Genomic DNA, 56,389 nt, shown 5'->3' with positions numbered 1-56,389 from the left:
TACAGCGCCATGATCTTCTTGGGCTCATCGGTGTTCCACAATTCAGGCGCATCGCCGGATTGCAGCCCCATAGCAAACAGGTTGGTGCCGGTCGCACCGTCCGCCAGCAGAACGTCTTTGGTCTCTAGCAAATGAGTGAAGGTGTTGGTCATAGCTCATGTCCCGATCAGGGGCCGCCGCAAAACGGAGTGCGGGCGGCTGGTAGGTCTGGTGTTCTCTCTCATGCCGTATGGGCAAGCGCAATTTCATTTTCTTCATCTTCATTATGAGTTTGCGCACCTCCGGCTGCCGGCAGCACCGCGGGCGGTCGGTGCACAAGGCGCACAAGTTCGGCAATGCAGAGCGCCATCTGCAGCCAGCCTGGCGCCGCCATGTAGCGGGGTTCCCATGACGGGGCAAAACAGGTCTTGAACCGGCGCAGGCCCCGGTCGACGCCTTTGGCCAGCCGGTGATCCGGGACTGCAGCCAGCGACAGGCGGCTGATCCCGGCGGCGGCGGCTGAAGCAATTCCTGCGCGTACCAGTGCGTGGCCGGCGCCGTCCGGCGCATCCGGGCGCAGGCGGATCAGGTCGAGGCACCATTCGCGCGAAGATGCATGGAAGCTGGCGAAACCGATCAGTTTCCCCTCCAGGAAGGCCAGAACAATTTCTTGCCCGGCGACGTAGCCTGGCTCGAACCGGCCCATCGTTGTGCCATAGGCGGTTCCGTGGGCGGCCTGCCAGGCTGCGTCCACCTCTTGCATCTGATCAAGCGGCAGCGAGGCGCCTGCCGAAAAGGCCTCCAGCCCGGCCTTTTCCGCGTGGCGCAGTTTGCGGCGCAGCTGGCGGCGGCTGGATCCCTTTTCGGCGAAGGCCAAAGGGTTCAGCACGGCCTCTTCGGCAATCCGCAGAACCCGCCATCCGGCCTTGCGCGCCTCTAATGCAGTGCGGGGGGCGCACTTATAGTAGCAGGCGGCAGCATTGCGGCTGCGGGCGTGGGCCGCCAGCGGGGCAAATGTCTCCTGGGTGATGCCGGAGAGGGGGTCAAACAGCGCGACCGAGGCTTGCGGCGTGTTCAGCAGCGCCACCTGATTGAGGCCGAAAGCCTGCACATGGCCGCCGTTTTGCCGGATGATTCCGGCTTCAGAGCATGTCCGGTCTTTGGGGAGAGCAGCGGGCGACAAAGCGCGGCTGCCTAGCAGATCCGTGTCTTCCAGGGGCTTGTTGCGCACCGGGATGAGGCCGGGGAAGATCAGCAGCAGGCCTGCCAGAACGGCCGGAACAGCGTAATAGACCAGCCGGAAGGCCAGCAGCCCGGCAATCAGCGTGCTGTCAGGCACCGCGGGAAGCAATGCACAGAGGGCAAGTTCAAACGGGCCCGCACCGCCTGGAGCGGAGGAGACGACTGCCAGCCCCAGCGCCACGGCATAGGCCGTCAGGAGCGGTGCCCAGGAGACGCCTGCGCCTTCCGGCAGCAGCAGCCACAGGGCGGTGCCGGCTGCTGCAACGTCCGCAACCGCCCAGAACCCCAGCGCGGCCATGGCCGTCAGCGAAGGCCAGCGCAGCTTGATCCGGAACAGGGGCATTTCCGGGTGAAGAAAGCTGGCAGCCGCAATGGCCGTGGCTGCCAGAAGGATCAGCCCCCCGGCCCAGGACAGGCCCGGCGCAGGCGGGGCCAGGATCAGAGCCGCGCCGCAAATCACTGAAAGCGCGGCTAGAAAAGTAGCCGCGACCAGGGCTGTCAGCTGGCCTGCCTGCAGCGGCGAAAGCCCCGGCAGCAGCCGCCAGCGGGCGTAGGCGCCTGTAAACAGGCCAAACCCGGCGGTTTGGGAAAAGGCAATCGCCGCGATGCCTGCGCGCCGCGCTTCGGGACCGTCCAGCCCGGTTTGAAGGTGCCGATGGGCGACGGAATCATAGCGTCCCAGGGCCCAGAAGCTGAGTGCGGTTGCCAAGGCTGCGCCTGCCCACTTCCAGGCAGGCAGCCCGGCCAGAACGGCGCCCAGCTCGGCCAGCGGCGGTAGCTCTGTCTGCGCCCGCAGCAGCCAAAGGCAGACCCCCATGACCAGAAACGGCACAGTGAGCCTGATCAGCCGCGCGGCCGGTCTGCGGGCGGGCGATTTTGAAAACAGCATAACAATCCTGAGCTGGCAGAGCAGAAAGGCAGTCTGCGCCAGTCTAGGTGCAGCGGTTTTCAGTTGGGTTAACCTGTAAAATTGTGCGCGGAAATACTTATGGAGCCTCTGCCCTGTGCGCCAGATCGCCAGATCAGGCCTGCGCCGGGCGGTCAGTGCCAGCGCAAGTCAGGCCGACAGTCAGGCGGTGGCCGGAGGGTGCCGGTTCAGCCGTCCTCTTGCAGGATCTCTTCCTGGGCCTGCGGCATCATCTCGCGGATCTTGCCGCGGATCTGCTCCTGAGTGGCCCGGTAGCCGAGATCGCCGTACAGCTTGCGCACCAGATCCTCGTGGCCTGCTTCTTCAAGATCGGCGGCAACAACGGTTTGGGCATACTCATCTGCGGCAGACCCGGTTTTGCCCAAAAGCTCAGCCGCCCAAAGCCCAACCAGCTTGTTGCGGCGCGCACGCGCTTTGAACTGCATTTCCTCATCATGCGCGAATTTGGCTTCGAAGGCCTGCTCGCGTTCGTCGAATGTCGTCATGGCTGATCCTCTTTAACCGCTTTTCACCTTTGTAATGATAGGAGCGTGATCCCCCTCCAGGGCAAGAAAAAACTGAGCCGGTCAAAGCCCTTGTCTGACGCAGCCTGCCGGGAGCACGCCCGCCGGCCTGCCGCGGGGGCAGGCCGAAGCGCTGCCATGGGCGCTGACAGGCAAGGGCCGGCCCGCAGCAAGCTTGCGGCGCGGCCCCCCTTGCACTATGAGGGCGGCACATCGCAGGGCCGGATTCCCGGCATTGACCCGAAAGGTTCCCAATGGCGCGCCGCAAGAAAATCTACGAAGGCAAGGCAAAGACACTGTACGAAGGCCCCGAGCCGGGCACCATTGTGCAGTATTTCAAGGACGATGCCACCGCTTTCAATGCTGAAAAGCACGACGTGATCGAGGGCAAGGGCGTCCTGAACAACATCCTCAGCGAGTTCTTCATGCTGGGCCTGGCGCAGATCGGCGTGCCGACCCATTTCCTGAAGCGTCTGAACATGCGCGAGCAGCTGGTGCGCAGCTGCGAGATCGTGCCGCTGGAAGTGATCGTGCGCAACTATGCGGCGGGCTCCATTTCCAAGCGCCTGGGCATCGACGAAGGCACCCAGCTGCCGCGCCCGATCGTGGAATACTGCTATAAGGACGACGCCCTGGGCGATCCGCTGGTCACCGAGGAGCATATCGCTGCCTTTGGCTGGGCCAGCCAGCAGGACATGGACGACATCCTGAGCCTGGCGCTGCGGGTGAATGACTTCCTGTCCGGTGTGTTCCTGGCGGTGGGCATCCGCCTGGTCGACTTCAAGATCGAGATCGGCCGCGTGTACGAGGGCGACTTCCAGCGCCTGGTGATTGCTGACGAGATCAGCCCCGACAGCTGCCGCCTGTGGGACATCAAGACCGGCCAGAAGCTGGACAAGGACGTGTTCCGCCGCGACCTGGGCAGCCTGACCGATGCCTACAGCGAAGTGGCGCGCCGTCTGGGCGTGATGCCGAACAACCCGCCGGCGCCGGGCAAACCGACGCTGGTGAACTGATCCGGTCCCGCCCTGCTGACAGGGCGGGATTTTGAGTATTTTGCAAAGAAGAAGCCCGCCAGGGCTTCGCCATCGAAAACCTGAGGGATGAAGCGATGAAGGCACGGGTGCATGTGATGCTGAAGAACGGGGTTCTGGATCCGCAGGGCGAGGCGGTGCGCCACGCGCTGGGGGCTCTGGGCTTTGACAAGGTCGAAGGCGTGCGTCAGGGCAAGGTGATCGACCTGGATCTGGCCGAAGGCGCCACCGAGGCCGACGTGACCGCGATGTGCGAGAAGCTGCTGGCCAACACCGTGATCGAATCCTACAGCATCGAGATGGCCTGATGAAAGCGGCGGTTGTTGTTTTCCCGGGCTCGAACTGCGACCGCGATCTGGCGGTGGCGTTTGAGCAGGCCGGTTTCGACGTGTCGATGGTCTGGCACAAGGACAGTGCGCTGCCGGAGGGGGTCGACATCGTCGGCGTGCCGGGCGGCTTTTCCTATGGCGACTACCTGCGCTGCGGCGCCATCGCGGCGCAGTCTCCGATCTGCAAGGCCGTAATTGAGCACGCGGACCGCGGCGGCTATGCCCTCGGCGTCTGCAACGGCTTTCAGATCCTGACCGAAACCGGCGTGCTGCCAGGCGCGCTGCTGCGCAACGCGGGCCTGAAGTACATTTGCCGCACCGTGGGGCTGCAGGTTGCGACCTCTGACAGCGTCTTTACCCAAGGGTACAACGCGGGCGATGTGATCGGGGTGCCGATTGCCCACCACGACGGCAACTATTTTGCCGATGCAGACACCGTCAAGGCACTGCAGGATCAGGACCGTGTTGCCTTCACCTATGAAGAGAACCCCAACGGTTCTGTGGCGGACATCGCAGGCATCCTGTCTGAAAACCGCCGTGTTCTCGGCATGATGCCGCATCCGGAGCGCGCCGCGGACGAGGGCCACGGCGGCACCGACGGGACGGCCATGTTCCGCGCATTGGCCGGCATGGTCACCGCTGCGTGACTTGAGAAGGCGGGGCGGCCGCAATAGGTATAGACTATGACCGCCCCGCGCTCTGATTTGACCAAATCCAAACCCAGAACCGGCTCGCGCACGATTTCGTGGCGCGCCCGGCTGGCGCTTGTGCTGTTCATGGCGGCAGCGGCCATCACGGTCTGGACCACGAACCGGGCGCTGACCCACCGTTTTACCGAAAGCACCCGCAACCGGGCCGAGCTGCGTCTGGCGCTCTATTCCGGCAACCTGCTGAGCGAGCTGCGCCAGCACGCCATCGTGCCGCAGCTGCTGGCGCGCGACCAGACTCTGATCTCGGCGCTGCAATCGAGCGACTTTTCCCTGTCTACCCAGCGGCTGATCTCTTTTGTCGATGAGATCGGCGCCGCCTCGATCATGCTTCTGGCGCAGGACGGGCGCACGGTGGCCGCCACCGACCGCAACCGTCTGGGCGAGAGCCACCGCAACGCGGCCTATTTCGTCGATGCGGTGCGCGCCAAGTCGACCGTGTTCTCGGTGATCCCGCGCGAGGTCGGCGGCTACCGGTTCACGTATTCCCGGCGCATGGTGGATGCCACAGGCGTGCTGGGCGCCATTGTGGTCGAGGTCGACCTGCAGAAGTTCGAGCGGGCCTGGGCAGGGATTTCCGACGCGGTGCTGGTCACCGACAGCACCGGCAATATCATCCTTGCCACTGAGGCACGCTGGCGCGGGTTGAAGGAAGACGACGCGCTGACCCTGCAAACGCCGGAGGGTGCCATCCAGCGGGCGATCCGCGCCACCACCGACTGGACTGCGCTGCCGCCGGACGCCTATCTGCAGGGCGAGGCGGTGATGCGGCTGGAGACCCGGGTGCCGTTCCAGGGGTGGCGGATGGCCTCCTTCACCACCTACGCCTCTGTGCGCGAGCGGGTGAACGCGGTGCTGGCGCTGGAAATCATGGGATTCGCGATCCTTCTGGCGCTGGCCTTCTATGCGCTCAGCCGGAAAACCGCGCTGCGGATGGCGCTGTTCCAGCGCGAGTCGGCAGAGCTTCGCGTATTGAACGCTCGCCTGCAGCGGGAAATTGCCGAGCGGGAGCGGATGCAAAAGACCCTGGCGGTGGCCGAACAGAGCCTGGCGCAGAGCTCGAAACTGGCTGCCTTGGGGGAGATGTCGGCGGCCGTCAGCCACGAATTGAATCAGCCGCTTGCGGCGATGAAAACCTATCTGGCGGGCGCCCGTCTGCTGCTCAATCGCAACCGGCCGGATGAAGCGCTGGCCTCCTTCGGCCGCATCGATGACCTGATTGAGCGGATGGGGGCGATCACCCGCCAGCTGAAGTCTTATGCCCGCAAGGGCGGCGATGCGTTCAGCCCTGTAAACTTGGGCGATGCGCTGGCCTCGAGCCTTTCGATGATGGAGCCGCAGCTGCGCCAGCGGCATGTGAAAATCACCCGGATTTTGCCGGAAGAACCTGTTATGGTGATGGGGGACCGGATGCGGCTGGAACAGGTCATGGTCAACCTCTTGCGCAATGCGCTGGACGCCACCAAGTCGGTGCCGGACCCGGAGGTGGAAATCCTCCTGGCCGCTGGCGAGACCGCGACCCTTTCGGTGCGCGACAACGGGGTGGGGATCAAGGACTTCGACGAGCTGTTCGAGCCCTTCTACACCACCAAGCAGCCCGGCGACGGGGTGGGTTTGGGGCTTGCCATCTCCTCGGGGATCGTCAACGACCTTGGGGGACGGCTGACCGCCCGCAATGGCCAGAACGGCGGCGCGGTCTTTGAGATGCAATTGCCGGTCCTGGTGGACGGCATCGAGGCGGCGGAGTGACCGCAGCCCGCAAGACGTAGGAGAGGACGCGCATGGCACAGGCTATGAAGATCGCGATCGTCGATGATGAACAGGATATGCGGCAGTCGATCAGCCAGTGGCTGGCGCTGTCGGGCTATGACACCGAGACCTTCTCGAGCGCCGAGGAAGCGCTGAAGGTGCTGGGCCCGGATTACCCCGGGATCGTGATTTCCGACATCAAGATGCCTGGCATGGACGGGATGCAGTTCCTGAAAAAGCTGATGGGCAGCGACTCCGCGCTGCCGGTGATCATGATCACCGGCCATGGCGATGTGCCGATGGCGGTCGAAGCAATGCGCGTCGGCGCCTTCGACTTCCTCGAAAAACCGTTCAACCCGGACCGCATGTCGGAACTGGCCAAACGCGCCACCGGCGCCCGCCGCCTGACGCTGGACAACCGGGCCCTGCGGCGCGAGCTGTCCGACGGCGGCCAGATCATGAAAAAGCTGATCGGCCAAAGCCCGGTGATGGAGCGGCTGCGCGAGGACATCCTGGACTTGGGCCAGGCCGACGGCCATGTGCTGATCGACGGCGAAACCGGCACCGGCAAGACGCTGGTCGCCCATGCGCTGCATGCGGTTGGCAGCCGGGCGGGGAAGAAATTCGTGCTGATCTCCTGCGCCGCGCTGGAAGAGGAGGCGCTGGCCAAACGCCTGTTCGGCCCGATGCTGCCGGAAGACAGCATGCTGCCTGCGATCGAGGAAGCGCGCGGCGGCACTCTGGTGCTGGAAGACATCGATGCGTTGTCGGAAACCCTGCAGGCCAAGCTGCTGAGCGTGATCAACGAGCAGGGCACCCCGGCGGAAACCCGGATCATCGCGATCTCCAATCTGCAGGAAGCGGGCAAGACCTGCGAAGACGCGCTGCGCCCGGATCTGTTCTACCGTCTGGCGGCGCTGCGCATCACCGTGCCGCCGCTGCGCCAGCGCGGCGAGGATATCCTGACCCTGTTCACCCGCCTGTCGGAACAGTTCTCCGAAGAATACGGCTGCGACGCTCCGCAGGTCAGCGCCCAGGAAGCCGCGCAGCTGCTGCAGGCGCCCTGGCCGGGCAATGTGCGCCAGCTGATCAATATCGCGGAACGCGCAGTTCTTCAGTCGCGCCGCGGCTCGGGCACCATCGCGTCGCTCCTGATGTCCGATCACGAGGAAATGCAGCCGGTGATGACCACCGAAGGCAAGCCGCTGAAGGAATATGTGGAAGCCTTTGAGCGGATGCTGATCGACAACACCATGCGCCGCCACAAGGGCTCGATTGCCAGCGTAATGGACGAGCTGTGCCTGCCGCGCCGGACCCTGAACGAGAAGATGGCGAAATACGGCCTGCAGCGCTCGGATTACCTGGCCTGACCCAGCCGGTGCCGTTTTCCGGCATGGAAAACGGCACGGAAAATCTGCGCTTACTGTGGTCGAAGTTTCGCAGAATTCCGGTGGTCGGCGGAAAAATTACCTGAAATTAACGGCTTGCCTGCTAAAGGCAGGCTGTTTGCATTTTAAGGCTCTGCAGAGTCGAATGGCCATTGTCATTACCTATCCACAGGCCTTATGCTGACCCAACGGGCCGGAAACCGGCATATGGTTTCGCCCGTTCTGATGAGTTTCGCTGGCTCTGGCTTTTGTCCGGCACGACCCGAGAAAGCTGCAGCCAGACCGATTGGCCCTCTTACCCGGAGGGCAGTTTAGCGCCCGAACCGGGTATATCACCGGTGAAGGGATAATAGGGCAGGGACGGGACAGCCCGCCTGCCGGAGAAGAACCGCGATGACACGCGCGAGAGCGAAGAGCACTGAGGCAGGAAGGCCGGGCAATGTCCCCGGGACCACCTGCTGCACCGCGCTGTCTGAGATCGCCCTGACAAGACACCACCCAAAACGCGCGCGGCCGCCTGGAAGCAGACAGCTTGCGGGCGCACAGGGCAGGTGCACCAAGGACACATGGCTAAGAAAATGCTTATCGATGCCACCCACGCGGAAGAGACCCGCGTCGTGGTGGTCGACGGAAACAAGGTTGAGGAGTTCGACTTTGAATCCGAAAACAAACGGCAGCTTGCCGGCAATATCTATCTCGCAAAAGTAACCCGGGTCGAACCGTCGCTGCAGGCGGCGTTTGTGGACTATGGCGGCAACCGCCATGGCTTCCTGGCGTTTTCGGAAATCCACCCGGACTACTACCAGATCCCGGTGGCCGACCGCGAAGCGCTGATGGAAGAAGAGCGCGCCTATGCCGAGGCGATGCGCGCCCGCGACGAGGAAGAGGAAGCCAAGCAGGTCAAGCCCAAGCGCTCGCGCAAGTCCAAGTCTGCTGCCAAGGCGGCCAAGGCGTCGTCAGATGACGCGGTGGAGACCAAAGAGGTCGAAACCCCGGAAGAGCAGCCCGCAGAGATCGCCGGCATGGAGACCATCGACCTGAGCGACAGCGCTGAGGCGGTGGACGAACCGGCTGCAGAGCTGGCCGAGGTTCCGGAAGGCTCGTCGCCTATGGAGCGGGTGTCGGATACTCCGGTCGAAGACCCGGATGAGGCCGCCGCGGAAGACGCCACTGGCGAAGATGCTGGCGAGGCTGATGCCGCGGTTCAGGACGGTGAAGCGGCGGAAGCTCAGGCCGAGGCGGAAGAGCCCAAGGCTGAGGCAGCCGAAGCTGAAGCAGACACGGATACTGCAAAAGACGCAGCCCCGGCTGAAGAAGCTGCTGCTGACGCAGAAGCTGCTCCTGCAGAGACCGCAGAAGCGGAAGCTGATACCCCTGCGGACAGCGGGGCTGAAGCTGCTGAGGCAGAGGCTTCCGAGCCTGAAGCTAAGTCGGAAGAGACTGCAGAGACCGCGCCGGCGGACGCCGCTGGTGAAGAAGCATCCTCTGAAGAGGGTGACAGCGACGACGAAGACGACGGCAAGAAATCCCGCCGGGCCGATGCGACCTCCAAAGACGAAAGCATCGAATCCGTTGCCGACGAGGACGACAGCGAGGACATCCGTCCGCCGCGCAAACCGCGTCCGCGCCGCTACAAGATCCAGGAAGTCATCAAAGTTCGTCAGGTCCTGCTGGTGCAGGTTGTCAAGGAAGAGCGCGGCAACAAGGGCGCAGCCCTGACCACCTATCTGTCGCTGGCTGGCCGCTACTGCGTGCTGATGCCCAACACCGCCCGCGGCGGCGGCATCTCCCGCAAGATCACCAATGCTGCCGACCGCAAGAAGCTGAAAGACATTGCTGCCGAGATGGACGTGCCTTCGGGCGCGGGCCTGATCGTGCGCACCGCCGGTGCCAAGCGCACCAAATCCGAGATCAAGCGCGACTATGAATACCTGCAGCGCATGTGGGAGCAGATCCGCGAGCTGACGCTGAAATCCATCGCGCCGGCCAAGATCTATGAAGAAGGCGACCTGATCAAACGCTCGATCCGCGACCTCTACAGCCGCGAGATCGACGAGGTTCTGGTGGAAGGCGACCGCGGCTACCGCATCGCCAAGGACTTCATGAAGATGATCATGCCGTCCCACGCCAAGAACGTGAAGCACTACCAGGAAGCGCTGCCGCTGTTCGCGCGCTACCAGGTCGAAAGCTACCTGGCGGGCATGTTCAACCCGACAGTGCAGCTGAAGTCCGGCGGCTACATCGTGATCGGCGTGACCGAGGCGCTGGTGGCGATCGACGTGAACTCCGGCCGCGCGACCAAGGAAGCCTCGATCGAGGAAACCGCGCTCAAGACCAACCTGGAAGCGGCTGAGGAAGTCGCCCGCCAGCTGCGTCTGCGCGACCTCGCAGGCCTCATTGTCATCGACTTCATCGACATGGACGAGCGCAAGAACAACGCCGCCGTCGAAAAGCGCATGAAGGACAAGCTGAAGACCGACCGCGCCCGCATTCAGGTGGGCCGGATTTCGGGCTTTGGCCTGATGGAAATGTCGCGCCAGCGCCTGCGCCCCGGTATGATAGAGGCGACCACGGCGCCTTGCCCGCATTGCCATGGCACCGGCCTGATCCGCTCGGACGACTCGATGGCGCTGTCGATCCTGCGCCAGATCGAGGAAGAGGGCACCCGCCGCCGTTCCCGCGAGGTTCTGGTGCGCTGCCCGGTCTCCATCGCCAACTTCCTGATGAACCAGAAACGCGAGCATATCGCCCAGATCGAAGCCCGCTACGGTCTTTCCGTGCGCATCGAAGGCGACATGCATCTGGTCAGCCCGGACTTTGTTCTAGAGAAGTTTAAGACTGCGTCGCGCAACGTGCCCGCGGCACCTGCTCCGGTGGTGTCGGTGGATACCTCGATCATGGATCAGGTGGACGCTGAGGAAGCCAAGCAGGAAGAGGAAGAGGCTGCTGCAGCAACTGAGACGGCCGAGGACGGCACTCAGGAGGACAAGCCCAAGCGCAAGCGCCGCCGCCGCCGCCGCCGCAAGTCCGGATCCGGCGATCAGGCCCAGGCGGGCGAGGGCGCAGAAGCGGCTGCTGAGGACCAGGAACAGCCCAAGGAAGACGCCGCTGAGGCCGAGACCGCAGCAGAGGGCGAAGAAGCGGCTCCGGAAGAAGTGAAGGAGAAGAAGAAGCCTTCCCGCACCCGCACCCGGTCGCGCAAGTCCAAGCCGAAGAAGGAAGAGGCGGAAACAGCTGAGGTTTCCGAGGCTTCCGGGGAGGCCGCCGTTTCCGAAGCAGAAACCGGGAACGCTGCAGAAGATGCCTCCGAGGCGGCTGAACCCGTTGCGGAACCTGTTGAGACCGCTTCCGGGGAAGCTCCGGCAGAAGAAGCTCTGGCACCCGAAGCCCCTGAGGCTGAAGCTCCCGAGGCTGAGGCCGCTGCTGAAAGCCCGGAGCAGGAAGCCGCCGAAGACGCTGGCGCTGACACGGCCGCTCCGGCTGCGGATGCAGCTTCTGAGGAGGGTGCCGCCGCGGCTCCGGCTGATGACACACCTGCCGAAGAGGCCGAAGCGGTGGCAGATGCAGCAGAGGAACCCGCTGCAGAACCGGTTGCTGAGGACGCAGAACCTGTAGCGGAATCCCCTGCTGAAGAAGAGCCCGTTCAAGCTGAACCGGTGCCGGAAGCTGAGGAAAAGCAACCGGAGCCTGCGATGGCAGGGGCCGAGGCAGAGCCTGAGCCTGCAGCGCCGCCCAAGCCCAAACGCCGCGGCTGGTGGTCGATGGGAAGCTGAGGCTGAAAGAAGCAAACTGAAAGGCAGGCCGGTTGGCCTGCCTTTTTCTTTTGGCTCCGCCGGGCGCCGCAGGACAACTCAAACATCTGTTTTCCCGCACAGGAACCGGTCCGGAAAACAGGTGCCTTCCGGGGTTTGCAGTGCAGAAAGTGCTTTGGTTGCGGGCTTAGCGCCCTTTGCGGATCAGATAGACCTGATGGCCGGCGCCATCGCTGTGGCCAAGGAATTCATGCCCCGCCTCATTGCAGAAATGCGGCACGTCGATCACCGCCGCAGGGTCATCCGCCAGCAGCTCCAGCACATGGCCGGGCTGCAGCGTTTTCAGCCGCTTGCGGGCCTTCAGGACGGGCAGGGGGCATAACAGCCCGATGGCATCCAGAGTCTCTTTGATCTCGCTCATGGTTTTCAGATAAGGGGGATGTTTCATGCTGTCCACAAGGATGTGACCAGCCGTCCCCGTGACGTTGGTCCGCAGCTGACATAAGTGTTGGGGCATGTTTGGAATCGAGATCATAGACGCAGGGCTGCTCCCTGCCATGCTGGTGGCGCTGCTGGGCGGCGTGATCAGTTTTCTGTCGCCCTGCGTCCTGCCGATCGTGCCGCCTTATCTGGCCTATATGAGCGGCGTCACCATCGGCGAGATGCAAGGCACCGCCGCGGCCCGCCGCAAGGCAGTCATCGCCGCGCTGTTCTTTGTCCTTGGGCTGTCGACCGTGTTCCTGCTCCTGGGCTTCACCGCTTCGGCCTTTGGGGCCTTTGTGCTGCAGAATCAGGAGCTTTTCGCCCAGGTCTCCGGCGTGGTTGTCATTGTCTTCGGCCTGCATTTCCTGTCGGTCTTCCGCATTCCGCTGCTGGACCGCGAGGCGCGGATGGAGGCTGGTGAATCCGGCGGCTCAGCCTTGGGTGCTTATGTGCTCGGCCTCGCCTTTGCCTTTGGCTGGACCCCCTGCATCGGCCCGCAGCTGGGCGCCATTCTGTCGCTGGCGGCCTCGGAGGCCTCGGTCAGCCGCGGCACCATTCTGCTGGGCGTTTATGCTGCAGGCCTGGGCATTCCCTTCCTGCTGGCGGCCATGTTCCTCAACCGCTCCATGGTGCTGATGAACAAGATGAAACGCCACATGGGGCTGATCGAGAAGATCATGGGCGGGCTGTTGCTGTTTGTCGGCATTATGCTGGTTACCGGTTTGTTCACCACTTTCTCCTGGTGGCTGCTGGAAACCTTCCCGGCGCTGGCAGCACTGGGTTGATCTCAGGGGTATTCAAAGGGGCCGTCGGGCCCCTTTTTCTTTGCCCGGAGCGGCCTTACTCTTGCCGGATTGCACTGCTAATCTGAATTGGCAAGGCAGAGCAGGTAAGAGCGTGGATCACAGCGGCTCCCATTCCCAGGACGTGCGCAAGCGCCGGGTGTTCTACATCCCGGGCTACGATCCGATTCACCCGCGCCGCTACCGCGAGCTCTACCGCAAGGAAAGCGCCGCCCAGGCGCAGGTTTCCGGCTATGGCATTTCCCTGTCGCCCAAGCAGACCAAAGGCCCCTACGGCTGGCACGTCGCCGCTGAAATGGACGGCACCGAAGTCCAGGCTGATGTGGAGGTTCTGGTCTGGTCCGATATCGTGCGCGGCAGCATGGAGGCCACTATCGCAGGCACCTACCTGCAGCTGGCCCGCACCGCCTGGATCTATATCACCACCGGCGCGCTCAGACGGTTGATGCGGCTGCGCAAGGGGCCGGTGATCGCGGCGCTCTATCCCGTGGGCATGCTGATCCTGCAGGCCATATTGGCGCTGCTGCTGGCCTGGGGCGTGGCCCATGCTGTATCACTTCCGGCGGGGGCAGTGGGGCTGGACGGCGGCATCGTTGCGGCAGCTGGCTGGGCCTTGGGCCTGGGTGCGGGCTATGCGCTGCTGCATTGGTTCAAGGCGCGCGATGGCAAGCTGTTTGCCTACTACCTGATGCACGACTACGCCTATTCTGCTGCGTCCCGTGGTGCCAACCCGCCAGAACTTGAAGCCCGGATGGCCGAATTCCGCCATCTGATTTCGGATGCTCTGCAAGACCGCAGTTTGGATGAAGTTCTTGTTGTCGGCCATTCCTCCGGTGCCCATGTCGGCGTGTCCGTGCTGGCGGATCTGATCCGGGAGGGTCTGCCCGCAGACCGCCCGGCGCTTGGCTTCCTGTCGCTGGGGCAGGTGGTGCCGATGGTTTCCTTCCTGCCGCAGGCCAAACGGCTGCGCGCAGACCTCAGATACCTGTCGCAGCGCGGCGAGCTTGCCTGGGTGGACGTCACTGCCCCCGGCGACGGCTGCGCCTTTGCGCTCTGCGATCCGGTTGCCGTCAGCGGCGTGGCAACTGAACAGAAGCGCTGGCCGCTGGTGTTTTCCGCTGCTTTCACCCAGACGCTCAGCCCGGAGCGCTGGCAGAAGCTGCGCTGGCGGTTCTTCCGGCTGCATTTCCAGTATCTCTGCGCTTTCGACCGGCCGGGCGACTATGACTATTTCCGCATCACCGCCGGGCCGCTGACCCTGGCCGCACGGTACAGGGACCGGAAACCTTCGCAGTCCCGGATTGACGTGGCGGTGTCCAAGTTCACGTCGGTGGCCGCTGAATGACGCAAGTTCTGCCGCCGAAACCCCCGGCACGCCCGGACCGTGTGTCTCTGTGGCGCTATGTGAAACTGTTCCGCCAGGACATTCTGTCGGCACAGCCTGCGCGGCTTTACCGGGCCTGGATGGCCGAGTTCCGCACGCCGTTTTTCCGCTCCTTCCTGGTCAACCAGCCGGATCTGGTGAAGGTGCTGCTGAAGGAGCGGCCGGAGGATTTTCCGAAGTCGGACCGGATCGCCGAGGGGTTGAAGCCCTTGCTGGGCAATTCGGTGTTTCTCACCAATGGCGCGGCTTGGAAGCGGCAGCGGCGGATCATCGACCCTGCGTTCGAGGGCGGGCGGCTGAAGGACACATACCCGGCCATGCGGGCGGCGGCCGAGGCCGCGGTTGAGCGGCTGGCCAGCCGCAAAGGGCCGGTGGAAATCGAGGAGGAAACCTCGCACGCCGCCGCGGATGTCATCTTCCGCACGTTGTTTTCCATTCCGATCGAACATGAGGTGGCGGGGGAGGTCTTCAGCCGGTTCAAGGATTACCAGCGCAGCCAGCCGATCTTGAATCTGGCTGCATTTGTACCGCTTCCGGTCTGGATGCCGCGGTTCTTCCGCAAGGGAACCAAGCAGAATGCTGCGCGGATACGGGCGCTGATCACCCGGCTGACCGAGGCGCGGATGCAGGCAATTGAAGCAGGCACTGCGCCCGATGACCTGGCCACCAAGATAATGACCACCAGGGATCCGGAAACCGGGGGCCTGTTTGATACCCAGGAGATGGTGGATCAGGTCGCGATCTTCTTTCTTGCAGGTCATGAAACCAGCGCGTCGGCACTGGCCTGGGCGCTGTACCTGATGGCGCTTTACCCCGAATGGCAGGAGAAAGCCGCAGCGGAGGCCGCGGCGCTTGAGGACAAGAGTTTTGCCGCCGTGTCCAGGCTGCGGGTCAGCCGCGATGTTTTCCGCGAAACGCTGAGGCTTTACCCGCCGGTTCCGATGATGGTGCGCGAGGCTGCGTGCCCGGAACATTTCCGGGACCGGGAGGTGCCGAAGGGCTCTCAGATGGTGCTCAGTCCCTGGCACCTGCACCGGCACGAGCGGCTGTGGGAGAACCCGGACGGGTTTGATCCCTCCCGCTGGGCTACAGAGAACGGCAAGCAATGCCAGCGCGATGCCTTCATTCCGTTTTCAGCCGGCTCCAGAGTCTGTACAGGGGCCGGCTTTGCCATGGTGGAAGGGCCGCTGATTTTGTCGATGATCCTGCGGCGTTTCCGGGTCGAGGCCATTGAAGGCAGGGAACCGGTTCCAGTTGCCCATCTGACGGTACGGTCAAAGAACGGGATATGGCTGCGGCTGACGGAACGCTAGCCAAGAAAATTGGAATCTTCTTGGCAAATTTCTTTGAAGAAATTTGCATCACCGGATGATCCGAACTGCGTCCTGATTGCAGAAGATGACGACCTGGCCTGCATTCTCTACGGCGTGAAAGCCGCGCCGTTTCAACTCGAGCCGGAAACGCTCCCATCCAATCAGCCGTTCTATGTCGCGCTTCTGGCGGCGGACCACACCTCCCTTTGCAGCAGCCTGTGACTGAAAAAGCTGCTGCAGCCAGAGATCAGCTGAAAGAGGGGCGGGCATCGGCATAACGCCACGATGCGGGTTCGTGTTTAACGCGCCCTTAACCGGTGCAGGACAAACAGCCGGATGGCAGATGCCAGTCCGCAGTCCCCGCCGCGGCTTTCATCAATTTCAGCTGCCAAGTCGTTGATTGCCCGGCCGTCCTGGGCCGCGATCTCGCGGAATGCATCCCAGAAGTCATCCTCCAGCGACACCGATGTGCGGTGGCCGCGCAGTGTCAGGGAATGTTTCTTGGGGCGGGCGTTCATTCGTCGCGCTTATGCTCGTCCAGCCGCCGGACGTCTTGCGCATTTCGCGCCTTGTCCAAATCCTTCTCTGCCTTGGTCCGGCCGAAGGTCACGGCATTCCGGTCAGCGCGGGCTTTCTTTTCAGCCCGCGCTTTTTCTTTTCTGTACCGGTTCAGATTGACCGGCTTTGCCATCAGTCCTTGGGCCCGATCATCTGCTCCGGGCGGACCACTGCATCAAAGGTGGCCTCATCGACAAAGCCGAGGGCAATTGCCTCTTCCTTCAGCGTGGTACCGTTCTTGTGCGCGGTCTTGGCAACGGTGGTGGCGTTGTCATAACCGATGGTCGGCGCCAGCGCGGTGACCAGCATCAGGCTTTCCTTCATCAGCTTGTCGATGCGCGGCTCATTGGCCTGGATGCCGTTCAGCATACGTTCGGTGAAGCTGTCTGCCGCGTCGCCCAGCAGCTGGATCGACTGCAGCAGGTTGTAGGACATCATCGGGTTGTAGACGTTCAGCTCGAAATGGCCTTGCGAGCCTGCAAACTTGATTGCCGCGTCATTGCCCATCACATGCGCCGCCACCTGGGTCAGCGCCTCTGCCTGGGTCGGGTTCACCTTGCCGGGCATGATCGAGGAGCCGGGCTCGTTTTCCGGCAGGATCAGTTCACCAAGGCCGGAGCGCGGGCCGGAGCCCAGGAAGCGGATGTCATTGGCGATCTTGTAGCAGCTGCCGGCAATGGTCGCGAGGGCACCCGAGAGGAACACCATGGCGTCATGGGCGGCCAGCGCTTCGAACTTGTTGGGTGCGGTGACAAAGGGCAGACCGGTGATTTCCGCCATATTGGCGGCAACCTTCTCGCCCCAGCCCTTTTGCGTGTTGAGGCCGGTGCCGACGGCAGTACCGCCCTGTGCCAGCTCATAGATGCCGGGCATCGCGGCTTCGACCCGGGCCAGGCCCTGGCGGATCTGATGCGCGTAGCCGCCGAACTCCTGGCCCAGGGTCAGCGGGGTGGCGTCCTGGGTGTGGGTGCGGCCGATCTTGATGATGTCTTTGAACTCTTCCGACTTGGCCTCCAGCCCCTCAGCCAGTTTGGTCAGGCCCGGCACCAGCACGTCGCGCACCGACATCGCTGTGGCGATATGCATCGCGGTGGGGAAAGTGTCGTTGGAGGACTGGCCCATGTTGCAGTGATCATTTGGGTGCACCGGGTCCTTGGAGCCGATGGTGCCGCCCAGGATCTCAATCGCACGGTTGGCGATCACCTCGTTGGAGTTCATGTTGGACTGGGTGCCGGAACCGGTCTGCCAGACAACCAGCGGGAAGTTGTCGTCGAATTTGCCGGCCACCACTTCGCTGGCGGCCTGGATGACGGCGCCGCCGATTTTTGCGTCCAGCTTGCCCGATTCCTTGTTGGCCATGGCACAGGCCTGCTTGATCACGCCAAGGGCGCGCACAATGGCGACCGGCTGCTTTTCCCAGCCGATCGGGAAGTTCATGATCGAACGCTGGGTCTGCGCGCCCCAGTACTTGTCGGAAGGGACCTCAAGCGGGCCAAAGCTGTCGGTTTCGGTGCGGGTCTCGGACATCCGTCGCCTCTCTCGTGTTGTATGCGGTTGTATGCCGTTTAGCCTTTGCGCGAATGCGGCGCAATTGGCCAGTTGCGCGCAGCATAGCCAATCGTGCGGTCAGGTATAGTGGTGAATTGGCGCAGCCCGGCACAGGCCGCTGCACCTCCTGGGGGCGTTACCATTGTGTAAGGCGCTGCTATGCTTACATAGAAAGAGACAGGCTTTGATTTCGGGCCAGGTAATCCGGAAAGGAAGACAGAGTGCCGATCCGCGTGCAAACCCTTCGCAACCGCAAGGCAGCGGTTGCGCCTGCGCTGGCGGCAGCAGCCTGGCTGCTGTTGCCCCTGCAGGCGCTTGCCGATGTTTCCCGCTTTGCCGGCGACTACTCAGGCAGCGTCGACGTGGTCAAAGCAGATGGCGACACCGATCCGCGGGATATGAGCGTTGTGATCCGGGAGATGAAAAAGGGCTTTACGCTGAAGTGGACTTCCACCACTGAAAAAGACGATGGACGCAGGAAAACAAAGACTTATGAGATCGAGTTCGTGTCCAGCGGCAGCGACGGCGTCTATTCCGCGGCGATGACACGCAATGTGTTCGGCCATGCGGTGCCGCTTAATCCGATGGAGGGGGAGCCCTTTGTCTGGGGCCGCATCACCGGCTCCACCCTGACTGTGTTTTCAATGTTCATTCACCCCAATGGCGACTACGAGATGCAGCAGTACGACCGGACCCTGGCTGAGGGCGGGCTGGATCTTGTCTATACCTCCCGTCTGAACGGCGTGCCGCAGCGTGAGCTGAAGACGTTCCTGACACGGGAGTGAACGCATGAAAAAGGCGGCCGCAGGGACCGCCTTGCCATAGGTTCGCAGAGTTCACGGATTATTTACGGAAGCTGTCCAGCGACACCACATCGGCGTCTTTTTTCTCCGGCACAGGCGCTTCTTCATCTTCCAGTTCATCTTCGGCTTCGGCAACAGCGGACAAGCCCTCGATCTCCTCATCAGCACTTTCAAAGCGCAGGCCGAATTCCACCGACGGGTCCACAAAAGTGCGGATTGCATCGTAGGGGATGTAAAGCGGTTCAGGCGAGTCGCCGAAGTTCAGCGTGACGGCAAAGCCTTCCTCATCCACGGTCAGATTGTCGAACCAATGCTGCATGACCACGGTCATCTCGCCAGGGTAGCGGTCGGACAGCCAGTCAGCGATCTCAACATCTGGATGGGCGGTGTCGAATGTGATGAAAAAGTGGTGGTTACCCGGCAGCCCGTTTTCGGAAATATCCTGCAGCACGGTCCGGATCAGGCCGCGCATGGCAGAGTGCATCAGGTTGCCATAGTCGATTTCACGGGACATGCAGTCACCCTTTGTTCATTTGTTCCCAGCATAGGAGATTCTGCCGGAAACAAAAGAGCGGCCTTCCGGGGTGACGCAATATTTTTGGCAGCGGCCTGCTGTGCTGAAGCGCGGCAGTTAGCTGATTGCAAACGGGAATTCCGCAATGCCCAGGCCCGCTGCAGCCATCGCCGCCAGCAGCAGCAGCATATTGCCGCGGACCACCCATGCAGCAAGCGGCGCCAGCAGAACCAGCAGCACGGCTGTGCTGTTCATACTGTTCCAGACCGGAGCCGGGACATGCAGGATACCGGCTTCAAACACCCCAGTCTCGGCAAAAGCCACATGCAGCAGGAACCAGACCGACAGGTTCAGGATAACGCCGGCGACTGTGGCGGTCACGGCCTTCAGCGCCATGCCAAGACGGGGATGCGATGCGATGCGCTCGACGTAGGGAGCAGCCGCAAAGATCCACAGGAAGCACGGCATGAAGGTGGCCCAGAGCGCCACCGCTCCGGCCGCCAGGAACATGCCGAACCCGCCTTGCAGCAAGCCCGACAGCATGGCGACAAACTGGGTGACCAGGATCAGCGGGCCAGGAGTGGTTTCGGCCAGCCCCAGGGCGTCGATCATCTGCCCGGCGGAGATCCAGCCGAACTGGCTCACCACTGTCTGACTGATATAGGCCAGCACCGCATAGGCGCCGCCAAAGGTGACCACCGCCAGCTTGGAAAAAAACCAGCCGATGTCCGCCAGGAACTCAGCGCCGGACAGGCTGAGCGCAATCAGCGGCAGCAGCCACAGCGCGCCCCATACCAGGATGTTGCGCAGAGTGCTGCCGTTGCGGGCAGGCGGGCTGTGTGCCGCATTGCCAGGGCTGCCGTCCTTGCGCATCAGACCGATGCAGGCGGCTGCCAGCACCACCAGCGGAAACGGCAGGTTGAGCAGGAACAGCGCCGCAAAGCCAAACCCGGCCAGCGCCCAATCCAAGGAGTGTTTCAAGGCTTTGCCCGCCAGACGCCGCAGCGCCTGCAGGATGATGACAACCACTGCCGCCTTAACGCCGAGAAAAGCGGATTGCACCGCGGGCAGGGTGCCGTATTGCGCATAAAGCCAGACCAGCGCGGCAATTACTGCTGCACCCGGCAGCACAAACAGCAGGCCTGCCAGCAAGCCCCCTGCAGTGCCGCGCATCCGCCAGCCGGTATAGGTCGCCAGCTGCATCGCTTCCGGCCCCGGCAAGAGCATGCAGAAGGACAGGCCGCGCAGGAAGCTCTCCTCGCTCAGCCAGGGACGGTCCTCGACCAGTTCTTTATGCATTACCGCAATCTGCGCCGCGGGGCCGCCAAAGCTCAGCACGCCAATGCGCCCGAAGACACGGAACATCTCCGTCCAGGAAGGCTGGTTCATGCCTTGCCGCCTGCGGGCCAGTCGTGGCCTTCGCCGCGCCCGTCGCGGGCCCAGCGGTAAAGCGCATCATAAAGGGTCATGCCTGCCTCAAGCTGCTGATGGTCGTCTTTGTACTGGCGTGACAGTCCCACCGAGAGGGCCAGAAGCCCTGCCGCCTCGGGCGCCAGATCGTGCCGGTTTGTGTCGGCGCCTCTCACAACCCGGGACAGGGTGTCAAGCGCCGGGGTTCTGAGGCCGAATTCATCCAGCATGGTGTCAAAGGTGCAAAGCTCCCCGCGGTGCGACCAGAACACATCCGCGACATCAAAGGGCGTGGCGCCGAAGCGTTCCGCAACACCTGCAACTTCGGACGGTGACACAAACAGAAAGCGTGCCTCGCGGTCCACAAAACGGCGGATCAGCCAAGGACAGGCGATACGGTCGATCTTGGGCCGGTGCCGCGTCACCCACAGGGTGCTGCCGCCAACGGGCGCGGGCAGGGCACCGGCCGGAACCCGCGGCGCGCCTTTCAGGCCGCGCCAGGCGAACATGCCGCCCTGCAAATACTCGGCCTCGATCCCGTCGTTGCGCAGCCAGGCCGCCACGCCTTGCGACAGTTTGATGCCTTTCTGGCAGATCACCACGCAGCGCTGCCCGTTCAGACGGGCCTTCAAGCCTTCGATATCGGTATGCGGATGCCGGATAGAGCCGGGGATCAGGTAGGGATCGGCGGCAAAGTCTTCGTCAATGCAGATATCCGCCAGCACCGGCGCATTCGGCGTGCCGATCAGCCGGGACAATTGGGCAGGGGTGATTTCATTCGGGGCAGCCATAAGCATGTCTCCTCGCAAGCAAGGTTAACATGCGAACCTTGGGCTGTCGCCTCACGGGGCGTTCGCGTCTCTCCCCATGGCGCCCTAAAAACGCGTTTGAGGCCCGGTTGTCAAGGTTGCGGGCCGCAGGCGGTTACTTCAGCCGTTCGCCGGTCATGCAGACGGCCAGCGCCTCGGGCGGCAATTGGCCCAGCATCTCGAACATCCGGAAGTAATCCATGTTGGAGTGCATTTCCGCGATCCGGCCGTTTTCGACCCGGGCCATAAGCTGCCCGGTGATCTGAAACGGCGTGCCGTCCCTGGGGTTGCTGGTATCCGCCAGCAGCCGCACCGAAACCCAGTCCGCAGTTTCCACCGCATGCGTGAAAGTGACCTTGATCGGCCCCAGCAGATTGCGCAGTGCTGCAACCACCTCGCTGTAATCGCACTCCGGTTCCGCCAGGGCAGAGACAGCGCCCGAGATCAGTGTTTCCGGGGTCATGACTTCGGCAACGGCATCGAGGTTGCCTTTGCACCAGACCTCCTCGAACCAATAGTGCAGAATCCGGGTCAGCGGCATGTCCGTTATGGCGCTTGGATCATACGGCGCGGCCATGGCTGGCACCGGATGGGTAAGCGGCTGGCTGGGGGCATTGGCGGCTCTGCGCGGCGAAACCGGTGCAGGGGCGGGGCAGTTGCTGGTTTTGGTCATTGCTTTAGCGCCACATCAGGCCTTGGCCGGTCAGGCAGGCGGCTACGGTATCCGGCGGCAGCTGGTCAAGCTGCTCGAAGAGGGACACGTAGTCGAACTGGCTGAAGGTCTCGGCCATTTTGCCGTCCTCAAAACGGATCATGACATGGCCGGTGGTGACAACGGGCTTGCCGGTGGCAATGCAGATGCTTTGAAACCTTGTCCGGGCAGCCAGCCAGTCGCCTTGTTCGACAACCTGGGTGATTTCGATCCTGATTCGCTCCAGGCGGCTGCGCAAAGCGGTTACAAACGCTTCGAAGTCGCTTCGCGAAAGCTGCAGGGACGGCACTGCGCCCGTCGCCGTGCTGCCGGGCAAAAAGTAGTCGTCAAGGGCACTTAGGTCGCCTCGCGTCCAGCCCTGGTCATACCAGCGCTGCAGGACTTCAGCTTTGGGGGAGAGGGCAGTCAAAGGTCGTGTCAGCTTTCGTGCTGGGCAGTTTCGTCCGGGCAGCTTTTTATAGCTGTGCAGGCCCGGTTTGAAAGCTCAAAAACTATGTTTTTAGCAGTGCCGCACGCATGGGGGATATGCAGCCGCGGAAAGAGGGACACTCAGAAGAAGGGGAAGGTGCAGGTTTCTGTTGCCAGGTACCTGCGAACCCCGCCTTACACGGCTAGGCATAAGGGCTTAAGTTTCGGCGACATTTACAGCTTACGCTGCAACTGCCATTGCCGGAGCACGATTGTCGTTTGCAATTGTACTAGTTTCGCCGGTAACGGTGGCAGACAGCCGAGACAAAGCTAACCCCTTTAGACGTCCGTCGATCCTGTTTCGGCCCCATGATCCCCAAACGAAGGATTTTGGTGGAGCCGCCGGGTACCGCCCCCGGGTCCGATCCGCTTATTACGAGCGCGTTTATGTCCATAGTTCCACAAGGGAACAGATTTGAAATAGGCGCCTGCAGAAGGATTTGCAAGTCTTTCCGGAGGCAGATCACCCATCAGTAACCGGAAGGGCCATCCTGCTCCGGGTCGTGGGTTTCCTGCCCGGTCAAAGGCGGATTGAAAACGCTGACCAGAACCAGATCGGCGCCGGGTCCTGCCGTCAGGATGTGGTCATCATGCTGATCCAGGGCATAAAGCGTTCCGGTTTCGATAGCGTGCCGCACGCCATCCGCTTCCTCCACCCAGCCTGTGCCTGCGATGCAATAGCAGGCTTCCAGGTGATTGTTGTACTGCAGCCGGGTCGAAGTCCCTGCGTGCACAATCGTGTGGCAAACCGTGAAGCCCATTCCGTCCTCCGCCACCAGCATCCTGTGGCTTGTGCCATTGCCCCAGTGAACATGGCGGTTGGTGGACTCGATGTCGTCTTTGCGGCGGATGATCACTTTGAGTTCTCCACGTTGCTGCGGTTCTGATGCCTGGAGGCGCGGGCCGCCATGGCCTTGGTCCCCAATTCCAGCGTGTATGCTGTCAGCTCGGACAATGCCAAATCCGCGGCCTGGGAATTCCGCTGTTCGATGGCGTCCGCGATTTGGCCATGCAGTTCCACAATCCGTTCCCGGTCGCGGGCGGTGAAGGTGATCATGTTCATCAGCGGCTGCATGGCTTCCACAGCGCCGGCCAGCTGATAGGAGAGCACCGGGTTGCCGGCCCCGTCCACCAGCGCCCGGTGAAAGGCCACGTCCGAAGCGCAGAAGGCCTCATCCGTCAGCCCCGGCTGGCCCTGGCGGAAGATCTCTGCCCGCATTGTCGCCAGATGATCAGGGCTGCGGCGCTCGGCAGACAGCGGCGCGCAGGCCCGCTCCAGCGCATAGCGCGCCTCGCAGGCGGTATCAAAGCTGACTGCATTCATGCTCAGGAGCAGCGTCGATGTGGTGATCTGCTGCGAATAGGCGTCTTCAAAGCTGAGGCGGTTCACGAAGGCGCCGCCCGACGCGCCGCGCTGGCTGCGGATCAGCGATTGCGCCGCCAGCCGCTTCAGCGCCTCGCGCACTGTTGGGCGGGAGACTTGGAAATGGTCGGCAAGCTCGGCTTCGGAGGGCAGCCGTTCTCCGACATCCAGTTCACCTGCGATTATCGAATCCTTGATCGCCTGGGCGATTTGCACCGAAAGATCAGCAGAGCTGTTGGGGTCAATTTTCATGCATGTTTGCCCTGACGCCGCGTTGCGCCGGACACTTCCCGGTCAGAAATCATTTGTCTGACATTTAAAAGTCTGACATTTAATTTGCAAGGCCTGAGTCGTTCCGCCCAACCTGTCGTTAGGCACTTGGGAGGCAGCCGGCCTGCTCGTTTCGGACCCATAGGGAGACCGCAGCCATGGCACTCATTTTCCCGTCGCGCCGCGTGCGCAGGACCCCGTTCACCCCGGGCGTGGAGGCTCAGGGCGTCAAAGCCTATACCGTTTACAACCACATGCTTCTGCCAACGGTGTTTGAAAGCCTTGAGGCCGACTGCGCGCATCTGAAAGAGCATGTTCAGGTCTGGGACGTGGCCTGCGAGCGGCAGGTTAGCATAAAGGGCCCGGATGCGCTGCGGCTGATGAAGCTGATCAGTCCGCGCGACATGGACCGGATGGCAGATGATCAGTGCTACTATGTGCCCACGGTGGACCACAACGGCGGCATGCTGAATGACCCGGTGGCAGTGAAACTGGCTGCAGATCACTATTGGCTGTCGCTGGCAGACGGGGATCTGCTGCAGTTCGCCCTGGGGATTGCAATTGCCAAAGGGTTTGATGTCGAGATCGTGGAGCCCGATGTGTCGCCGCTGGCAGTGCAGGGCCCCAAGGCGGAAGACTTGATGGCCCGCGTCTTTGGCGATGCTGTGCGGGAGATCCGTTTCTTCCGCTACAAGCGGCTGCCCTTCCAGGGGGCGGAGCTGGTTGCCGCACGCTCGGGCTGGTCGAAGCAGGGCGGGTTTGAAATCTATGTCGAAGGCGCGGACCTGGGCATGCAGCTGTGGGATGCCTTGTTTGCCGCCGGAGCGGACCTGAACGTGCGGGCGGGCTGCCCCAATGCGATTGAGCGGATCGAAAGCGGGCTGCTGAGCTATGGCAATGACATGACCCGGGAGAACACGCCCTACGAATGCGGGCTGGGGAAATTCTGCAATTCGCCTGAGGACTATATCGGCAAGGCTGCTTTGGCAGAGCAGGCGGCAAACGGTCCTCAGCGCCAGATCCGGCCTCTGGTGATTGGCGGGGATCTCCCGCCGTGCCTGGATGCTTGGCCTCTCTATGCCGGGGGGCGCCAGGTGGGGCAGGCGGGTTCGGCCATCTACTCGCCGGAATTCGGAGTGAATGCGGCGATTGGCATGGTGGACCGCAGCCATTGGACACCCGGAACCGTGATGGAGGCGGACACCGGAGCGGGGATGCTGCCGGTGACTGTGCAGGAAAAATTCTGGCGCTGACGGCGCCGCAGAAGGAAAGGGAGACGGATCATGTTTAACGCATTGATCGTGAACAAGGATGAAGACAGCGGCAAGACCTCTGCCGCAGTGGAGCAGATCAGCCTGGATCAGCTGCCCGAGGGCGAGGTGACCGTGGCGGTGGAATACTCCACCGTGAACTACAAGGATGGCCTTTGTATAGGGCCGGGCGGCGGGCTGGTGCGCAAATACCCGCATGTGCCGGGGATCGACTTTGCTGGCACTGTGGAGGCCTCCTCGGATGAGCGCTACAAGCCCGGCGACAAGGTGGTGCTGACCGGCTGGCGCGTGGGCGAGGCCCATTGGGGCGGCTATTCGCAAAAGGCCAACGTGCGCGCCGACTGGCTGGTGCCGCTGCCCGAAGGGCTGGATACCCGTCAGGCAATGGCCGTGGGAACTGCAGGCTTTACCGCAATGCTGGCCGTGATGGCGCTGGAGGATCACGGGCTGGAGAAAGACCACGGGCCGGTGCTGGTGACGGGCGCTGCGGGCGGTGTTGGCTCGGTTGCGACCGCGATCCTGGCCAACCTCGGCTATGAAGTTGCCGGTGTCACCGGGCGCCCGGAAACTGCCGATTACCTGAGATCTCTGGGTGCCACGCAGATCGTTGCCCGCGAAGAGATCAATGAGACCACCAAGCGGCCGCTGGAAAGCGAAAGCTGGGCGGGCTGTGTCGACGCTGTTGGCGGTGCCATGCTGGCCCGTGTTCTGGGGCAGATGAAGTACGGCTGCTCGGCGGCCGCTGTGGGCCTGGCAGGCGGTGCAGCATTGCCGGCCACTGTGATCCCGTTCCTGCTGCGCGGGGTGAATCTTCTGGGCATCGACTCGGTGATGCAGCCTTATGACAACCGCGTCCGCGCCTGGCAGCGCATTGCCAAGGATCTGCCAATGGACAAGCTGGAGGCGATGGTCCGGCCCGCCACCCTCAGCGACCTGCCGCAGCTGGGGGCGGACATCCTCAAAGGCCAGGTTCAGGGCCGCGTTGTCGTGGACGTGAATGCCTGATTGCGACCTCTGCATCCTGCAGCTGAAGGGCCGGTGCAATCCGGCCCTTTTTTGTTGTTCCAACGCTCGCTGTGTCGCTCTGGAGTCAATAAAATAAGGGTTTTGGACTCATCTTCACTATGCGGCACTCTGGCGCTGATTTGCGGAGCCCGGGGAAATCTGCACTGTCACAAAACCGGAGTGATGTCGTTTTTGTGTTCATTCTAGTCTTTCTTGCGGGCCCCCGGTGCGCTGTTCCTGCGGATGACATCCCCACTGACTATTCGGGGAGACAAGTCATGACTACTGAAACCAATGAGCCTGACTCCGGCTATGAAGCCGGTCAGGACAACATCCAGGTCATGGGCCTGGATGTGCACAACCCGGTCTTTGCCATTTCGGCGGTGACCATCGTCGCCTTTGTGTTCTTTTCCCTCGTGTTCAAGGAACAGGCGGGCGAGTTCTTTGGCTGGTTGCGCCCGGCGCTGACCAGCAATTTCGACTGGGTCTTCATGATCTCGACCAACATCTTTGTGCTGTTTGCACTGTTCTTGGTGGTGACGCCTTACGGCTCGATCCGCCTGGGCGGCGACAATGCGCGTCCGGACTATTCCTATGCCGGCTGGTTTGCGATGCTGTTCGCCGCCGGCATGGGTATCGGCCTGGTGTTCTGGGGTGTGGCCGAACCGATCTCGCACTTCGGCTCCGCGCTGGGCGGCACGGCTGTCGGCGAAGACGGCGTGCGCACCGACTGGGCGCCGCTGGGTGCCGCTGCAGGCGATGAAGCCGCCGCACAGAAGCTCTCCATGGCTGCAACGATCTTCCACTGGGGGCTGCACCCCTGGGCGATCTATGCGGTTGTGGCGCTGGCGCTGGCCTTCTTCTCCTTCAACCGCGGCCTGCCGCTGACCATGCGTTCGGTGTTCTACCCGCTGTTCGGCAATGCCACCTGGGGCGTGCTGGGCCATATCGTCGACGTGCTGGCAGTGTTTGCCACCATCTTTGGCCTGGCAACTTCGCTGGGGCTTGGCGCAAGCCAGGCGCTGGCCGGCCTCAACTACCTGTTTGATGTGCCCATCACCGACGGCATGAAGGTGTTCCTGATTGTTGCCATCACCCTGTTTGCGCTGATCTCGGTTGTGGCAGGCCTGGAAAAAGGCGTGAAGCGCCTGTCCGAGGCCAACATGATCCTGGCCGCGGCGCTCTTGCTGCTGGTGCTGATCGTCGGCCCGACCGTGGCGATCCTGACCGGCTTCTTCACCAGCCTAGTGGACTACGCCGTGTTCCTGCCGGAGCTTTCCAACTGGGTTGGCCGGGAAGACACCAACTTCATGCAGGGCTGGACCACCTTCTACTGGGCCTGGTGGATCTCCTGGTCGCCGTTTGTGGGCATGTTCATCGCCCGCATCTCCCGCGGCCGCACCGTGCGCGAGTTTGTGATCTGCGTTCTGCTGATCCCGACTATCGTCGGCGCCCTGTGGATGAGCGTCTTTGGCGGCGCGGCGCTGGACATGGTAGCCGGCGAAGGCGGTCAGGCTCTGAAGGACGCCGCACTTGAGCTGAAGATGTTCAAGATGTTCGAAAGCTTCCCGCTGACCGGCATCCTGTCATTCGTCGGCATCATCCTGGTGGTGGTCTTCTTCGTGACTTCCTCGGACTCCGGCTCGCTGGTGATCGACACCATCACCGCAGGCGGCAAGACCGATGCCCCGACCAAGCAGCGCGTGTTCTGGTGCGTGCTGGAAGGCGCCATTGCCATCGTTCTGCTCTTGGGCGGCGGGCTGGGCGCGCTGCAGGCGGCTGCAATTGCCACCGGCTTCCCCTTTGCCATCGTGCTGGTGCTGATGTGCGTTTCGGTCTTCATCGGCCTGGCCGGTGAAAAGCGCCGCCGCAAGTAGGCCCTGATACCGCAGATCAAACGAAGGCCCCGGGAATTCCCCGGGGCCTTCTGCATTTCACGCGCTGAACTTGAAGAAACCCAGCGAGTTGCCGTCCGGATCGGTGGCGTAGAAGAAATGCCCCGGCGGGATTTCGATGACCTCTGAGATCACCTTGCCGCCTGCATCCGTCACCCGCTTCATCACATCATCCAGCTCGCCCTCGGCGGTCAGATGCAGGGTCGGGCCGCGGCCGTCGCCTGCCGGTTTGCCGGGGTAGAGATGCAGCGCAATGCCGGTCTTCTCGTCTGCGGTCTTGAACATTGCCATCGGGTTGGGCCCATTGGTGTCAATGCTCAGATCCGCACCGGTCACCTTGGAATAAAAGGCCACCGCAGCGTCCAGATCACTTACCGGGACTTCGCCCCAAACCAGGAAATCCTTGGGAGTAAAGGCCATAACAAATCCTCCGTTTTTGCCTGCGGCGAAGATGACAGGTGATCCTGCCAGTTTCTGTCATCAGCCTGCGTGCCATTTGCAAAACCTGCCTTGCGCGATTTCCGGGTTGCAGGGGGGCGTTCGATCCCTCAATCCTTGTGCCGGAGCGCGGCCCAGCTGGACCACTTGCCATTTCCGCGCGAAGGGCCGCGATTGAGGAGAGACAGACACCATGACCGCATTGGATATTGATTTCGTCCGGGCGCAGTTCCCGGCCTTCGCCGAACACAGCCTCGAAGGCCAGGCCTTCTTTGAAAACGCCGGCGGCTCCTATACCTGCCAGCAAGTGATCGGCCGCCTCACCCGCTTCTACACCCAGCGCAAGGTGCAGCCCTACGCGCCCTATGAGGCCTCCCGTCTGGGCGGCGCCGAAATGGACGAGGCCCGCGCCCGGCTGGCTGCTCTCATGGGCGTAGCTACCGACGAGCTCAGCTTCGGTCCCTCGACCACCCAGAACACCTATGTGCTGGCCCAGGCCTTCCGCAGGTTCATGAAGCCGGGCGAAGCCATCATCGTCACCAACCAGGACCATGAGGCCAACACCGGCCCCTGGCGGCGTCTGGCGGAGGAGGGGATCGAGATCCGCGAATGGCAGCTTGACCCGCAGACCGGCCATCTGGACCCGGCGCAGCTGGAGAACCTGCTGGATGAGAATGTCCGCCTGGTCTGCTTCCCGCATTGCTCCAACGTGGTGGGTGAGATCAACCCGGTCTCCGAGATCACCGCGCTGGCCCATGCCGCAGGTGCCTTTGTCTGCGTCGACGGCGTCTCCTATGCGCCGCACGGGCTGCCGAATGTCGAGGAACTGGGCGCCGATATCTACCTGTTCTCCTCCTACAAGACCTACGGGCCGCATCAGGGTGTCATGGTGATCCGCAAAGCGCTGGGCGAACTGCTGCCGAACCAGGCGCATTATTTCAACGAGGGCACCCTCTACAAACGCTTCACCCCGGCAGGCCCGGACCACGCCCAGGTTGCGGCTTCCGCAGGCATGGCCGATTACTTCGAGGCGCTGGCGGCACATCACGGCCACGGCGGCAGCCCCGCGGAAACAGGGGTCTTTGTCCACGACCTGATGCGCGCCCATGAGATCAAACTGCTGCAACCGCTGCTGGACGCGGTGAGGGACCGCAATGACGTCCGCCTGCTGGGGCCCTCCACCGCGGAGAACCGGGCGCCTACCGTAGCTGTTGCCCTGAACAAACCGGCCGAGCCAGCGGCCGCAGCCCTGTCAGAACATGGCATCATGGCAGGCGGCGGCGACTTCTATGCTGTGCGTGCCCTGCAAGCGATGGGGGTTGATCCAACCGAGGGCGTGCTGCGTATGAGCTTCACCCACTACACGTCCGAAGCGGAGGTCGCCAAACTGATCGAGGCTCTGGACCGCGTTCTGTAACAACCCCGGGAGCCCGTGCATGAGCAACCGTCCCTTGGTGATCTGGTGGATCCGGCGGGATCTCCGACTGGCCGACAATCCCGCCCTGACGGCTGCTCTTGCAAGCGGTGCAGCAGTCCTGCCTGTCTATATCCTGGACGCGCAGGACGACGCGCTGGGCGCCGCACCCAAGTTCCGCCTTGGTCTGGGGCTTGAGCATTTCGGGCGGGAACTGGCCAAAGCAGGCTCCCGCCTGATTCTGCGCCGGGGCAACGCGCTGGAGCAGCTCCGGCAACTGATTGCAGAAACCGGGGCAGGGGCCGTCTATTGGTCCCGCCTCTATGATCCGGCAGCGAAAGCGCGGGATACGGATGTAAAGAAACAGCTCAAGGCCCAAGGCATCGGCGCCTGCTCCTTTGGCGGCCGCCTGCTGTTTGAACCTTGGACGGTCGCAAACAAAGCTGGCGGCATGTTCAAGGTCTTCACCCCGTTCTGGAAAGCCGTGCGGGACCGTGCGGTGGACGGCTTGCAGCCTGCACCCGCAGCATTGCCCGCACCGCAGAACTGGCCCGCCAGCGACGAGCTGGCTGCTTGGTCGATGGGCGCCGCCATGCACCGCGGCGTGGAAATCGTGGCCCGCCACTGCCGCGTGGGCGAAGCTGCGGCGCAGGACCGGCTGGGCGCTTTCCTTGAAACTTCCGTCGCCGCCTACAAGGCCCGCCGCGACTTCCCGGGCGAAGATGCAACCTCCGGCCTGTCGGAAAACCTAGCCTGGGGCGAGATCAGCCCGCACCGTCTCTGGCACCTAGGGCTGGCCGCTATGGGCCACGGCGGCCAGGGGACTGAGACTTTCCTCAAAGAGGTGGTCTGGCGCGAGTTTGCCTATCACCTGATGCACCACTCGCCCGGAATCCTGACTCGCAGCTGGCGCCCGGAGTGGGAGGCCTTTCCCTGGCAAGAGGCCGAAACCCCGGAACTTCAGGCCTGGCGGCGCGGCCAGACCGGCTATGGCTTCATCGACGCTGCCATGCGCGAGCTGTTTGTCACCGGCAAGATGCACAACCGGGCCCGAATGATCACCGCAAGTTTCCTCACCAAGCATCTGATGATGCATTGGAAATTGGGCATGGACTGGTTTGCCGAGACATTGGTGGACTGGGATCCGGCCTCCAATGCCATGGGCTGGCAGTGGGTGGCGGGCTCCGGCCCCGATGCGGCGCCATTCTTCCGCATCTTCAACCCCTCGGGCCAGTTGGAGAAATTCGATCCAGCAGGCCTCTACACCCGCCGATGGATTGCCGAGGGGCAAGGCACACCGCCGCAGACCGCGCTGGACTTCTTTGCCGCCGTGCCCCGGTCCTGGAACCTTTTGCCGGATGCGCTCCGCGCCGCGCCCATCATCCCGCTGCAGGCGGGCCGGGAACGCGCGCTCACGGCCTATCACGAAATGCGCCAAAACCGCTAACACACAGTTTTCTTGCCAGAAAGCACCCTCCGCCCTAGCATTTTCCCTATAGTGCTGAGGAGGAAGGGAATGATCTTCACGGATACCGAAGGCCAGAAAAACCTGCCGCGCTACTTTGCGCCGGTGTTCGAACAGGTCTGCCGGATGGAGACCGGCCAGCTGGATATCCACCTGCCGGACGGCCGCATCTTCCGCGCCAAGGGCAGCAACCCGGGTCCGGCCGCCGATCTGCACATCCACAATCCGGACTGCTTCTCCCGTCTGATCCGCGAAGGCGAGTTGGGGTTCTCCGACGCCTACCTGGAAGGCTGGTGGAGCACCTCCGACCTGCAGGCCTTCATGGATCTGGTGCATATGGGGGCCGAGACGGTCTATGACGATTTCCGCGGCCAGGCGCTGCTGCGCGCTTATGAGCGGCTGCGTTTCTGGCTGCACCGCAACCACCGCCGCCAGGCGAAAAAGAACATCTCCTATCACTATGATTTGGGCAATGAGTTCTACAGCCTGTGGCTGGATGACACGATGACCTATTCCAGCGCCCTGTTCCGCAGCGGGCAGGACAGCCTGGAAAAGGCGCAAACCGCGAAGTATGCCTCGCTGGTGGATCAGATGGGGGTGAAACCCGGCGACCACGTTCTGGAGATCGGCTGCGGCTGGGGCGGCTTTGCCGAATATGCCGCCAAGGAGCGGGGCCTGCGGGTGACCGGTCTGACAATTAGTAAAGAGCAGCTTAACTTCGCGCGCCGCCGCATTGAAAAGGCTGGACTTTCCGATCAGGTCGAGCTGCGTATGCAGGACTACCGGGACTGCAAGGGCCAGTTTGACGGTATCGCCTCGATCGAGATGTTCGAGGCCGTGGGCCAGAAATACTGGCCGGCTTATTTCAACACCATCCGCAAACGGCTGAAGCCCGGCGGCAAGGCTACCCTGCAGATCATCACCGTCGCCGACCGCCGCTGGGATTTTTACCGCAGGGGCGTCGATTTCATCCAGAAGCACATCTTCCCCGGAGGCATGCTGCCCTCGCCGAAAATTTTGCGTGAGCAGGTCGAGAAGGCCGGACTTGGCGTGGTGCGCTCAATCGAATTCGGCGACAGCTATGACCAGACCCTCCGGCGCTGGCATGAGACTTTCAATGCCCGCTGGGGGCAGATTTCCCGCATGGGCTTTGACGAGCGTTTCCACAAGATGTGGAACTTTTACCTCACTTCCTGCGCGGCCGCCTTTAAGACTGGCAATTGCGACGTGACGCAGATTACAGTTGCTCATCGCTGATAGAAAAGACCGCACGGATTATTACCTGACATGCCCAACGGTGCCCGACTGACTGCCGCTATCACTATGGCTTTGGTGGCGTTTTTCGTGTCTTTCGCGGTGATGCCGCAGATGCCGGAGGGCACTGATTTCGGCTATTTCGTGCATGTGAACGTGGCCTTGGGCCTGCTCAGCGGCTGGATCTTCATGGGCAAACGGGCAGGCCGCGGCCTGGTGCCTGCGATCAACAATGGCCTGACCGGCATGGCCGTTATGGTGCTGTGGGCGCTGTTCATCCAGGGCGCCTGGGAGATGTTCCGCCTGGCCATGCGCCACCGCTATGACGGCCCGTTCGAAGCCCTGTCGGCGATCTTTGTCATTGCACTGGAATATTTCTTTGTTATCGCTGTGCCGACGGTGCTGGTGCCGCTGGTGATCGGTGGTGTCCTGTCTGGGCTTGCGACTGAAAACGCTTCCCGCCGCTGGCGCTGAACATACTTATTAACAACAGGTTATCTTCCGTGGCTGATCTCTTTTTCTTTGGCACGCTGCGCCATCGCCCCTTGCTTGAACTGGTTCTGGGCCGCAGCGGCGCAGCGCTGAAGGTGCAGGAGGCCACGCTGGCCGGCCACGGTGTCTACCAGGTTGTGGATCAGCCTTTTCCGGCGATCGAAACCCGTGACGGTGCCATTGCCGAAGGCCTGCTGGTGCAGGATCTGTCGCCGCAGGATCTGGACGCGCTGAATTTCTACGAGGGCGGCTTTGGCTACGCGCTGAAACCCGTTTCAGTTCAGCTGAAGGACGGCAGCAGCGCCACGGCGGAGGTCTATTTCCCGGAACCTGGCCTGTGGGAGACTGCTGAGTCTTGGGATCTGGATGCCTGGGTCCGGCAATGGGGGGCGCTCTCCCTGCGGGCGGCGGAAGAGGTGATGGCCTACCACGGCCGGATGACGGCAGAGGAGGTTGCCCGCGTCTTCCCCTCGATCCGCCGCCGCGCCGCCGCCTGGCTGGAAGGGCAGGCCCGGCCTGGCGACGGGGTGCACGACCTTGCCAAGGATGTGATCGTGCACCAACATAACCGGGCTCATCTGAACTTCTTCGCGATGGAGGAGATGGACCTGCAGTACCGCCGCTACGACGGCAGCATGAGTCCGGTGATGAACCGTTCGGCGGCAATGGCAGGCCATGCGGCAGTGGTTCTGCCCTATGATCCGGTCCGCGACCAGGTGCTGCTGGTGGAGCAATTCCGCGCACCGCCCTTCATCATGGGCGATGCCCACCCCTGGATGTGGGAGCCGGTGGCAGGGGTCATCGACCCGGGCGAAACCGCCGAAGAAACCGCCATCCGCGAGGCCGAAGAAGAAGCCGGAGTCACCGTTCTGCGGCTGGAGCCGGTGGCCCAGGTCTATCCCTCTAGCGGCGCACTGGCGGAATTCATTCACGTTTTCATCGGTATAGCGGATCTTTCTGACATCAAGGGCGGCGGCGGCGTAGCAGGCGAAGGCGAGGACATCCGGAGTGAGATCCTCAGCTATGACGCGCTGATGAAAGGTGTCGATGCGCAGATCTACCAGGACATGCCGCTGGTCACTGCCGCGCTGTGGCTTGCGCGCCACCGCGGCCGTCTGCGGCACAAGGGATATTGAGGATTTTGACGCACGGGCCGCGCGCTTCCCGCCTTGTGATCACCGGACCGCTTGGATACACCTTGGGGGAACGATCGAAAGGGATACCATGCGCATTGCACGCGATCTGGCTGATGCCATCGGCCACACTCCTCTTATCCGCCTGAACCGTGTCAGCGAAGAGACCGGCTGCGAGATCCTGGGCAAGGCGGAATTCATGAACCCGGGCCAGTCGGTCAAGGACCGTGCGGCGCTGTACATCATCAAGGATGCCATTGCCCGCGGCGAGCTGAAGCCGGGCGGTACCATTGTTGAAGGCACCGCCGGCAACACCGGCATCGGCCTGGCGCTGGTCGGCGCTTCGATGGGCTTCAAGACGGTGATCGTGATCCCGGAAACCCAGTCGGAAGAAAAGAAGGACATGCTGCGCCTGGCAGGCGCCCAGCTGGTCCAGGTTCCGGCGGCCCCGTACCGCAACCCCAACAACTATGTGCGCTATTCCCAGCGCCTGGCTGAGCAGCTGGCCAAGACCGAGCCGAACGGCGCCATCTGGGCCAACCAGTTCGACAATGTTGCCAACCGCCAGGCCCATGTGGAAACCACCGGCCCCGAGATCTGGGAGCAGACCGGCGGCAAGGTCGACGGCTTTGTCTGCGCGGTGGGCTCCGGCGGCACCCTGGCGGGCGTCGCCGAAGCGATCCAGCCCAAGGGCGTGAAGATCGGCCTTGCCGATCCGCTGGGCGCGGCGCTCTATTCCTATTACACCACCGGCGAGCTGGCTTCCGAGGGCAGCTCGATCACCGAGGGCATCGGCCAGGGCCGGATCACCAAGAACCTGGAAGGCTTCACGCCGGACTTCAGCTACCAGGTGCCGGACGCCGAAGCGGTGCCGTATGTTTTCGACCTGCTGCATGAGGAAGGCCTGGTGCTGGGCGGCTCCTCTGCCATCAACATTGCAGGCGCTGTGCGCATGGCCAAGGACATGGGCCCGGGCAACACCATCGTCACCGTTCTGTGCGACTATGGCACCCGCTACCAGTCCAAGCTGTTCAATCCGGATTTCCTGCGGGAGAAAAACCTGCCGGTGCCGGAGTGGATGACCCATACGCCCGCGTCGATTCCCGGCGTTTTTGAGGACGTATGACACCTTTCATAACCGCGTTGCGGACTGCATTGCTGGGGCTGGCCCTTGTGGCCGGCCTCGCTATGCCTGCCCTGGCTCAGCTCAACGCTGACGCCCGGGCGTATTACCAGGACTGGCTCAAGACCGCGGCCCGCGCCGAAGAGGTCATCGACGCCAGACGGGCCTCCAGCGCTGCTTTGGAAGCGCTGCGCACTGAGCTCACCACCTACCGGCAGAATTTCCTGGATGCACGCACCGGCAACGGCGACCGCATCCAGACCCTTGAAGGCCAGCTGAGCGCGCTTGGCCCGGCCCCGGGCGAGGGTGAGAGCGAGCCCGAGGATATTGCCAACCTGCGTGCCTCGCTGGAACAGCAGCTGAAGGATCTCAAGGTCCCGCGCATCGTCTCCGAAGAGGCCTACAGCCGTGCAAACGGGCTGATTGCGGAAATCGACAAGATCATACGTGAGCGCCGCACCCGCACCCTGCTGGAGCGCGGCCCGTCGCCGCTCAATCCGGAAAACTGGGCAAGCGCCTGGCGTGCATTGACCCGTTCCGGCAGTTCCATCCTGAACGAAACCGCCAACAAGCTGTCCAATGTGACCACGGCTGAACGGGTGCAGAACAGCCTGCCGGCCTTGCTGGCCCTGCTGGTGGTCGCCGCCCTGCTGCTGTTCCGCGGCCGCCCCTGGGCCCACGCGGCAGGCGACTACCTGCGCAGCTTCGGCAGCAGCGGACGCGGGGTCTGGGGTTTTGTGGTCTCGCTTCTGGAAGTGATCCTGCCTTTTATCGGCATCATCTGCCTGGTGGCGGCGGTGGATCTCTCCGGCATCCTGGGTATCCGGGGCACCATCCTGCTGGATTATGTGCCGGGCTGGGCGCTGCTGATCCTCTCCTTCCACTGGCTCGGCAATCAGCTGTTCTCCAGCCGCATCGAAAATGATCTGGTTCCGGTGCAGGAGGGACGCCTCAACGAAACCCGCCTGATGGTCGACATTCTGGCGGTGATCCTGGTGCTGCAGGACGCGCTGCGGCAGCTGGAAGCCATCGAAAGCATCCCGGCCGAGGCCCATTCGGTTGCCAGTTTTCCGCTGATCTTGGCTGCCGCCCTGGTGCTGCTGCGCCTGCACCGGATCGGCGCCAAGCGGCGACAGAAGCAGGCGGGCTCCAATGCCGAGGAAGACCGTGCTATCGCCGCAGGCGCCACCCGCATCATGTCGCTGGTGCGCCGCGGCACCTATCTGCTGGGTTTTCTAGCGCCGGTTCTGGCTGCCTTTGGCTATGTGAATGCCGCTGAGGCGATGATCTACCCGGCCGTTTCCACACTGGCGCTGCTGGCGGCGCTGCTGGTGGTTCACCGTTTCCTGGGCGACGTCTACGGCTGGCTTTCGGGCGAGGGATCCGCGGCCCGGGAATCGCTGTTTTCGGTTCTGATCGGTTTTGTTCTGGCGGCGCTTGCCGTGCCGCTCCTGTCGCTGATCTGGGGTGCCCGCATTGCCGACCTGACCGAGCTGTGGTCGAAGTTTCTCGAAGGTTTCCAAATCGGTGACGCCCGTATCTCACCCACGGCCTTCCTGACTTTTGCGGTCGTCTTTGCCGCGGGCTATGCGCTGACCCGGCTGGTGCAGGGCTCCTTGCGCAACTCGCTGCTGCCCAAGACCAAGATTGATCCCGGCGGCCAGAATGCGATCACCGCAGGCCTCGGCTATGTGGGGATTTTCCTGTCTGCCGTCATTGCAATCTCCACTGCGGGCCTCGACCTGTCATCCCTCGCCATCGTTGCCGGTGCGCTCTCGGTTGGCATCGGTTTCGGCCTGCAGACCATCGTGTCGAACTTCGTCTCCGGCATCATCCTCCTGATCGAACGCCCGATCTCCAAGGGCGACTGGATCGAGGTTGGCGGCCTGATGGGTTATGTGCGCGACATCTCGGTACGCTCCACAAGGATCGAGACCTTCGACCGCTCGGATGTGATTGTACCGAACTCGGACCTGATCAGCGGAACGGTCACCAACTACACCCGCGGCAACACCGTGGGCCGGGTGATCGTGCCCGTGGGCGTTGCCTATGGCACCGATCCGCGCAAGGTCGAGGCGATCCTCAATGACATCGCCAAGGCGCATCCGATGGTGCTGCTGAACCCGGCGCCCTATGTGGTGTTCCAGGGCTTTGGCGCCGACAGCCTCGACTTCGAGATCCGCGCCATCCTGCGCGACGTGAACTGGGTGCTGTCGGTGAAATCGGACATGAACTACGAGATCGCCAAGCGGTTCGAAGAAGAGGGGATCGAGATCCCGTTTGCCCAGCGTGACATCTGGATCCGCAACCCTGAGGCGCTGGCCGGGCAGAAAGCCAAAGCCGGCACGCCTGCCAAAGCGGTGCCAATGCAAGCCCCGGCAAAGCCGGACCTGAGTGACCTCCAGGATGGAGAAGGAGAAGGTGATGCCGACAAGTGAGAAGCTGTTCCGCAAGGACGCCTATGCCCGGATGACCGAAGCCCGGGTGCTGGGCCGCACGGAGCAGGGCGGGATCATCCTTGACCGCAGCCTGTTCTACGCCACCGGCGGCGGCCAGCCCGGCGACAGCGGCCAGCTGCTGTGGGGCGAGGGGCAATGCTCCATTGCGACCACGGTAAAGGGGCAGGGCGATGCCATCGTCCTGGTGCCGCATGAGGGCGAGGTGCTGCCGGAGGAAGGCGCCACCGTCACCCAGGTGCTCGATTGGGACCGCCGCTATGGCCACATGCGCGTTCACACTGCGCTACACCTCCTGTCGGTGGTGGTCCCGCTGGAGGTGACCGGCGGCTCCATCGGAGCAGAGAAGGGGCGTCTGGACTTCAACATGCCGGAGGCGCCGGAAGACAAGCAGATGCTGCAGGACCAGCTGCAGGCGCTGATCGACCGCGATCTGGAGGTGACTGAGGACTGGATCACCGACGAAGAGCTCGATGCCAATCCGCAGCTGGTGAAAACCATGTCCGTTTCGCCGCCGCGCGGGGCCGGGCAGGTGCGGCTGGTGCGCATCGGCACCGCGGAGGAGCAGATCGACCTGCAGCCCTGCGGCGGCACCCATGTCAAACGCACTGGCGAGATCGGCCGCATCCGTCTTGGAAAGGTGGAGAAAAAGGGCAAGCAGAACCGCCGCGTCTACCTGCATTTGGAGGACTGAAAAAGAATTGGGGGTAAGTGAAGTTTTTGAAAGATCGGCTCTTGCAATTCCCCGGCCGATCCTTCAAAAGCCCCCTCAACGGAGAGGTGGCCGAGTGGTCGAAGGCGCACGCCTGGAAAGTGTGTAGGCGGGAAACCGTCTCCAGGGTTCGAATCCCTGTCTCTCCGCCATAATCATCAGATCAGACGGTTTTCCGGTGTCCCGCCAAAGGCGGTTAGCACGCCTGGGCTGCAGCTTTGCGGCCGTTGCCGTCAGTTGGGGCGCACCGCAACAAGGACAACCCCCAGTTCCTCTTCCAGCTCCTGCAGTTTCTTGAGCTGATCTTCCGGCAGCGCAGCGGTATCCGTGTCAACTCCGGCCAGTGCTACCACCGGGCTGCCGATATCCTTCTCCAGGGCCTGAATCGCGTCCAGTTTCTCAGATTCCAGCGTGGCAAGCGGGTAGAGCATGGTGTTCTCCTGTTTTGTGGATACTGCCGAGTATAACCGGAAATCCGGGATGCGGGGGGTTAGTTTTCGGATAGGCTGCAGCGCAATGGTACAGGGACAGCGGCAGACCGGCGCCGATGGTTTGAATAAATTCTTCAAGGTTATTTACTTTGCTGGGCGGCTGCGCTGACCTTTTGCACAGGCCCGTTGATTCGAAAGACTGGCGTGCATCTTCGGTAGCTTTCGGAAACAAACCGGGCGAACCTTGGGGATTGAATGCAAATCCGGCCCATTTCCCTAAGGGCAAGGTGCTGCTGGCGGATAAAACGGGCGCGGCCGTCACAATCTCTCCATGTTTCGCAGTTGGAAACAATCCTTGTATGCTGCGTTAACGGCTCCCCCTGTAAATAGCACTCTGCGAACATTTCCGCCTCGAATTACCACCTGTAGGGGAAACAATGCGGGGCAGATCGCACAGGCGGACAGTCCCGGCAGCAGGCCGCAGCGGCGTATTGCGAGGAATTTTAGGCAATTTTTTGGCTTTGTGCCCTGAACCGCCTAAAGTATGCATGGATTAGCCCATTTGGGGGGGCGAGTTCTGCGAGCTGCTGGAGTGTGGTGGACTACTGAAAATTTTAAATGGTCCCGGTGCCGCTAGGTCGGCACACCACTGATCCGAAAGCTTTAGCTATCCGGCTGCGTGCCGCTGCGGCACGCAATCCAGGGCGCTTGCGCGTTCTGGCCCCCATCCCGCTTGGGCTGGTGAATTGACTGCGGCGTACCGCATGGCTTTGCGGCTGCCTGGCTGGCCCGAAGGATGGGGCTTGGGGCCAGACTGGTGAGGAGAAGGTGATGACAAAGAGTTACGATGAGCCGAATCCGGCGCTGGACGGGATTGTCGAAGGCACTTCCGGGGACGACCTGATCGATGCGGCGTACACCGGTGATCCGGAAGGCGACATGGTCGACAATGGCGATGCCATCGATCCTTCGGCGGGCCCGGACGATGACGTTATTGTTGCTGGTTCCGGCAACGACAGCATCTACGCAGGTTCTGGCGATGACACCGTGGACGGCGGTACCGGCGATGACCTGATCTATGGCGACGGTGTCTCCGGCGCCACCAGCCCGGTTTCGATCACCATCGACTCAACCAGCGCTGCGTTCCGCAACCAGGTGTTTGCCTATACCATCGATCCCGCTACCGGTGAGATCAGCAACGTTGTGGTGCTGAGCGAAAATGCCAAGGAAGACGTGGGCGAGACCTTTACCTACGACGCGCCCGAAGGCGCCGTGGTGGGCGTGGGCATCATCAGCCCGCAGGGCACTTTCTTCTCTTCCGGCTATGGCGCCAACGTTGGTCTGAACAGCGACGGGCTGGTTCATACCCAGGGCATCACCCAGAACCCCGACGGTTCGGTCAAGCTGGGCTTTGAAGATCTGGCCGGCCTGGGCGACCGCGACTTCAACGACGTCAAGCTGACTGTTGATCTGGGCACCTCGGGCACCGAGTTCGACAACGTGCATTTCGACTATGAATCCGATCCGGCAGACCCGGTTGTGCCGGGCGATGACGTGCTGATCGGCGGTGACGGCGATGACACCATCTTTGGCGGCGGCGGCAACGACACTATCGACGGCGGCGACGGCTCCGATGGGGTTGACGGCGGCGATGGCGACGATGTGATTGACACCTCCGGCGGCGTGCCGCTGCCGGACCGCGGCTTCCCGGGCTACACCGGCACCGATCCGGACATCCCGTTCATCCCGGCCGACGCGGATCCGTTTGATGACATGGACACCGTGCTGGGCGGTGCCGGCAATGACACTATCTCGACCGGCGACGACGCTGATGTGATCGAAGGCGGCTCCGGCATGGATGTGATCGATGCGGGCATCGATGACGACACCATCGACGGCGGCGCGGATGCCGATGTGATCACCGGCGGCGAAGGCTCGGACCTGATCCAGGGCGGCAGCGGCGGCGACACCATTTATGGCGGCCTGAACCCGGCTTTCCCGGATGGTCTGAACATCACCGACGACGGCAGCGACGGCCGTCCGGCTGACCCGGATCCGACCAACGGGATGGACACCATCGACGGCGGTGCCGGCAATGACCTGATCTTTGGCCAGGATGATGATGACGTCATCACGGGCGGCGCAGGCAATGACACCATCGACGCGGGTATCGACGACGACGAAGTCTCTGGCGGTTCGGGCAATGATCTGATCACTGGCGGCCAGGGCGCGGACACTTTGTCGGGCGGCGACGACCGGGACACCTTCATCGGCGGTGATGCCGGCGACGTGGTCGATGGCGGCTCGGGCGGCGATGACTTCGACACCCTGGACCTGACCGGCTCCGGCCCGTTTGAGCTGACCGGTGTTACTGTCGATGCCGACGGCAACAGCATTTCGGGCACTGTCAACTTCCTGGACGGTGACGGCGATGTGACCGGTTCGATGACCTTTGGCGAGATTGAGCAGATCATTCCCTGCTTCACGCCGGGCACGCTGATTGCGACGCCGCTGGGCGAGCGCCGCGTCGAGGACCTGCAGGCTGGCGACCGGGTGATCACCCGCGACAACGGCATCCAGGAAATCCGCTGGGTTGGCACCCGCACGCTGGAAGGCCGCGACCTGGCCCGCGCCGCGCATCTGCAGCCGGTGCTGATCCGCCAGGGCGCCCTCGGCAACGGCCTGCCGGAGCGCGACATGATGGTCAGCCCGAACCACCGGGTGCTGGTCGCCAATGACAAGACCGCGCTCTACTTCGAGGACCGCGAGGTTCTGGTGGCGGCCAAGCATCTGACCGGCCTCGCGGGCGTCGACCGGGTGGAGACCTCCAAGGTCACCTATATCCACTTCATGTTCGACCAGCATGAGGTTGTGCTGTCCGACGGAGCCTGGACCGAAAGCTTCCAGCCCGGCGACCAGTCCCTGCGGGGCCTGGACAACGCGCAGCGCAACGAACTGTTCGAACTGTTCCCGGAGCTGAAGTCCGAGAAGGGCCGCGCAGCCTACACTGCGGCGCGCCGCTCGCTGCGCAAACATGAAGCGCATCTGCTTGTGCATTGATTTATGCAGCTGCCGTTTTGGGGGAGACGGCCGCAAGAAGCAAAAGCGCAGGGAGGCAGGGCATTTTGCCCTGCCTTTTCTTTTGCGGTGCTTAGCGGCGGCTGCGCCAGGCGGCCCAGTCTTCAGGCGTGTCCAGATCGGTCAGCGCGTGGCGGTCCGGCAGGGGGATGGTTTGCACGGTTTCGCTTTTCAGCACGCTGCGTGCGCCCTGGTCGCCGCTGAGGTTTTGCAGGGCGCCGAAACAGCGGCGGGGAAACAGCACCGGGTGGCCCGGGGTACCGTCGGTGGCAGTGGCGCGCAGGACAGGGCTGTCCTCTCCACCGAAATGGGCCGCGATATGCAGCAAGTCCTGGGTTTCGATTTCCGGCATGTCCGCTGGCAGGATCATCACGGCTTCCGCCTCCTTGGGCAGGGCGGCAACGCCGCGCCGGATTGAGGCGGACATGCCGTCCTGCGCATCCGGCACCGGGACTTGAGCCGCTGTTCCGGTTGCATTGGCACGCGGGTGCGCAATGCCAGGAAGCGTCACATAGACCGCCAGCCCGGTCAGCGCCGCACGGCGGCACATCAGGGTGAGCAGGGGCTGGCCGTCTACGTCCTCCATCAGTTTGTCGCGGCCTAGCATTCTGGAAGAGGCGCCGGCGGCAAGCAGGAGAATGGCGATAGCGGTCATGGATTTCCTGGCCTTGGCTTTGTGTTGCGAGGGCGGATGCCTCCGGCGGGAGTATTTTGGCAAAGAAGAAGTGCGTGGGCCAGAAGAGATGAAACGTTGGGAAGGTCAGCAAGGCTGACGGAATGTTTCGCGCGCGAAACATTTGGGTGCAGGCACTGACGCATGTGTTGCGGGAGTGTCCTTGCGGCAGCGTGCGCCGAGGCGGCAACAGGGGGCAGGCAGGTCAGGCTTGCTGACCTGCCTGGGGAACTTAACCGCGCATGCGGGCGCCGTCGGCGTCGAACAGCGGCTCGGTGATCAGCCGGGCCTTGTACATTTTGCCTAGGATCTCGATCTCGACCTCCAGCCCTGCTTCAGCGCGGTCCGTGGGCACAAAACCCAGGGCGATCGATTTCTGCGCGTGGTGCGAGTAGCCGCCCGAGGTGCAGAAGCCAACCACGGCGCCGTCGAGCCAGATCGGCTCATAGGCGACCACATCGGCGTCGTCAGCCTCGACCTCGAAAGCGCAGAGCTGACGGGCGGGGCCCGCGTCGCGTTCGGCCTCGGCTGCAGCGCGGCCGATGAAATCCGCGTTTTTCTTGAAGGAGATGAAACGGTCGAGGCCGGTTTCAGCCGCCGTATAATCGGGCGAGAATTCCCGCAGCCAGGAGCCGAAGAACTTGTCCAGGCGCAGGGACATCATCGCGCGCATGCCAAAGGGTTTCATGCCGTGAGGCTGGCCTGCAGTCCACAGCGCATCCCATAGGGCGCGCTGGCTGGGCAGGTCGCAGTAGATTTCATAGCCAAGATCGCCGGTGTAGCTGACGCGCTGGACGATGCAGTCGGCCATGCCGACGGTCAGGCGGCGGACATCCATGAAGCGCATGTCCGAGATGTCCTGCCTTGTGCAGGCCTGCAGCACCTCGCGCGCCTTGGGGCCTGCGATCTGGAAGCCGTTGCGGGTGTCGGAGACGTTCTCGAGGGCAACGCCGTCGTCCAGATTCTGCAGGAACCAGCGCATGTGGTAGGCCTGCGAGCCATAAGATGCGGTTAGCTGGAACTCTTCTTCCGAGAGGCAGGAGATGGTGAAGTCGCCGATCAGGCGGCCCTTGGGCGACAGCATCGGGGTCAGCGACAGGCGGCCCGGCTTGGGCACCCGGCCTGCCATGATGCGGTCGAGCCAGGCGCGGGCGCCCGCACCTTTGATCAGGTATTTGCCGAAGTTGTGGACCTCGTTGATGCCGACGTTTTCGCGCACCGCTTTGACCTCGCGCGCGGTGGCGTCAAAGGCGTTGGAGCGGCGGAAGGAGGGGGTCTCGTAGCGCGGCTCGTCCCCTTCGGCGAAATAGTTCGGGACCTCCATGCCGTATTGCGCACCCCAGACCGCGCCCATGCCGTCAAAGATGTCATACATCGGTGTTGTGCGGAACGGGCGGGCCGCGGGCAGCTCCTCGTTCGGGTAGGCGATAGAGAAGCGTTTCTGATAGTTTTCAGTGACTTTGGGGCGGGTGTAGCCCGGGGTGATCCAGTCGCCGAAGCGGGCGCAGTCCATCGCGAAGGTGTCGCGCTCGCATTCGCCCTCGACCATCCATTGGGCCAGCATCAACCCGACGCCGCCGCCTTGGGAGAAGCCGGCCATGACCGCGCAGGCGGACCAGTAGTTGCGCATGCCCGGCACCGGGCCGACCAGCGGGTTGCCGTCGGGGGCAAAGGTGAAGGGGCCGTGGATCACCGATTTGACGCCTGCGGCCTCCAGAGCCGGGAAGCGTTTGTAGGCAAAGGCGATGGAATCCTCGATCTTGTCGAAGTCATCGGGCAGCAGCTCGTGGCCGAAGTCCCACGGCGTGCCGTCCACCGCCCAGGGTTTGCAGGGCTGTTCGTAGAAACCGATGCAAAGGCCGCGGCCCTCCTGGCGCAGATAGCTTTCGCCGGCCGGATCCATCACATGCGGGTGCTCGCCGCCGCCGTCGATGATCTCGGCGATCATCGGCACTTCGTCGGTGACGATATACTGGTGCTCCATCGGGTGCAGCGGGAAGTAGACGCCGGCCATGGCGCCGACCTCGCGCGCCCAGAGGCCGCCAGCGTTCACGACATGCTCGGCGTGGATGGTGCCTTTGTTGGTGACCACATCCCAGGTGCCGTCGGGGCGCTGGTTGGTCTCGATCACCTTGCAGTGGGTCTCAATAGTGGCGCCGCCCATGCGCGCGGCCTTGGCATAGGCGTGGGTGGTGCCGGAAGGGTCGAGATGGCCGTCGAGCGGGTCGTAGAGGCCGCCGATGATGCCGTCCACATTGGTGACGGGGGCGATCTTCTTGATTTCCTCCGGGGAGACGATTTCGGTCTCCAGCCCCATGAAACGGTGCTTGGCGCGCTCGGCCTTGAGCATGTCGAAGCGTTCCTGGGTTTCCGCGAGGGTGACGCCGCCCACATGGTGGAGGCCGCAGGACATGCCGGTGATTTCCTCCAGCTCTTTGTAGAGCTTGATGGTGTAGCCCTGCAGCGCCGCCATATTGGTGTCGCCGTTGAGGGTGTGGAAACCGCCCGCCGCGTGCCAGGTCGAGCCTGAGGTCAGCTCCGAGCGTTCGATCAGCATGACGTCCGACCAGCCGAGCTTGGTCAGGTGGTAGAGAACAGAGCAGCCGACGACGCCGCCGCCGATAACTGCCACGCGTGTGGTGGTCTTCATGAGGCCTCTCCCTGATAAGGTGCTGGCTGCATTCTGGACATATGTGTGTAGTAGTCCAGTGAAATCTTCCAGTGCCAAACTTTCCAGCAGGCGTGAATAGGGGCAAGGGAAGGCAGGTCGTTAGTCTAATCTCACTTTTCAGAGATCAAACGTGATGATTTCTTGAGCTATGTTACGAGCAGGCCACGCAGAAGCTGAAACGTAACTTAAACTTATGATTAGCCGCCGGCACCCGTATATCGGCAAACTTTTGCAAAGTTCACCACATGCGGTGGTCAACTACCAGGAAACCGCGGGGCGATTCGTCAGCAGATGCATCTGCTAGCCTGAGGTATCTGCAAACTTCTTGGGGGGCGTCATGCGCTGGGACAAGAACGAGGCAGAGCAGAAGAAGCCGTACATCGAAATTTTCAAAGAAGGGCTTCACATTAAGATATGGCAACGGCCTTCCCTGTGGAGTGTTGCCATTTTCACGGGCGGAATGATCGTTTTGGCGATCTTGAAATGGTGATGGCACGGGCGGAGGCATTCTCCGCCCGCGTCGTTCGTGAACTGCTTTTGATCGGCTTGAACAGGCCTGACGGCAGCTGGCTCTTGTGAGGCATGTTATCCGCCTGCGCTGAAGTTAGGGGCAGTTGGTTATTCCGAGGTGCGGAAGCGGCTGTTTTGGATCACGAAAATCGCGGTCAGGGGGGCTGCGAGGAGGATCACGCCAACAGTGATCAGCAGGAACCCAAGCTGGGAATAGTCGGCGGCGGTTGTGATGGCGCCTGCCGAATCTGTCACTTCGCGGGTCACCACGAAGATCTCGTTCAAGTATTTGGTGCCCAGGCTGGAGGCCGAGAGTGCCAGATTGGTGAAGGAGGCCATGACCGCAAAGAAGGTGGCTTTGAGGCCGGAGGGCGCGTTGCGGGCGATCCAGGCGAGCATGGGGATCATCGCAACCTGGCCCAGCGGAGATTCGACGGCGGTGTCGACCATTGCGATGAACCGGGCGTCGACCACGCCGCCGGTCATGGCGGCTGTCCAGTGATGGGCGCCGTAGTAGAGCGCGATGTTGGGCAGGCTGAGGACGGCTTCGGTGATGGCAAGGAAGGCGACAATCCAGGCAATCGGGCGGCTGGCCATCAGCGGGCGGAAGATCAGCATGCCGGCGAGGGTCAGCAGCGAGGTGATCAGGGCAAGGACCGAAAGGAACTGCTGATCAAACCCCAGCACGTCGATCTCGAACCAAGTGGCGCCTGGGCCGCGCAGGGGCGTGGCGCGGTAAACAAAGATGATGATGGCGGTGCCGATCAGGGCGCGGGCGTGGTCCACCGGCAGGACCGAGACCAGCTGGCGCATCAGGAACAGAACGATGGCCATGGAACCGGCAAAGACGATTTCCTGCGAATAGGGCACATCGCCCAGTCCCACGGCGAGCGAGAGCGCGACAAAGGCGCCGCCGCCGATGAAATACCAATGGTTGGGCGTGACCGGCTCACGCGGGAGTTCCAGGCGGGCGCGGATATCCTCGGGCGGAACACCGGCGCGGCGCAAGCGGACGGCCTTGGCCCATTTCTGCACGATGGCGAGGGCGACGCCGGAGAGGGAAATGACCGGGATCAGCAGGGCGAGGGTGAAGACAAAACCGTAGAGCGCGCCTTTGTCATCCTGCGGCAGCGCATCGGCACCGTCGAACAGGGCGACGTTCAGCGCGGCGGCAGCGCTGGAACCCGCGATCAGCGCAATGCGGCCGAAGGTCTGCATGGTGGTGTGCAGGGATTTGGTCTCAGCCTCGGGCAGGGGTCGGCCCTGATGGTCGGTGTGGGGAACCGCCTCGACCGACATGGCGTCGGCAACCACGTCCTGCAGCACGAAACCGCACGGAGCGAGAAGGGCTGAGGTCACATACCAAGCGTTGAGCGGCATCAGCGCGGCCATCATTTCCGGCATCTGCACGATGGCGGCGAGGATGGCGAAACTGGCAGCCATCAGCCCGGCGCCCAGCAGGATCAGCAGGTATTTCCAGCGCCAGATCAGGTCGACCAGATGGCCGAGCGGCATCTTCAAAGCCCAGGGCAAGCCGACCCAGAACGCCAGACCCGCTAGAAAGGCGGCCGATAAATCCAGGTATTCCTTGACGAAAAAGGAGGCGGCGACGGTGGTGATGCCCTGCGCGCCATAGGCGAAATATATCAGCAGCGGCGGCAGGAACGACCAGCACATCTGGCGGAACAGCTCAAGGATGATGCTGTCGAACCAGTCGCGCGCAAACGCTGCCGCGCGGATCATGCGAGGCTCCTCATCAGGACAGGGGCCTGATCCGGAGACCGGTCACCCGGTTGCCTTCCCGTTCGGTCACCTCGAAGCGGAAACCGTGGAAGGAGAACACCTGGCCCTTGGTCGGGATCATCTGGGCCTCGTGGATCACCAGGCCCGCAATGGTGTTGGCCTCATCGTCCGGCAGGTTCCACTCGGTTGCGCGGTTCACGTCGCGAATGGTGGCGGCACCTTCGACCAGATAGGAGCCATCGGCGGTTTTCTTGACGATGTTTTCCTCAGCCGGATCAAATTCATCGGTGATCTCGCCGACGATTTCCTCAAGGATGTCTTCCAGCGTGATCAGCCCCTGCAGCGCGCCGTATTCGTCCACCACCAGTGCAAAATGCGAGCGCATCCGCAGGAACTGGCGCATCTGCTCGTCCAGTGTGGTGGTCTCAGGTACAAAGTAAGGCGCCTTGGCCACCTCGCTGATATCAAAGGATTTCAGCCGTTCAGCATCGCCGCCTGCCTGTTTGTACATAGCGCGGAACAGATCCTTGGCGTGGACAACGCCGATGATGTTTTCCTGCTCGCCGCGGTAGACCGGCAGGCGGGTATGGGGGCTTTGCAGGCAGTGTTCGAGGATGGTTTCAGGTTCGGCGTCCGCATCGATCATCTCGATGTTGGAGCGGTGCAGCATGATTTCCTCGACAAATCGGTCGGAGAGGTCGAGCGCGCCAAGAATGCGGTCGCGGTCTTCCTTTTCGACCACGCCCTCGGAATGGCCGAGCTGCAGCGCGCCGGCAATTTCCTCGCGCACGGCCATGATCTGGCTGTCAGGGTCGATCCGCACCCCGAACAGGCGCAGGACGCCGCGCACCAGCAGCCGGACGGTGCCGACTATGGGAGACAGCACGGTCACAAGGAAGCCAATCACCGGGGCGACGGCGGCGGCGGCTTTCTCCGCGTTGGAGATGGCATAGGTTTTGGGCAGCACCTCGGCAAAGATCAGCACCAAGAGGGTCATTACCAGGGTGGCCAGCGCCACGCCGCTTTCGCCGAAGGCGCGGGTGAAGAGCGCGGTGGCCAGCGAGGCCGCCAGGATGTTAACCAGGTTGTTGCCCAGGAGGACCGAGCCGATCAGACGCTCGTTGTCTTCAGTGATCGACAGCGCGCGCTGCGCCCCGCGCGAGCCCTTGTCGGCCTGGGTGCGCAGCTTGCCGCGCGAGGCGGCGGTCAGGGCGGTTTCAGAGCCCGAGAAGAAGCCGGACAGGACCAGAAGCAGCACGATGGCCCCGGCAGTTGTCCAGAAGGCGCTGTCGAGTACGGTGGAGGCAGTGTCCATGAGAGGTCCAGGGGTCCGGTCTGTTGTGAATCTTCGCTGTATTTATGGGGCCTTGGCGCCGCTGCTTCAAGCGCTGCTCAGCTGTCTTTGGCCAGCGGGTGGTGCTCCAGCACCAGTTCCTGCAGGCGGGCGTCCAGCACGTGGGTGTAAATCTCGGTGGTGGCAATGTCTGCGTGGCCCAGCAGCGCCTGGATTGCACGCAGGTCGGCGCCGTTGGCCAGGAGGTGAGTGGCAAAGGCGTGGCGCAGAGTGTGCGGGGTGACCTTGTCCGGCGAGACGCCGCCTGTGACGGCCAATTCCTTGATCAGCAAGTAAAAACGGTGGCGGGTCAGGTGGCCGGATTTGCCGCGGGAGGGGAACAGGAAGCGGGAGCCGGGCTTGCCTTTGACCTCTCGCTCGGCTTCGGTCTCATCCCGCACCAGTAGCCATTGAGCCAGCGCCTCGCGGGCCGGAGGCGAGAGCGGCACCATACGCTCCTTGCCGCCTTTTCCGAGGATCAGCAGCATCCGGGGGTCGCCGCGGGCAGCGGAAACCGGCAGTGACACAAGTTCAGTGACCCGCATGCCGGTGGCATACAGCAGCTCCATCAGGCAGGTGTTGCGAAAACGGTCGGATTCCGAGCGTCCGGTTTTGCGGGCGGCTTCCAGCAGGCGGTCGACCTCGATGACCTCCAGCGTTTTCGGCAGCCGTTTCTCGCGGCCGGGGCCGCGGATCTGGATCGCGGGGTTGTCCTCGCGCCAGCCCTCCTCAAAGGCAAACCGGTAGATCTGCTTGACCGCCGACAGCCGCCGCGCCCGGGTGGCGCGGGACAGGCCCTGGACATCGCAGCTGATAAGATAGGCTTCGATATTGTCCTGGACGGCGGTCAGAAAGCTGAGCTTGCGGTGTTCCAGCCAGGCGGTCAGATCCTTGAGATCACGGCCGTAGGCCAGCAGCGTGTTCTGCGAGGCGCCGGTCTCGGCTGCCTGGGCGTCGAGGAAGGTGGAGATCCACTGGAAATTGTCTTGCGGAGCGGTCATGTCACTGCCGCTCCAGCAGCATCAGCTGCAGTGCAGCGCGGCGGGCGGTATCCTCCAGCCCCACGGCGCGGAAAGATGCCAGGGCAGAGGTCAGGTCGCCCAGGTTGCCATCCGCGCCCCGGGAAAACAGCATCATGCTGCGCAGGATGGCCTCGCCAAGCTGGCCGTTGTCCAGAAGCTGCCGGATTTCCGGAGGGACGGGCGGCGGAGCCGAGAACCCAAGGGAGATAGCTTCAGCAGTTTGCGTCGGCGCGGCTGCGTCCGCGGGGCGTCCCTGGGCGAGGGCGGCCAGGAACTGCTCCTCTGCGCCTGAGGGCCGGGCGTCATGAGCGGCAAGCTCATAGAGCGGTGACAGCAGGCGGATGCGCCAGGCCAGAGCCTCAGCCGGACCTGTGAGCGGGGTCTGGGCCAGCGGCTCTGCAAAGAGGTCGGCAAAAACGGTTTCGGTGCCAGCTTGCTGCATGGCGTCCCAGGCGCGGGGCAAAGAACGGGCGAGCGCTTCGGCGCTGCCAGAGGCGAGGTCGGATTCCAGCCGTTGCACCGCCGCGACCCGGTCCCAGATGCCGCCCGAAGCGGCGGGTTTGCGGGCGCTGAACAGGCCCAAATACTGGTTCGGGTTAAGCGCTCCGCCGCGTGCCAGCCGCTCGGCGGCTTCCAGCTGGGCCTTCCAGCCGGCGATGTCGCGCAGATCGGCGGCGGCAAAGGCAGGCGGCAGCGGGGCCGTGGGCATCGGCTCGCCAATGGTTTCGAACAGGCGGAAGGTCAGCGGGTCCGGATTGGCGGGGCGGCGCAAGGGGGCCGCGAGTTCAAACAGATCCGGGTTCAGGAAACGGTCGAGCAGCTCCATCTGCGCTTGCGGCAGGAGCCCCAGTGCATGGGCGGTTTCCAGCATCAGAGCTGCAGTCGGCCAGTCGCCGCGCCGTGCGGTGCAGAAGATCTGGGTGGCGTAATCGTCTGACAAATATGGCGAAGCGGTAAGCGCTGCACAGGGTTTGTCCTCGCTGCCGGTGAGAAGGGTGGCAGCGAACCAGCGTTTGAACCGCGCTTTGCTGACGGTGGGGCCCGCGTGTTCGGCGAGCGCCTGAGAGGGGTCGGTTGCCCCCAGCGCCAGCAGCCGGTCAAGACGTGCCAGCAGGATGCGGTCCTTGGCAGTGGCCGGCGGGCGGGTTTCCGACAGCAGCAGGGTGAACAGCAGCGCCTGCATGGCGGGACTGCGGCGCACCGGGACGGTTTCGATCAGATGCGCGATTTCCGCTGCATTGCTGCCGCGCCACAGATCCGCGGGCAGGCCGGTTGCCGAGGGCGGCACCAGGCCGATGGGCGGCAGCAGGGTCTCCAGCGGGGTGACTGAAACCGGCGGCAGCGCCGCAGTGCCGGTCACCGGCGGCTCCAGCAGCACGGTGCCGGGCAGATCGCTGCGCGGCTGCGGCTGATTCAGCCAGTCGATTGCTGCCAGGGGTTCATTGGCAAGCGCTTGGCCCGCCAGCAAGATCCCGGCCGCGGCCGCCTTAATCCGCATTCAGCACCACCGGCTTGCGCACCTCGGTGGCGGGCGCCCGGAAATCGGCGCCGAACCAGGGGCCGACATAGGCATAGCCCACAAGCCCGATCCCGGCGAGAACCGCTAAATAGACCAGATACTTAATCAATCGCCCCATGGTGTATCCAATGCCTGTTTCCTGCTCTTTTGCTCAAGTTATATATGGCCTTTTCCGCAAGATCACGTCATTCACTGAAGAATGAGCGAAAAAGAGCATAGCAGCGGCCAGAAGGCTGCAAACCCGGTGCCGGGGAAACTGAAGAAGACCATTGTGATGGTGGGCATGATGGGGGCAGGAAAGACTGCCGTGGGCCGTGCTTTGGCGGCCCGGCTGAACGTGCCCTTTCTGGACAGCGACCATGAGATTGAGGCCGCTGCCAATATGACGATACCTGAGATTTTCGCCCGCGACGGCGAGCCGTTTTTCCGCCAGAAGGAGCGCCAGGTGATTGCGCGGCTTCTGGAGGAGGAACGCGGCATCCTGTCGACGGGCGGCGGTGCCTTCCTGGCTGAGGAAAACCGCGAGGTGATCACGGGCAAAGGGGTTTCGGTCTGGCTGAACGCAGACCTTGAAGTGCTGTGGAACCGGGTGCGCCACCGCGATACCCGGCCGCTGCTGCGCACGGCCGACCCGCATGCGACGCTCAGCGGCCTGTACGAGGCTCGGGTGCCCTTTTATTCCCAGGCAGACCTGGCCGTCGTCTCGGATGGGCAGGCGGCAATTGAAACCATGGTTGACCGCGTGCTGGAGGCGCTGAAGGCGCGCCCCGACGTATTGGAGTGGAAATGATGGAACGTGTTGTGCATGTGCCCCTGGGCGAGCGCGCTTATGATGTGGTGATCGCGCCCGGCCTGCTGGCGCAGGCAGGGGAACGGATCAAGCCGCTGTTGAAGCGGCCGCAGGTGGCTGTGCTGACCGACGAGACCGTGGCGGAGGAGCATCTGGACAGCCTGCGGGCCGGTCTGGCTGCCGCCGGGATCGGCATGGAGGCGCTGGCGCTGCCGCCGGGCGAGGCCACCAAGGGCTGGCCGCAGTTTTCCCGCTCAGTGGAATGGCTTCTGGAGCAGAAGGTCGAGCGCGGCGATGTGGTTGTTGCCTTCGGCGGCGGGGTGATCGGCGATCTGGCGGGTTTTGCTGCCGCTGTCCTGCGCCGCGGTGTGCGTTTTGTGCAGATCCCTACGTCGCTGCTGGCGCAGGTCGACAGTTCAGTGGGCGGCAAGACCGGCATCAATGCGCCCCAGGGCAAGAACCTGATCGGCGCCTTCCACCAGCCGTCGCTGGTGCTGGCGGATACCTCGGTTCTGGAAACCCTGACAGCGCGCGACTTCCTGTCCGGCTATGGCGAAGTGGTGAAATACGGCCTGCTGGGGGATGCGGAGTTCTTTTCTTGGCTCGAAGACCACGGGCCCGCCCTGGCGGAGGGCGATGTGGCCGCCCGGGTCGAGGCTGTGGCGCGCTCGGTGCAGATGAAGGCCGACATCGTGGTGCGCGACGAGACCGAGCAGGGCGACCGGGCACTGCTGAATCTGGGCCATACTTTTTGCCACGCGCTGGAAGCGGCGACGGGCTATTCTGATCGCTTGCTGCATGGGGAAGGCGTGGCGATCGGCTGCGCGCTGGCGTTTGAGCTGTCGTCGAAGCTGGGGCTGTGCTCGCAGGAAGATCCCAGCCGGGTGCGGGCGCATCTGAAAGCCATGGGCATGAAGACGGACCTGGCGGACATCCCGGGCGAGCTGCCAGGAGCCGAAGCGCTGCTGGATCTGATGGGGCAGGACAAGAAAGTTGTTGCGGGCCAGCTGCGCTTTATCCTGGCGCGCGGCATCGGCGAGGCATTTGTGACGGCTGATGTACCGCCGGAGGCGGTGCTGGAGGTGCTGCGCAGCGCCGCGGGCTGAACCGGAATGGCAGGCAGGGCAGCTTGCGGGCTGCCCTGCCTGGCTGGAAAAAGGTTGCCGCGTCCGGTGCCAGGCTCAGGCGGCCGCACTGCCGGCGGCAGTGTCCGCCTCGCCGGTATCAAAGCCAATGGCTGGCGGTGATTGCGTGATTGCTGCGCGGGGACTGCTGTCTTCGGTGAACTCGCCCACGGTGAAGCGCTGCACCTGGGCCCGCAGATCCTGCGCCTGCTCGGACAGCGATGTGGTGGCTGCCGTTGTCTGTTCGGCCATCGCTGCGTTCTGCTGCGCCATCATTTCCAACTCGCCGACAGCCGTGTTGACGTCGTTCATCTGCACTGACTGTTCCTTGATATTGACAGCAATTTCCACAACCAGGCCTGAGATCTCGCCAACCTGTTCGTTCACGGTGGCCATCGCCTGACCAGCCTGGTCCACCAGCGAAGCGCCGCTCTTAACCTGCTCGGAGCTGCGTGCGGTCAGTTCGTCAATTTGCTGAACCGCGTCGGCGCAGCGCTGCGCCAGCATCCGGACTTCGCTGGCGACAACTGCGAACCCGCGGCCCGCCTCGCCGGCCCGTGCGGCCTCGACCCCGGCGTTCAGTGCCAGCAGGTTGGTCTGAAAGGCGATATCCTGGATCACCTTGGTAATCTGGGAGATCTCCTGCGAGGACTCCTGCAGTTTGTCCATGGCAACAATGGTTTTCTTCACCACCTCGTCGCAGGAGGTGACGCCCGTCTGGGCACTGTCTGCCAGCCGTTCGGCACGGCCGGCGTTGTCCGCCGATTTCTGTACGCTGGTGGTCAGCATGCTCATGGCGTGGGTGGTTTTTTCAAGAGTAGAGGATTCCGCCTCGGTACGGTGTGCCAGATCCCTTGAGGCCTCGGCAATTGAACTGGTGCTTTCGTCCACGCTGCTGGTCAGCTCGCCGATGGCTGACACCGATGCGGCCAGGGACTTCAGCGAGTCGTTGAAGTCCATCCGGATCGATTTGAATTCCTCCGGGAAGAATTCTGTGATGGGATTGTCCAGCCGCATGTTCTGCAGATCCATCAGAGCAGCCCCGATGCGGCGGGCCACGTCGAGGATTTCTTCGCGCCGTTTGGTGTCGAGGCGCTTTTCCTCCTCCTGTTTTTCCTGGGTGACGGTGCGCAGATCAACGACATTGCGGGCCACCGAGCCGATTTCGTCCCGGCGGTCTGCCCCGGCCACATCGGCATGGATGTCGCCGCTTGCCAGCTTCTTGAGGGCGCCGTTCAGCACTGTGAGGCCATTGGTCATATCCCGGGCGATCACCAGGCTGAGGGCCAGGACGCCGGCAAGCAGAACTGCGGCAAAGACAGACATCTCAGTCAGCAGCAGCTTGCTGTTGGCGTCATAGGCGGCCATGTCCTCCTTCAGATGTTCAATCAGAACCGCTTCCTTGCTGCGCAGGACCTTCAGCATGTCGCTTGCTGCAGCAAACCAGGACTCTGCATCGTACCCGGAGGTATCGCCGCCGGACAGCACGGTTTCACGGATGCTGTTGAACTTCTTCATTTCCGGCGTCTTGCTGAGCTCTGAAACCGCGTTGCGGTCTTCGATGGTGGCAAAATCCAAAAACCTGTCCAGCCGCTCTCTGAAACGTTCATGGACGGCAACGAAGTTCTGGAAGTCCGCAGGTTTCCAATGATGGGCAAAGCCGACAGCGCCGGCGGCGCGTTCAAGTCCGGCAGCATCTTTGGCGCGCAAGAACATCGACAGCGCCACGGCTTCCTGCGCAATCCGGGGGTCGTCAATTTTCTGCGCTACAGAAAGGCCGCTTTGGATCAGCGCGGTATTCAGATTGGTGTAATATTCTACTGCGTTGCGCAGCGGAATCGTCCGGTTGGAAATCTGCTGACGGATCTCCGCCTTGCGGGCAAGTTCGGTTTGGGCCACCCGGAATGCTTGAAGTGCTTCGGTGCTGAGGCCGCGCCGGTCAACCGTTGCAAGCTGGTTGAGATAGGCTGCCATCGCTGTGTCGTTGGCGAGCCTGATTTTGGCCAAAGAGTCCGGAATGGCCGAAGCTTCTCTGCCGAGATAGGAGGCACTGATACCGCGCTCGACCTGCAGAGTATGCACAAGACTGCTCATGCTTTCCAAAAGTTCGCCTGCAAGCGCAGTGTTGACCTGTGCCCGCTTGTACAGCTCGTTCAGCTTGGTTCCCATGAACCAAAGACTGAGAAGCAGCGGCGCTGCGAGGAGAATCGTGATTTTCACTTTGATCGAGAGATGCCGCAAAAAACGCATACCCATACCTGTTCCCTCGTTGCACTGTTTGCCCATTGGTTGAATTCAACATGTGTGATGTATGTTAAAATTCAGCTACCTCTTCCTGGGGGCGATCCTGACCGCATACCGGGGCAAAACAGGCTGTTTCAGGCAGGTTTCCGGAAGGGTGATGAGCGGTGTAAAGAGATATTATATTTCAAAAACAGAAGCTTAGTTCTAAGCTTCTAAAGCGTGGCAGAACCGTGCTGCCTGATTGCACCGCGCGCTGCACTAGCCAGGATGCGGGTGCTGCGCGCGCCGTGAATTGACCGGGAAATCCTGGTGAAAAATACAAAAAACCCCCAAGCGCAGAGCTTGGGGGTTTTCAAGTGTTCTCTTTTAAAGAGTGTTTAGAACGGGATTTCGTCGTCGTCGATATTGTGCGAGGCACCGCCGCCAAAACCGCCGCCGCCGCTGCCGCCACCCTGCGGGCCGCTGTCATAGCCGCCACCGTAACCGCCGCCCTGGCTGCCGCCGCCATAACCGCCGCCCTGGCCGCCGCCGCCATAACCGCCGC

The 56,389-nt window shown here is 62.8% G+C and carries 50 protein-coding genes, 1 tRNA gene, 1 other RNA gene and 1 pseudogene (1 of these 53 cut by a window edge); 27 read left to right on the top strand and 26 right to left on the bottom strand.

What is annotated here, in order from left to right; genetic code table 11:
* The 3 genes from bmt to RA20_RS05360 form a co-directional block, all read right to left on the bottom strand.
* Positions 1 to 152, bottom strand: the start of a protein-coding gene (gene bmt / locus RA20_RS05370; RefSeq protein ID WP_039125411.1) for a betaine--homocysteine S-methyltransferase. It extends 868 nt beyond the left edge of the window; the window shows 152 of its 1,020 coding nt (coding positions 1-152); its start codon is at positions 150 to 152; the stop codon falls past the left edge of the window.
* Positions 153 to 220: 68 nt separating this feature from the next.
* A complete protein-coding gene (locus RA20_RS05365) occupies positions 221 to 2,053 on the bottom strand; it encodes a phosphatidylglycerol lysyltransferase domain-containing protein (RefSeq protein ID WP_241482214.1) in 1,833 nt (610 codons plus the stop codon).
* Positions 2,054 to 2,316: 263 nt separating this feature from the next.
* A complete protein-coding gene (locus RA20_RS05360; RefSeq protein WP_039125407.1) occupies positions 2,317 to 2,634 on the bottom strand; it encodes a DUF1476 domain-containing protein in 318 nt (105 codons plus the stop codon).
* 272 nt (positions 2,635 to 2,906) lie between these two features.
* On the opposite strand from RA20_RS05360, the gene purC reads away from it, so the two are divergent.
* The 6 genes from purC (at position 2,907) to RA20_RS05330 (ending at position 11,632) form a co-directional block, all read left to right on the top strand.
* Complete coding sequence (gene purC / locus RA20_RS05355; RefSeq protein WP_039125405.1) at positions 2,907 to 3,668, top strand: phosphoribosylaminoimidazolesuccinocarboxamide synthase; 762 nt, start codon at positions 2,907 to 2,909, stop codon at positions 3,666 to 3,668.
* 95 nt (positions 3,669 to 3,763) lie between these two features.
* A complete protein-coding gene (purS, locus tag RA20_RS05350; RefSeq protein ID WP_019297460.1) occupies positions 3,764 to 3,994 on the top strand; it encodes a phosphoribosylformylglycinamidine synthase subunit PurS in 231 nt (76 codons plus the stop codon).
* Entirely contained in the window at positions 3,994 to 4,662 is a 669-nt protein-coding gene (gene purQ, locus RA20_RS05345) for a phosphoribosylformylglycinamidine synthase subunit PurQ (protein WP_039125401.1), read from the top strand. Before purS ends, purQ begins: the two co-directional genes overlap by 1 nt.
* A 36-nt stretch (positions 4,663 to 4,698) precedes the next feature.
* Entirely contained in the window at positions 4,699 to 6,471 is a 1,773-nt protein-coding gene (locus tag RA20_RS05340) for an ATP-binding protein (protein ID WP_039125399.1), read from the top strand.
* 32 nt (positions 6,472 to 6,503) lie between these two features.
* Positions 6,504 to 7,841 carry a sigma-54-dependent transcriptional regulator gene (locus tag RA20_RS05335; protein WP_039125397.1) on the top strand — a complete coding sequence of 446 codons (1,338 nt, stop codon included), beginning with the start codon at positions 6,504 to 6,506 and terminating at the stop codon, positions 7,839 to 7,841.
* Between the two features lie 584 nt (positions 7,842 to 8,425).
* Positions 8,426 to 11,632 carry an Rne/Rng family ribonuclease gene (locus RA20_RS05330; RefSeq protein WP_039125395.1) on the top strand — a complete coding sequence of 1,069 codons (3,207 nt, stop codon included), beginning with the start codon at positions 8,426 to 8,428 and terminating at the stop codon, positions 11,630 to 11,632.
* 166 nt (positions 11,633 to 11,798) lie between these two features.
* On the opposite strand, the gene RA20_RS05325 is transcribed toward RA20_RS05330, so the two are convergent.
* Positions 11,799 to 12,032, bottom strand: coding sequence for a sulfurtransferase TusA family protein (locus RA20_RS05325; protein ID WP_039125393.1), 234 nt, complete (start codon positions 12,030 to 12,032; stop codon positions 11,799 to 11,801).
* A 94-nt stretch (positions 12,033 to 12,126) separates the two neighbouring features.
* On the opposite strand from RA20_RS05325, the gene RA20_RS05320 reads away from it, so the two are divergent.
* The 4 genes from RA20_RS05320 to RA20_RS26335 all read left to right on the top strand — a co-directional run bounded on the left by RA20_RS05320 (position 12,127) and on the right by RA20_RS26335 (position 15,816).
* Positions 12,127 to 12,879, top strand: coding sequence for a cytochrome c biogenesis CcdA family protein (locus RA20_RS05320; RefSeq protein ID WP_039125392.1), 753 nt, complete (start codon positions 12,127 to 12,129; stop codon positions 12,877 to 12,879).
* 112 nt (positions 12,880 to 12,991) lie between these two features.
* A complete protein-coding gene (locus tag RA20_RS05315) occupies positions 12,992 to 14,242 on the top strand; it encodes a hypothetical protein (protein ID WP_039125390.1) in 1,251 nt (416 codons plus the stop codon).
* A complete protein-coding gene (locus RA20_RS05310; protein ID WP_039125388.1) occupies positions 14,239 to 15,594 on the top strand; it encodes a cytochrome P450 in 1,356 nt (451 codons plus the stop codon). The genes RA20_RS05315 and RA20_RS05310 overlap by 4 nt, the downstream gene beginning before the upstream one ends.
* Before the next feature lie 33 nt (positions 15,595 to 15,627).
* Positions 15,628 to 15,816, top strand: coding sequence for a hypothetical protein (locus tag RA20_RS26335; protein WP_039125386.1), 189 nt, complete (start codon positions 15,628 to 15,630; stop codon positions 15,814 to 15,816).
* Positions 15,817 to 15,893: 77 nt separating this feature from the next.
* On the opposite strand, the gene RA20_RS05300 is transcribed toward RA20_RS26335, so the two are convergent.
* Genes RA20_RS05300 through fumC form a run of 3 tightly spaced genes read right to left on the bottom strand, consistent with a single transcriptional unit; the run spans position 15,894 to position 17,679 of the window.
* Positions 15,894 to 16,112: a ribbon-helix-helix domain-containing protein gene (locus RA20_RS05300; protein WP_039125385.1), complete on the bottom strand. Its 219-nt coding sequence runs from the start codon at positions 16,110 to 16,112 to the stop codon at positions 15,894 to 15,896.
* The gene (locus RA20_RS05295; RefSeq protein WP_039125383.1) at positions 16,109 to 16,285 is read right to left on the bottom strand and encodes a DUF4169 family protein; all 177 of its coding nucleotides are present in this window, start codon (positions 16,283 to 16,285) and stop codon (positions 16,109 to 16,111) included. The genes RA20_RS05300 and RA20_RS05295 overlap by 4 nt, the downstream gene beginning before the upstream one ends.
* Positions 16,285 to 17,679 carry a class II fumarate hydratase gene (gene fumC, locus RA20_RS05290; protein ID WP_039125381.1) on the bottom strand — a complete coding sequence of 465 codons (1,395 nt, stop codon included), beginning with the start codon at positions 17,677 to 17,679 and terminating at the stop codon, positions 16,285 to 16,287. The genes RA20_RS05295 and fumC overlap by 1 nt, the downstream gene beginning before the upstream one ends.
* Before the next feature lie 242 nt (positions 17,680 to 17,921).
* On the opposite strand from fumC, the gene RA20_RS05285 reads away from it, so the two are divergent.
* Positions 17,922 to 18,485 carry a hypothetical protein gene (locus RA20_RS05285; protein WP_039125379.1) on the top strand — a complete coding sequence of 188 codons (564 nt, stop codon included), beginning with the start codon at positions 17,922 to 17,924 and terminating at the stop codon, positions 18,483 to 18,485.
* A gap of 58 nt (positions 18,486 to 18,543) precedes the next feature.
* Here the strand turns inward: RA20_RS05285 and RA20_RS05280 are convergent, their stop codons facing one another.
* The 8 genes from RA20_RS05280 to RA20_RS05250 all read right to left on the bottom strand — a co-directional run bounded on the left by RA20_RS05280 (position 18,544) and on the right by RA20_RS05250 (position 24,031).
* On the bottom strand, positions 18,544 to 19,017 hold the full coding sequence (locus RA20_RS05280) for an SspB family protein (protein WP_039125377.1): 474 nt from the start codon (positions 19,015 to 19,017) through the stop codon (positions 18,544 to 18,546).
* Positions 19,018 to 19,134: 117 nt separating this feature from the next.
* The gene (gene chrA / locus RA20_RS05275) at positions 19,135 to 20,406 is read right to left on the bottom strand and encodes a chromate efflux transporter (RefSeq protein ID WP_039125375.1); all 1,272 of its coding nucleotides are present in this window, start codon (positions 20,404 to 20,406) and stop codon (positions 19,135 to 19,137) included.
* Positions 20,403 to 21,218, bottom strand: coding sequence for a chromate resistance protein ChrB domain-containing protein (locus tag RA20_RS05270; RefSeq protein ID WP_039125373.1), 816 nt, complete (start codon positions 21,216 to 21,218; stop codon positions 20,403 to 20,405). Before RA20_RS05270 ends, chrA begins: the two co-directional genes overlap by 4 nt.
* A gap of 133 nt (positions 21,219 to 21,351) precedes the next feature.
* The gene (locus tag RA20_RS05265) at positions 21,352 to 21,909 is read right to left on the bottom strand and encodes a nuclear transport factor 2 family protein (RefSeq protein ID WP_082017917.1); all 558 of its coding nucleotides are present in this window, start codon (positions 21,907 to 21,909) and stop codon (positions 21,352 to 21,354) included.
* 4 nt (positions 21,910 to 21,913) lie between these two features.
* Positions 21,914 to 22,357: an ester cyclase gene (locus RA20_RS24930; protein WP_039125371.1), complete on the bottom strand. Its 444-nt coding sequence runs from the start codon at positions 22,355 to 22,357 to the stop codon at positions 21,914 to 21,916.
* 155 nt (positions 22,358 to 22,512) lie between these two features.
* Positions 22,513 to 22,866, bottom strand: a transfer-messenger RNA (tmRNA) gene (ssrA, locus tag RA20_RS24925).
* Positions 22,867 to 22,886: 20 nt separating this feature from the next.
* Positions 22,887 to 23,273, bottom strand: coding sequence for an ectoine synthase (locus tag RA20_RS05255; RefSeq protein WP_039125369.1), 387 nt, complete (start codon positions 23,271 to 23,273; stop codon positions 22,887 to 22,889).
* The gene (locus RA20_RS05250) at positions 23,270 to 24,031 is read right to left on the bottom strand and encodes a FadR/GntR family transcriptional regulator (RefSeq protein WP_039125367.1); all 762 of its coding nucleotides are present in this window, start codon (positions 24,029 to 24,031) and stop codon (positions 23,270 to 23,272) included. The genes RA20_RS05255 and RA20_RS05250 overlap by 4 nt, the downstream gene beginning before the upstream one ends.
* Positions 24,032 to 24,207: 176 nt before the next feature.
* On the opposite strand from RA20_RS05250, the gene RA20_RS05245 reads away from it, so the two are divergent.
* From RA20_RS05245 to RA20_RS05235, 3 genes are all read left to right on the top strand, one after another.
* Entirely contained in the window at positions 24,208 to 25,302 is a 1,095-nt protein-coding gene (locus tag RA20_RS05245) for a dimethylsulfoniopropionate demethylase (protein WP_039125366.1), read from the top strand.
* 30 nt (positions 25,303 to 25,332) lie between these two features.
* On the top strand, positions 25,333 to 26,325 hold the full coding sequence (acuI, locus tag RA20_RS05240) for an acryloyl-CoA reductase (RefSeq protein ID WP_039125364.1): 993 nt from the start codon (positions 25,333 to 25,335) through the stop codon (positions 26,323 to 26,325).
* 278 nt (positions 26,326 to 26,603) lie between these two features.
* The gene (locus tag RA20_RS05235) at positions 26,604 to 28,202 is read left to right on the top strand and encodes a BCCT family transporter (RefSeq protein ID WP_039125362.1); all 1,599 of its coding nucleotides are present in this window, start codon (positions 26,604 to 26,606) and stop codon (positions 28,200 to 28,202) included.
* Between the two features lie 57 nt (positions 28,203 to 28,259).
* Here RA20_RS05235 and RA20_RS05230 read toward each other — a convergent pair whose 3' ends face one another.
* Positions 28,260 to 28,640 (bottom strand): VOC family protein, encoded by a 381-nt coding sequence (locus RA20_RS05230; protein WP_039125360.1) that lies wholly within the window; start codon positions 28,638 to 28,640, stop codon positions 28,260 to 28,262.
* A gap of 211 nt (positions 28,641 to 28,851) precedes the next feature.
* Between RA20_RS05230 and RA20_RS05225 the strand changes: the two genes are divergently transcribed.
* The 9 genes from RA20_RS05225 to RA20_RS05185 all read left to right on the top strand — a co-directional run bounded on the left by RA20_RS05225 (position 28,852) and on the right by RA20_RS05185 (position 38,859).
* On the top strand, positions 28,852 to 30,075 hold the full coding sequence (locus RA20_RS05225; RefSeq protein WP_039125358.1) for an aminotransferase class V-fold PLP-dependent enzyme: 1,224 nt from the start codon (positions 28,852 to 28,854) through the stop codon (positions 30,073 to 30,075).
* Between the two features lie 19 nt (positions 30,076 to 30,094).
* Positions 30,095 to 31,519 (top strand): cryptochrome/photolyase family protein, encoded by a 1,425-nt coding sequence (locus RA20_RS05220; protein ID WP_039125356.1) that lies wholly within the window; start codon positions 30,095 to 30,097, stop codon positions 31,517 to 31,519.
* A gap of 69 nt (positions 31,520 to 31,588) precedes the next feature.
* Complete coding sequence (locus RA20_RS05215) at positions 31,589 to 32,794, top strand: SAM-dependent methyltransferase (RefSeq protein ID WP_039125354.1); 1,206 nt, start codon at positions 31,589 to 31,591, stop codon at positions 32,792 to 32,794.
* 30 nt (positions 32,795 to 32,824) lie between these two features.
* On the top strand, positions 32,825 to 33,265 hold the full coding sequence (locus RA20_RS05210; RefSeq protein ID WP_039125353.1) for a TrgA family protein: 441 nt from the start codon (positions 32,825 to 32,827) through the stop codon (positions 33,263 to 33,265).
* Positions 33,266 to 33,294: 29 nt separating this feature from the next.
* On the top strand, positions 33,295 to 34,419 hold the full coding sequence (locus tag RA20_RS05205; protein ID WP_039125351.1) for an NUDIX domain-containing protein: 1,125 nt from the start codon (positions 33,295 to 33,297) through the stop codon (positions 34,417 to 34,419).
* A gap of 88 nt (positions 34,420 to 34,507) precedes the next feature.
* The gene (locus RA20_RS05200) at positions 34,508 to 35,542 is read left to right on the top strand and encodes a cysteine synthase A (RefSeq protein ID WP_039125349.1); all 1,035 of its coding nucleotides are present in this window, start codon (positions 34,508 to 34,510) and stop codon (positions 35,540 to 35,542) included.
* Positions 35,539 to 37,977: a DUF3772 domain-containing protein gene (locus tag RA20_RS05195; protein WP_039125347.1), complete on the top strand. Its 2,439-nt coding sequence runs from the start codon at positions 35,539 to 35,541 to the stop codon at positions 37,975 to 37,977. The genes RA20_RS05200 and RA20_RS05195 overlap by 4 nt, the downstream gene beginning before the upstream one ends.
* Positions 37,964 to 38,689: an alanyl-tRNA editing protein gene (locus tag RA20_RS05190; RefSeq protein WP_039125432.1), complete on the top strand. Its 726-nt coding sequence runs from the start codon at positions 37,964 to 37,966 to the stop codon at positions 38,687 to 38,689. The genes RA20_RS05195 and RA20_RS05190 overlap by 14 nt, the downstream gene beginning before the upstream one ends.
* A gap of 80 nt (positions 38,690 to 38,769) precedes the next feature.
* A tRNA-Ser gene (locus RA20_RS05185) sits at positions 38,770 to 38,859 on the top strand.
* Positions 38,860 to 38,940: 81 nt separating this feature from the next.
* Here the strand turns inward: RA20_RS05185 and RA20_RS05180 are convergent.
* Complete coding sequence (locus RA20_RS05180) at positions 38,941 to 39,138, bottom strand: hypothetical protein (protein WP_039125345.1); 198 nt, start codon at positions 39,136 to 39,138, stop codon at positions 38,941 to 38,943.
* Between the two features lie 831 nt (positions 39,139 to 39,969).
* Between RA20_RS05180 and RA20_RS05175 the strand changes: the two genes are divergently transcribed.
* Positions 39,970 to 42,198 carry a Hint domain-containing protein gene (locus tag RA20_RS05175; RefSeq protein WP_039125343.1) on the top strand — a complete coding sequence of 743 codons (2,229 nt, stop codon included), beginning with the start codon at positions 39,970 to 39,972 and terminating at the stop codon, positions 42,196 to 42,198.
* A gap of 91 nt (positions 42,199 to 42,289) precedes the next feature.
* Here RA20_RS05175 and RA20_RS05170 read toward each other — a convergent pair whose 3' ends face one another.
* Both RA20_RS05170 and RA20_RS05165 read right to left on the bottom strand, forming a co-directional pair.
* Entirely contained in the window at positions 42,290 to 42,871 is a 582-nt protein-coding gene (locus RA20_RS05170; protein ID WP_039125341.1) for a nucleotidyltransferase family protein, read from the bottom strand.
* A gap of 250 nt (positions 42,872 to 43,121) precedes the next feature.
* Positions 43,122 to 45,539, bottom strand: coding sequence for a GcvT family protein (locus RA20_RS05165; protein ID WP_039125339.1), 2,418 nt, complete (start codon positions 45,537 to 45,539; stop codon positions 43,122 to 43,124).
* 358 nt (positions 45,540 to 45,897) lie between these two features.
* Here RA20_RS05165 and RA20_RS25680 point away from each other — a divergent pair, with 358 nt between their 5' ends.
* A complete protein-coding gene (locus tag RA20_RS25680; RefSeq protein ID WP_193748774.1) occupies positions 45,898 to 46,050 on the top strand; it encodes a hypothetical protein in 153 nt (50 codons plus the stop codon).
* A gap of 128 nt (positions 46,051 to 46,178) precedes the next feature.
* Here RA20_RS25680 and RA20_RS05160 read toward each other — a convergent pair whose 3' ends face one another.
* From RA20_RS05160 to RA20_RS25675, 5 genes are all read right to left on the bottom strand, one after another.
* Positions 46,179 to 47,813 (bottom strand): membrane protein, encoded by a 1,635-nt coding sequence (locus RA20_RS05160; protein ID WP_039125338.1) that lies wholly within the window; start codon positions 47,811 to 47,813, stop codon positions 46,179 to 46,181.
* A gap of 13 nt (positions 47,814 to 47,826) precedes the next feature.
* Complete coding sequence (locus RA20_RS05155) at positions 47,827 to 49,128, bottom strand: HlyC/CorC family transporter (RefSeq protein WP_039125336.1); 1,302 nt, start codon at positions 49,126 to 49,128, stop codon at positions 47,827 to 47,829.
* Between the two features lie 77 nt (positions 49,129 to 49,205).
* The gene (locus RA20_RS05150) at positions 49,206 to 50,147 is read right to left on the bottom strand and encodes a site-specific tyrosine recombinase XerD (protein WP_039125334.1); all 942 of its coding nucleotides are present in this window, start codon (positions 50,145 to 50,147) and stop codon (positions 49,206 to 49,208) included.
* Position 50,148: 1 nt separating this feature from the next.
* A complete protein-coding gene (locus RA20_RS05145) occupies positions 50,149 to 51,666 on the bottom strand; it encodes a hypothetical protein (protein WP_039125332.1) in 1,518 nt (505 codons plus the stop codon).
* Positions 51,656 to 51,805: a hypothetical protein gene (locus tag RA20_RS25675; RefSeq protein ID WP_193748773.1), complete on the bottom strand. Its 150-nt coding sequence runs from the start codon at positions 51,803 to 51,805 to the stop codon at positions 51,656 to 51,658. The genes RA20_RS05145 and RA20_RS25675 overlap by 11 nt, the downstream gene beginning before the upstream one ends.
* Positions 51,806 to 51,886: 81 nt before the next feature.
* Between RA20_RS25675 and RA20_RS05140 the strand changes: the two genes are divergently transcribed.
* Both RA20_RS05140 and aroB read left to right on the top strand, forming a co-directional pair.
* The gene (locus RA20_RS05140) at positions 51,887 to 52,477 is read left to right on the top strand and encodes a shikimate kinase (protein WP_039125330.1); all 591 of its coding nucleotides are present in this window, start codon (positions 51,887 to 51,889) and stop codon (positions 52,475 to 52,477) included.
* Positions 52,477 to 53,583 carry a 3-dehydroquinate synthase gene (aroB, locus tag RA20_RS05135; RefSeq protein ID WP_039125429.1) on the top strand — a complete coding sequence of 369 codons (1,107 nt, stop codon included), beginning with the start codon at positions 52,477 to 52,479 and terminating at the stop codon, positions 53,581 to 53,583. Before RA20_RS05140 ends, aroB begins: the two co-directional genes overlap by 1 nt.
* A 75-nt stretch (positions 53,584 to 53,658) precedes the next feature.
* On the opposite strand, the gene RA20_RS05130 is transcribed toward aroB, so the two are convergent.
* Both RA20_RS05130 and RA20_RS26060 read right to left on the bottom strand, forming a co-directional pair.
* Complete coding sequence (locus RA20_RS05130) at positions 53,659 to 55,857, bottom strand: methyl-accepting chemotaxis protein (RefSeq protein WP_193748772.1); 2,199 nt, start codon at positions 55,855 to 55,857, stop codon at positions 53,659 to 53,661.
* A gap of 365 nt (positions 55,858 to 56,222) precedes the next feature.
* Positions 56,223 to 56,389 (bottom strand): annotated as a pseudogene (locus RA20_RS26060) (single-stranded DNA-binding protein); the annotation flags it as partial.

Source organism: Leisingera sp. ANG-Vp (assembly GCF_000813725.1).
Classification (GTDB): domain Bacteria; phylum Pseudomonadota; class Alphaproteobacteria; order Rhodobacterales; family Rhodobacteraceae; genus Leisingera.
This window is presented reverse-complemented; position numbering and strand designations above follow the sequence as displayed.

What these genes read in the sequence shown, in the direction of transcription:
- RA20_RS05160 (WP_039125338.1), bottom strand. Translation starts at nt 47,813, where the DNA reads ATGATCCGCGCGGCAGCGTTTGCGCGCGACTGGTTCGACAGCATCATC.
- RA20_RS05200 (WP_039125349.1), top strand. Translation starts at nt 34,508, where the DNA reads ATGCGCATTGCACGCGATCTGGCTGATGCCATCGGCCACACTCCTCTT.
- purC (WP_039125405.1), top strand. Translation starts at nt 2,907, where the DNA reads ATGGCGCGCCGCAAGAAAATCTACGAAGGCAAGGCAAAGACACTGTAC.
- chrA (WP_039125375.1), bottom strand. Translation starts at nt 20,406, where the DNA reads ATGAACCAGCCTTCCTGGACGGAGATGTTCCGTGTCTTCGGGCGCATT.
- RA20_RS05320 (WP_039125392.1), top strand. Translation starts at nt 12,127, where the DNA reads ATGTTTGGAATCGAGATCATAGACGCAGGGCTGCTCCCTGCCATGCTG.
- RA20_RS05295 (WP_039125383.1), bottom strand. Translation starts at nt 16,285, where the DNA reads ATGGCAAAGCCGGTCAATCTGAACCGGTACAGAAAAGAAAAAGCGCGG.
- RA20_RS05175 (WP_039125343.1), top strand. Translation starts at nt 39,970, where the DNA reads ATGACAAAGAGTTACGATGAGCCGAATCCGGCGCTGGACGGGATTGTC.
- purS (WP_019297460.1), top strand. Translation starts at nt 3,764, where the DNA reads ATGAAGGCACGGGTGCATGTGATGCTGAAGAACGGGGTTCTGGATCCG.
- RA20_RS05250 (WP_039125367.1), bottom strand. Translation starts at nt 24,031, where the DNA reads ATGAAAATTGACCCCAACAGCTCTGCTGATCTTTCGGTGCAAATCGCC.
- acuI (WP_039125364.1), top strand. Translation starts at nt 25,333, where the DNA reads ATGTTTAACGCATTGATCGTGAACAAGGATGAAGACAGCGGCAAGACC.
- RA20_RS05300 (WP_039125385.1), bottom strand. Translation starts at nt 16,112, where the DNA reads ATGAACGCCCGCCCCAAGAAACATTCCCTGACACTGCGCGGCCACCGC.
- RA20_RS05235 (WP_039125362.1), top strand. Translation starts at nt 26,604, where the DNA reads ATGACTACTGAAACCAATGAGCCTGACTCCGGCTATGAAGCCGGTCAG.
- purQ (WP_039125401.1), top strand. Translation starts at nt 3,994, where the DNA reads ATGAAAGCGGCGGTTGTTGTTTTCCCGGGCTCGAACTGCGACCGCGAT.
- RA20_RS05360 (WP_039125407.1), bottom strand. Translation starts at nt 2,634, where the DNA reads ATGACGACATTCGACGAACGCGAGCAGGCCTTCGAAGCCAAATTCGCG.
- RA20_RS05330 (WP_039125395.1), top strand. Translation starts at nt 8,426, where the DNA reads ATGGCTAAGAAAATGCTTATCGATGCCACCCACGCGGAAGAGACCCGC.
- RA20_RS05155 (WP_039125336.1), bottom strand. Translation starts at nt 49,128, where the DNA reads ATGGACACTGCCTCCACCGTACTCGACAGCGCCTTCTGGACAACTGCC.
- RA20_RS05325 (WP_039125393.1), bottom strand. Translation starts at nt 12,032, where the DNA reads ATGAGCGAGATCAAAGAGACTCTGGATGCCATCGGGCTGTTATGCCCC.
- RA20_RS05335 (WP_039125397.1), top strand. Translation starts at nt 6,504, where the DNA reads ATGGCACAGGCTATGAAGATCGCGATCGTCGATGATGAACAGGATATG.
- RA20_RS05130 (WP_193748772.1), bottom strand. Translation starts at nt 55,857, where the DNA reads ATGGGTATGCGTTTTTTGCGGCATCTCTCGATCAAAGTGAAAATCACG.
- RA20_RS05280 (WP_039125377.1), bottom strand. Translation starts at nt 19,017, where the DNA reads ATGTCCCGTGAAATCGACTATGGCAACCTGATGCACTCTGCCATGCGC.
- RA20_RS05150 (WP_039125334.1), bottom strand. Translation starts at nt 50,147, where the DNA reads ATGACCGCTCCGCAAGACAATTTCCAGTGGATCTCCACCTTCCTCGAC.
- RA20_RS05140 (WP_039125330.1), top strand. Translation starts at nt 51,887, where the DNA reads ATGAGCGAAAAAGAGCATAGCAGCGGCCAGAAGGCTGCAAACCCGGTG.
- RA20_RS25680 (WP_193748774.1), top strand. Translation starts at nt 45,898, where the DNA reads ATGCGCTGGGACAAGAACGAGGCAGAGCAGAAGAAGCCGTACATCGAA.
- RA20_RS05165 (WP_039125339.1), bottom strand. Translation starts at nt 45,539, where the DNA reads ATGAAGACCACCACACGCGTGGCAGTTATCGGCGGCGGCGTCGTCGGC.
- RA20_RS05170 (WP_039125341.1), bottom strand. Translation starts at nt 42,871, where the DNA reads ATGACCGCTATCGCCATTCTCCTGCTTGCCGCCGGCGCCTCTTCCAGA.
- RA20_RS05230 (WP_039125360.1), bottom strand. Translation starts at nt 28,640, where the DNA reads ATGGCCTTTACTCCCAAGGATTTCCTGGTTTGGGGCGAAGTCCCGGTA.
- RA20_RS05180 (WP_039125345.1), bottom strand. Translation starts at nt 39,138, where the DNA reads ATGCTCTACCCGCTTGCCACGCTGGAATCTGAGAAACTGGACGCGATT.
- RA20_RS05195 (WP_039125347.1), top strand. Translation starts at nt 35,539, where the DNA reads ATGACACCTTTCATAACCGCGTTGCGGACTGCATTGCTGGGGCTGGCC.
- RA20_RS05270 (WP_039125373.1), bottom strand. Translation starts at nt 21,218, where the DNA reads ATGGCTGCCCCGAATGAAATCACCCCTGCCCAATTGTCCCGGCTGATC.
- RA20_RS25675 (WP_193748773.1), bottom strand. Translation starts at nt 51,805, where the DNA reads ATGGGGCGATTGATTAAGTATCTGGTCTATTTAGCGGTTCTCGCCGGG.
- RA20_RS05215 (WP_039125354.1), top strand. Translation starts at nt 31,589, where the DNA reads ATGATCTTCACGGATACCGAAGGCCAGAAAAACCTGCCGCGCTACTTT.
- RA20_RS05310 (WP_039125388.1), top strand. Translation starts at nt 14,239, where the DNA reads ATGACGCAAGTTCTGCCGCCGAAACCCCCGGCACGCCCGGACCGTGTG.
- RA20_RS05145 (WP_039125332.1), bottom strand. Translation starts at nt 51,666, where the DNA reads ATGCGGATTAAGGCGGCCGCGGCCGGGATCTTGCTGGCGGGCCAAGCG.
- RA20_RS05210 (WP_039125353.1), top strand. Translation starts at nt 32,825, where the DNA reads ATGCCCAACGGTGCCCGACTGACTGCCGCTATCACTATGGCTTTGGTG.
- RA20_RS05245 (WP_039125366.1), top strand. Translation starts at nt 24,208, where the DNA reads ATGGCACTCATTTTCCCGTCGCGCCGCGTGCGCAGGACCCCGTTCACC.
- RA20_RS05225 (WP_039125358.1), top strand. Translation starts at nt 28,852, where the DNA reads ATGACCGCATTGGATATTGATTTCGTCCGGGCGCAGTTCCCGGCCTTC.
- fumC (WP_039125381.1), bottom strand. Translation starts at nt 17,679, where the DNA reads ATGTCCGAGACCCGCACCGAAACCGACAGCTTTGGCCCGCTTGAGGTC.
- RA20_RS05265 (WP_082017917.1), bottom strand. Translation starts at nt 21,909, where the DNA reads ATGACCAAAACCAGCAACTGCCCCGCCCCTGCACCGGTTTCGCCGCGC.
- aroB (WP_039125429.1), top strand. Translation starts at nt 52,477, where the DNA reads ATGGAACGTGTTGTGCATGTGCCCCTGGGCGAGCGCGCTTATGATGTG.
- RA20_RS05190 (WP_039125432.1), top strand. Translation starts at nt 37,964, where the DNA reads ATGCCGACAAGTGAGAAGCTGTTCCGCAAGGACGCCTATGCCCGGATG.
- RA20_RS05220 (WP_039125356.1), top strand. Translation starts at nt 30,095, where the DNA reads ATGAGCAACCGTCCCTTGGTGATCTGGTGGATCCGGCGGGATCTCCGA.
- RA20_RS05340 (WP_039125399.1), top strand. Translation starts at nt 4,699, where the DNA reads ATGACCGCCCCGCGCTCTGATTTGACCAAATCCAAACCCAGAACCGGC.